Annotated in this window: 52 protein-coding genes and 1 pseudogene (1 of these 53 running past the window's edge); 41 read left to right on the forward strand and 12 right to left on the reverse strand. The window is 65.3% G+C overall.

Going from position 1 to position 57,671, the window contains the following annotated elements:
• From ACZ46K_RS00005 to ACZ46K_RS00020, 4 genes are all read right to left on the reverse strand, one after another.
• Positions 1-1,075, reverse strand: a 1,075-nt coding sequence (locus tag ACZ46K_RS00005; protein ID WP_464743163.1) for a hypothetical protein, incomplete at its 3' end; no start/stop codon positions are given.
• A gap of 97 nt (positions 1,076-1,172) precedes the next feature.
• A complete protein-coding gene (locus ACZ46K_RS00010) occupies positions 1,173-2,564 on the reverse strand; it encodes a ParA family protein (protein WP_464743165.1) in 1,392 nt (463 codons plus the stop codon).
• Between the two features lie 2 nt (positions 2,565-2,566).
• Positions 2,567-2,914: a hypothetical protein gene (locus ACZ46K_RS00015; protein WP_054808042.1), complete on the reverse strand. Its 348-nt coding sequence runs from the start codon at positions 2,912-2,914 to the stop codon at positions 2,567-2,569.
• A gap of 111 nt (positions 2,915-3,025) precedes the next feature.
• Positions 3,026-5,179 carry a type IV secretory system conjugative DNA transfer family protein gene (locus tag ACZ46K_RS00020; RefSeq protein WP_464743167.1) on the reverse strand — a complete coding sequence of 718 codons (2,154 nt, stop codon included), beginning with the start codon at positions 5,177-5,179 and terminating at the stop codon, positions 3,026-3,028.
• A gap of 1,230 nt (positions 5,180-6,409) precedes the next feature.
• Here ACZ46K_RS00020 and ACZ46K_RS00025 point away from each other — a divergent pair.
• From ACZ46K_RS00025 to ACZ46K_RS00060, 8 genes are all read left to right on the forward strand, one after another.
• On the forward strand, positions 6,410-6,715 hold the full coding sequence (locus ACZ46K_RS00025) for a hypothetical protein (RefSeq protein WP_054807627.1): 306 nt from the start codon (positions 6,410-6,412) through the stop codon (positions 6,713-6,715).
• Between the two features lie 43 nt (positions 6,716-6,758).
• Positions 6,759-7,205, forward strand: a complete 447-nt coding sequence (locus tag ACZ46K_RS00030) for a hypothetical protein (RefSeq protein ID WP_464743169.1) — start codon at positions 6,759-6,761, stop codon at positions 7,203-7,205.
• A complete protein-coding gene (locus tag ACZ46K_RS00035) occupies positions 7,202-10,267 on the forward strand; it encodes an ATP-binding protein (RefSeq protein ID WP_464743171.1) in 3,066 nt (1,021 codons plus the stop codon). The genes ACZ46K_RS00030 and ACZ46K_RS00035 overlap by 4 nt, the downstream gene beginning before the upstream one ends.
• A gap of 95 nt (positions 10,268-10,362) precedes the next feature.
• Entirely contained in the window at positions 10,363-12,648 is a 2,286-nt protein-coding gene (locus tag ACZ46K_RS00040; protein ID WP_464743173.1) for a hypothetical protein, read from the forward strand.
• The gene (locus tag ACZ46K_RS00045) at positions 12,648-13,520 is read left to right on the forward strand and encodes a hypothetical protein (RefSeq protein WP_054810552.1); all 873 of its coding nucleotides are present in this window, start codon (positions 12,648-12,650) and stop codon (positions 13,518-13,520) included. Before ACZ46K_RS00040 ends, ACZ46K_RS00045 begins: the two co-directional genes overlap by 1 nt.
• On the forward strand, positions 13,517-15,127 hold the full coding sequence (locus tag ACZ46K_RS00050) for a peptidoglycan DD-metalloendopeptidase family protein (protein WP_464743175.1): 1,611 nt from the start codon (positions 13,517-13,519) through the stop codon (positions 15,125-15,127). The genes ACZ46K_RS00045 and ACZ46K_RS00050 overlap by 4 nt, the downstream gene beginning before the upstream one ends.
• 215 nt (positions 15,128-15,342) lie before the next feature.
• Positions 15,343-15,942 (forward strand): hypothetical protein, encoded by a 600-nt coding sequence (locus ACZ46K_RS00055; RefSeq protein WP_054806609.1) that lies wholly within the window; start codon positions 15,343-15,345, stop codon positions 15,940-15,942.
• Positions 15,943-15,955: 13 nt separating this feature from the next.
• Positions 15,956-16,552 carry a hypothetical protein gene (locus ACZ46K_RS00060; RefSeq protein ID WP_054810725.1) on the forward strand — a complete coding sequence of 199 codons (597 nt, stop codon included), beginning with the start codon at positions 15,956-15,958 and terminating at the stop codon, positions 16,550-16,552.
• Between the two features lie 346 nt (positions 16,553-16,898).
• Here the strand turns inward: ACZ46K_RS00060 and ACZ46K_RS00065 are convergent, their stop codons facing one another.
• A complete protein-coding gene (locus tag ACZ46K_RS00065) occupies positions 16,899-17,345 on the reverse strand; it encodes a helix-turn-helix domain-containing protein (RefSeq protein WP_464743177.1) in 447 nt (148 codons plus the stop codon).
• A gap of 670 nt (positions 17,346-18,015) precedes the next feature.
• Between ACZ46K_RS00065 and ACZ46K_RS00070 the strand changes: the two genes are divergently transcribed.
• The 28 genes from ACZ46K_RS00070 to ACZ46K_RS00205 all read left to right on the forward strand — a co-directional run bounded on the left by ACZ46K_RS00070 (position 18,016) and on the right by ACZ46K_RS00205 (position 45,427).
• Complete coding sequence (locus ACZ46K_RS00070; protein ID WP_464743179.1) at positions 18,016-18,426, forward strand: hypothetical protein; 411 nt, start codon at positions 18,016-18,018, stop codon at positions 18,424-18,426.
• A 220-nt stretch (positions 18,427-18,646) separates the two neighbouring features.
• Positions 18,647-19,900, forward strand: a complete 1,254-nt coding sequence (locus tag ACZ46K_RS00075; protein ID WP_054811053.1) for an IS256 family transposase — start codon at positions 18,647-18,649, stop codon at positions 19,898-19,900.
• A gap of 77 nt (positions 19,901-19,977) precedes the next feature.
• The gene (locus ACZ46K_RS00080; protein WP_054810550.1) at positions 19,978-20,181 is read left to right on the forward strand and encodes a hypothetical protein; all 204 of its coding nucleotides are present in this window, start codon (positions 19,978-19,980) and stop codon (positions 20,179-20,181) included.
• A 409-nt stretch (positions 20,182-20,590) separates the two neighbouring features.
• Positions 20,591-21,955 carry a hypothetical protein gene (locus tag ACZ46K_RS00085; protein ID WP_464743181.1) on the forward strand — a complete coding sequence of 455 codons (1,365 nt, stop codon included), beginning with the start codon at positions 20,591-20,593 and terminating at the stop codon, positions 21,953-21,955.
• A gap of 156 nt (positions 21,956-22,111) precedes the next feature.
• Positions 22,112-22,720: a hypothetical protein gene (locus ACZ46K_RS00090; RefSeq protein ID WP_054806605.1), complete on the forward strand. Its 609-nt coding sequence runs from the start codon at positions 22,112-22,114 to the stop codon at positions 22,718-22,720.
• A gap of 317 nt (positions 22,721-23,037) precedes the next feature.
• Positions 23,038-23,826, forward strand: coding sequence for a ParA family protein (locus tag ACZ46K_RS00095; RefSeq protein WP_054810546.1), 789 nt, complete (start codon positions 23,038-23,040; stop codon positions 23,824-23,826).
• Positions 23,826-24,251, forward strand: coding sequence for a hypothetical protein (locus ACZ46K_RS00100; RefSeq protein ID WP_464743183.1), 426 nt, complete (start codon positions 23,826-23,828; stop codon positions 24,249-24,251). The genes ACZ46K_RS00095 and ACZ46K_RS00100 overlap by 1 nt, the downstream gene beginning before the upstream one ends.
• A gap of 187 nt (positions 24,252-24,438) precedes the next feature.
• Entirely contained in the window at positions 24,439-25,638 is a 1,200-nt protein-coding gene (locus tag ACZ46K_RS00105) for a DUF2637 domain-containing protein (RefSeq protein WP_054810545.1), read from the forward strand.
• The gene (locus ACZ46K_RS00110) at positions 25,638-27,446 is read left to right on the forward strand and encodes a hypothetical protein (protein WP_464743185.1); all 1,809 of its coding nucleotides are present in this window, start codon (positions 25,638-25,640) and stop codon (positions 27,444-27,446) included. Before ACZ46K_RS00105 ends, ACZ46K_RS00110 begins: the two co-directional genes overlap by 1 nt.
• On the forward strand, positions 27,447-28,241 hold the full coding sequence (locus ACZ46K_RS00115) for a hypothetical protein (protein WP_054715963.1): 795 nt from the start codon (positions 27,447-27,449) through the stop codon (positions 28,239-28,241). It abuts the gene before it with no gap.
• Positions 28,242-28,440: 199 nt separating this feature from the next.
• Positions 28,441-30,435, forward strand: a complete 1,995-nt coding sequence (locus ACZ46K_RS00120) for a cutinase family protein (RefSeq protein ID WP_464743187.1) — start codon at positions 28,441-28,443, stop codon at positions 30,433-30,435.
• 597 nt (positions 30,436-31,032) lie between these two features.
• Complete coding sequence (locus ACZ46K_RS00125) at positions 31,033-33,207, forward strand: ADP-ribosyltransferase (protein WP_464743189.1); 2,175 nt, start codon at positions 31,033-31,035, stop codon at positions 33,205-33,207.
• Between the two features lie 55 nt (positions 33,208-33,262).
• Complete coding sequence (locus ACZ46K_RS00130; protein WP_054806352.1) at positions 33,263-33,451, forward strand: hypothetical protein; 189 nt, start codon at positions 33,263-33,265, stop codon at positions 33,449-33,451.
• On the forward strand, positions 33,448-34,545 hold the full coding sequence (locus ACZ46K_RS00135) for an ADP-ribosylglycohydrolase family protein (RefSeq protein WP_054806351.1): 1,098 nt from the start codon (positions 33,448-33,450) through the stop codon (positions 34,543-34,545). Before ACZ46K_RS00130 ends, ACZ46K_RS00135 begins: the two co-directional genes overlap by 4 nt.
• A gap of 115 nt (positions 34,546-34,660) precedes the next feature.
• The gene (locus ACZ46K_RS00140; RefSeq protein WP_054806350.1) at positions 34,661-35,257 is read left to right on the forward strand and encodes a hypothetical protein; all 597 of its coding nucleotides are present in this window, start codon (positions 34,661-34,663) and stop codon (positions 35,255-35,257) included.
• Between the two features lie 783 nt (positions 35,258-36,040).
• Complete coding sequence (locus ACZ46K_RS00145) at positions 36,041-36,532, forward strand: hypothetical protein (RefSeq protein WP_464743191.1); 492 nt, start codon at positions 36,041-36,043, stop codon at positions 36,530-36,532.
• A complete protein-coding gene (locus tag ACZ46K_RS00150; protein WP_464743193.1) occupies positions 36,529-36,894 on the forward strand; it encodes a hypothetical protein in 366 nt (121 codons plus the stop codon). Before ACZ46K_RS00145 ends, ACZ46K_RS00150 begins: the two co-directional genes overlap by 4 nt.
• 255 nt (positions 36,895-37,149) lie before the next feature.
• Positions 37,150-37,941 (forward strand): DUF6884 domain-containing protein, encoded by a 792-nt coding sequence (locus ACZ46K_RS00155; RefSeq protein ID WP_054806348.1) that lies wholly within the window; start codon positions 37,150-37,152, stop codon positions 37,939-37,941.
• Positions 37,942-37,972: 31 nt separating this feature from the next.
• A complete protein-coding gene (locus ACZ46K_RS00160; protein ID WP_054806347.1) occupies positions 37,973-38,365 on the forward strand; it encodes a DUF6573 family protein in 393 nt (130 codons plus the stop codon).
• A gap of 38 nt (positions 38,366-38,403) precedes the next feature.
• A complete protein-coding gene (locus tag ACZ46K_RS00165) occupies positions 38,404-38,751 on the forward strand; it encodes a hypothetical protein (protein WP_464743195.1) in 348 nt (115 codons plus the stop codon).
• Positions 38,752-38,927: 176 nt separating this feature from the next.
• Positions 38,928-39,467: a hypothetical protein gene (locus ACZ46K_RS00170; RefSeq protein WP_464743197.1), complete on the forward strand. Its 540-nt coding sequence runs from the start codon at positions 38,928-38,930 to the stop codon at positions 39,465-39,467.
• A 565-nt stretch (positions 39,468-40,032) separates the two neighbouring features.
• Positions 40,033-40,182, forward strand: a complete 150-nt coding sequence (locus tag ACZ46K_RS00175; protein ID WP_464743199.1) for a hypothetical protein — start codon at positions 40,033-40,035, stop codon at positions 40,180-40,182.
• Positions 40,183-40,454: 272 nt separating this feature from the next.
• Complete coding sequence (locus ACZ46K_RS00180; RefSeq protein ID WP_054806353.1) at positions 40,455-40,889, forward strand: HD domain-containing protein; 435 nt, start codon at positions 40,455-40,457, stop codon at positions 40,887-40,889.
• A gap of 67 nt (positions 40,890-40,956) precedes the next feature.
• Positions 40,957-41,688 (forward strand): hypothetical protein, encoded by a 732-nt coding sequence (locus tag ACZ46K_RS00185; protein ID WP_464743201.1) that lies wholly within the window; start codon positions 40,957-40,959, stop codon positions 41,686-41,688.
• Positions 41,685-42,242: a hypothetical protein gene (locus tag ACZ46K_RS00190; protein ID WP_464743203.1), complete on the forward strand. Its 558-nt coding sequence runs from the start codon at positions 41,685-41,687 to the stop codon at positions 42,240-42,242. Before ACZ46K_RS00185 ends, ACZ46K_RS00190 begins: the two co-directional genes overlap by 4 nt.
• Before the next feature lie 118 nt (positions 42,243-42,360).
• Positions 42,361-42,528 carry a hypothetical protein gene (locus ACZ46K_RS00195; protein ID WP_464743205.1) on the forward strand — a complete coding sequence of 56 codons (168 nt, stop codon included), beginning with the start codon at positions 42,361-42,363 and terminating at the stop codon, positions 42,526-42,528.
• A gap of 441 nt (positions 42,529-42,969) precedes the next feature.
• Positions 42,970-44,331: a cytochrome P450 gene (locus tag ACZ46K_RS00200; protein ID WP_054807198.1), complete on the forward strand. Its 1,362-nt coding sequence runs from the start codon at positions 42,970-42,972 to the stop codon at positions 44,329-44,331.
• Between the two features lie 94 nt (positions 44,332-44,425).
• Positions 44,426-45,427 (forward strand): GAF domain-containing protein, encoded by a 1,002-nt coding sequence (locus ACZ46K_RS00205; protein WP_464743207.1) that lies wholly within the window; start codon positions 44,426-44,428, stop codon positions 45,425-45,427.
• 286 nt (positions 45,428-45,713) lie between these two features.
• On the opposite strand, the gene ACZ46K_RS00210 is transcribed toward ACZ46K_RS00205, so the two are convergent.
• The 3 genes from ACZ46K_RS00210 to ACZ46K_RS00220 form a co-directional block, all read right to left on the reverse strand.
• The gene (locus ACZ46K_RS00210) at positions 45,714-46,088 is read right to left on the reverse strand and encodes a hypothetical protein (protein WP_464743209.1); all 375 of its coding nucleotides are present in this window, start codon (positions 46,086-46,088) and stop codon (positions 45,714-45,716) included.
• Positions 46,089-46,477: 389 nt separating this feature from the next.
• Entirely contained in the window at positions 46,478-46,639 is a 162-nt protein-coding gene (locus ACZ46K_RS00215; protein WP_464743211.1) for a hypothetical protein, read from the reverse strand.
• A 117-nt stretch (positions 46,640-46,756) separates the two neighbouring features.
• Positions 46,757-47,194: a hypothetical protein gene (locus tag ACZ46K_RS00220; protein WP_054810511.1), complete on the reverse strand. Its 438-nt coding sequence runs from the start codon at positions 47,192-47,194 to the stop codon at positions 46,757-46,759.
• Positions 47,195-47,662: 468 nt separating this feature from the next.
• On the opposite strand from ACZ46K_RS00220, the gene ACZ46K_RS00225 reads away from it, so the two are divergent.
• Both ACZ46K_RS00225 and ACZ46K_RS00230 read left to right on the forward strand, forming a co-directional pair.
• Positions 47,663-48,550 carry a replication initiation protein gene (locus ACZ46K_RS00225; protein ID WP_054807194.1) on the forward strand — a complete coding sequence of 296 codons (888 nt, stop codon included), beginning with the start codon at positions 47,663-47,665 and terminating at the stop codon, positions 48,548-48,550.
• Positions 48,547-48,813: a helix-turn-helix domain-containing protein gene (locus tag ACZ46K_RS00230; protein ID WP_054810512.1), complete on the forward strand. Its 267-nt coding sequence runs from the start codon at positions 48,547-48,549 to the stop codon at positions 48,811-48,813. The genes ACZ46K_RS00225 and ACZ46K_RS00230 overlap by 4 nt, the downstream gene beginning before the upstream one ends.
• A gap of 78 nt (positions 48,814-48,891) precedes the next feature.
• Here the strand turns inward: ACZ46K_RS00230 and ACZ46K_RS00235 are convergent, their stop codons facing one another.
• Positions 48,892-50,175 carry an IS256 family transposase gene (locus ACZ46K_RS00235; RefSeq protein ID WP_464743213.1) on the reverse strand — a complete coding sequence of 428 codons (1,284 nt, stop codon included), beginning with the start codon at positions 50,173-50,175 and terminating at the stop codon, positions 48,892-48,894.
• A gap of 117 nt (positions 50,176-50,292) precedes the next feature.
• Here ACZ46K_RS00235 and ACZ46K_RS00240 point away from each other — a divergent pair.
• A pseudogene (locus ACZ46K_RS00240) lies at positions 50,293-50,856 on the forward strand (IS6 family transposase); the annotation flags it as partial.
• 46 nt (positions 50,857-50,902) lie between these two features.
• Positions 50,903-52,080, forward strand: a protein-coding gene (locus ACZ46K_RS00245; protein ID WP_464743215.1) for an IS3 family transposase whose coding sequence is annotated in 2 segments (ribosomal slippage) — positions 50,903-51,187 and positions 51,190-52,080 — 1,176 coding nt in all. Because the reading frame shifts where the segments join, the coding sequence is not laid out codon by codon here.
• On the opposite strand, the gene ACZ46K_RS00250 is transcribed toward ACZ46K_RS00245, so the two are convergent.
• The 3 genes from ACZ46K_RS00250 to ACZ46K_RS00260 form a co-directional block, all read right to left on the reverse strand.
• On the reverse strand, positions 52,068-52,625 hold the full coding sequence (locus ACZ46K_RS00250; protein ID WP_464743217.1) for an SRPBCC family protein: 558 nt from the start codon (positions 52,623-52,625) through the stop codon (positions 52,068-52,070). The genes ACZ46K_RS00245 and ACZ46K_RS00250 overlap by 13 nt on opposite strands.
• Positions 52,626-52,809: 184 nt before the next feature.
• A complete protein-coding gene (locus ACZ46K_RS00255) occupies positions 52,810-53,784 on the reverse strand; it encodes a helix-turn-helix domain-containing protein (protein WP_464743219.1) in 975 nt (324 codons plus the stop codon).
• A 210-nt stretch (positions 53,785-53,994) separates the two neighbouring features.
• The gene (locus ACZ46K_RS00260; protein WP_003943355.1) at positions 53,995-55,188 is read right to left on the reverse strand and encodes an alcohol dehydrogenase catalytic domain-containing protein; all 1,194 of its coding nucleotides are present in this window, start codon (positions 55,186-55,188) and stop codon (positions 53,995-53,997) included.
• A gap of 202 nt (positions 55,189-55,390) precedes the next feature.
• Here ACZ46K_RS00260 and ACZ46K_RS00265 point away from each other — a divergent pair, with 202 nt between their 5' ends.
• Positions 55,391-57,671, forward strand: partial view of an excinuclease ABC subunit UvrA gene (locus ACZ46K_RS00265; RefSeq protein WP_464743221.1) — the 5' portion only. It continues 401 nt past the right edge of the window; the window shows 2,281 of its 2,682 coding nt (coding positions 1-2,281); the start codon lies at positions 55,391-55,393; its stop codon lies beyond the right edge, outside the window.

Consider the following 57,671-nt stretch of genomic DNA (forward strand, 5'->3'; position numbering starts at 1 on the left):
CCCCGAGCGCGTCGGCCTCGACGTCGGGCACCTCCGCCTCGATCGGCGTGGCGTCTTCTCCGGCACCGTAGGCCGTACCGGCAGCAAGACCGGCGGCACCACCGAGACCGCCACCGACGACGGCTCCGACCGCGCACCCGGCAGCCAGCCCGCCTGCCGCACCGGCGGCGGTCGCCGCGACGCCGCTGGTGACCGGAGCCGCACCGGGGATCGGCAGCGGCACCATCGTCCCGGCCATCGCACCACCGATCCCGGCGACCGTGCCGACCGCGAGACTGGTCGGGACGCCCACAGCGGCACACCCTGCGGCCGCACCTGCACCGGCGCCGAGGGCGGTGCCGGCGACCTGCGCCGAGGCGATGCGCTCGGCTTCGGTGGTCTCGAGGCCGACCGACCGCCACGCGTCGGTGACCTGGGCCTCGACCACCGCGGTGGAGTTGTTGGTGCGTTCGGCGTCGATGTCGGACACCCAGTTCGGCTGCTCGAATACGACACGGCCCATGCGCATCTTGTCCTTGGGCGCCTGGATCGGCACGGTCGGGTCGAGCACCGGTGCCGGGGCGTGCAGCTGGCTCCAGTCCACAGCCGGTGTCGCCTCACCCGAGTCGTCGTAGCCGCTGTATCCGCCGCCTCCGGAGTAGTCGGTCGAGTAGTTGCCGGAGTAGTCGGTCGAGTAATCGGTCGAGTAATCGGTCGAGTAATCGGTGGAGTAGTCCACGACGGTGACACCGCCCCCGGTCTGCGGGTCGTACTCACGCGTGCCCTGGTTGTACTGCGCCGGCGGCGCCACCCAGAAGCTGCTGTCGGCCTTCGGCTCCGACACGCTCGGCGCAGGCGTTTCGGTGGCGGTGGTGCCGCCGGTCTGCGCTTCGCTGGTCACACCCTCCTGGGTGGTACCGCCGGTCACTCCGCCCTGGATCGGCTCGGCCGACGCCGGGCCCGCCACCAGCGTGGACATCCCGAACGCGGCGGTGGCCACCGCCAGCGCCGTCGCGGTGGTCTTCGCCGACCGGCGGCGGTGCCGACCCTGTGCACGGCGCGCGGCGCGGTTTCCGGAATAGGTTTCGATGCTCATCTGTACCTCTCGGTGCCTTCGATTCGACCTGGTCGAGGTCGCATATGACGTGGAAGTGAAGAAGGGGAAGAGCCCACCGCGCAGCGGGGGCAACGACTCAGCCAGCAGCACCCCTACCGATCCGGGTGACGGTCGCCGCGAGCACGGTCAACGCGTCGCGGGTCTCGCGGCGCAGCTGGGAGAGCACGATCCGCTCCCCCGAGGCGAAGACCGGCTCGAACGGCATCCGGCACACCGACACCCCGAGCGCGGTGAACGCCTCCACGGCCTCGGTCTCGACCATCGGCGCATCCCCGGGACCGTCCGTGATGACCACGACGGTGCGAGCGAGCACATCCGGGCGGACCGCGGAGATCGCGGTGAGGGTGCGCTGCGCGGCCACCGCGGCGTCGCGGCGCAGCGGGACCGGAACAACGACTGTGTGCGCGGCGGTGATCGCCCACTGCCAGCTGCCGCAGTGGCTGGCGTTGCCGGTGTCGGCGAGCAGCAGATCGTAGTGGCGTTCGAGGATCGCGCCCAGTGTGGCAGCGTCCTGAAAGCTCAGCGGCGCCGCGGCCTCCGCCTTTCCGGCGATGACGTACGAGCCGCTCGGCTGGCGGGTCAGATAGCGGCTGAGGGCGGACGGGCGCACCTGCTGCGGCGCCGCGCCGAGGTCCGCGAGCAGCGCCGCCGCGTCCTGCCGCGCGGCCGGGGGGACCGCGACGCGGTCGGCGAAGCTGCCGCCGATCTCGCCGAGGTCCAGGCACGCGGCCGTGGCGGGGCCACGGTATTCGGCGATCGTCTCGGCCAGCGCGATCGACATCGGGGTTTTGCCGACGCCACCTTTGAGGTTGACGAAGGTGATCACCGCGCTCTCCGGCAGCGGCCCGGCGATCGTGGCCTGCGCATCGCGCAGCCGCATCTCGAGCGAGTCCGCTTTCGGGGCGAGGGTGAGGCCGAGCATCGCGTTGAGGCGGCCCCGCATCCCGATCCGGGCCGGTTTCCCCGCGGCGGGGTTCACACCCGGCGCGGACAACACCGGCAGCGGACCACGGAGCGGCCCTGTGGTCGCGTCTGCGGGCCGAACCGGTGCCGCGGTGGGTGTGGGGGACGGTGCGGGCCGTGCGGCTGTCCGGACGGGCTGGGCGGGCACCTCGTAGGTGATCGGTTCGGCGGCCACCATCACCGGCCCGGCCGGCGCCGCGGGGACAGGCTCCGCGGCCACCGGGACGGGCTCAGCCGCCACGACAGGGATGGGCACGCTCGGAGCGCTTTCGGTGAGCTTGCCGTCGGTGCCGACCGTGAGGAACCGAGTGTCTTTGCCCGTCCGGTAGACGACCTCGACAGCGGACTGCTGCTCGACCGCAATACTGCGCACGAACTCGTGCACCACAGCAGCCAGGGCCTTGTCCTCGGTCGCGGTCAGTTCCATCGGCGGCACGTCCGCACCGGCGAGCTTCGCGCGGGCGGTCGTCGCGGAGGTCGCCTCGATTTCCACGGTCGGCGCCATCGTCAGTTCCCGCCGAAGGCACCGGCGCCGGCCAGTGCGGTGTCCATGTCCTCGACGACGGCCTCGGTCGCTTCCAGCTCGGCCAGGGCCTTCTCCCGGGCCTTGCCTTCCGGCAGTGCTTCGATGACCGCGCGGCGCTTGGCCGAGGCGTCGCGGATCTCGGCGAGTCGGTCGCGGGTCAGTTCCTGCTTCTCGTCGAGCTTGGCCAGCCACACCGGCGAGGTCTCTTTGAAGTAGTCACGCAGGGCCTTGATGACGGGGTCGTTGGCACCCTTGGCGACGAACGGGCCACGCAGCGCGGCGACGTCCTCGGTGGTGGGGGTGATCGACTGGGAGATGCGGCGGGTCATGGAGCGTCCTTTCGAGGGTGACTACTTGGATGGGTCAGGGGTGGAAGAGCATCGCGTCGATGGCAGCAGTGGCGGCCGACGCCGGGCGGTACATGTCGTTTTTCGAGGTGCTCATGCGGGCGCTCCCACGAGGTCGGGTTCGGGCAGGACGACGACGCCGGTGGCGTCGAAGGTGATGCGGGTCTTGACCCGTCCGGTGCCGACGGTCAGGACGGTCGAGGTCACCTCTCCCTTGGGGCTGCGGCGGACATCGACCTCGTCGACGGTGACCGGCACCAGCTCGCCGTCCTCGTCGTCGATCAGCACGGTCTGTCCCGCGGTCACACTCGACGCCGGAATGGCATCGGCGACGTCGTCGTCGAGCTCCGGTTCCGGCTCGGGTTCGGGGACGCGCTTGGCCATCGACACCGCGGCCTCGTCGCCGCGGCCCGCCCCGATGACGATCGGTTCCGGCACGCTGCCGTGGCTGCGAGCCCGCTTCGCCAGCGCGCGTTCGGATTCGATGAACTCGGCCAGTTCCGGCGAGTAGCAGGTGAACTGCGGCGCCTCGGTCGGCATCAAGCCGTCGATGATCGCTTTCTCACCACCCGACAGCTGATTCCACTTGTTCGGATGCTTATCGACGTTCGGGGTCCACCACATCTGCGCATCAACCGGGGAGCCGTCGTCACCGAGCGCGATCCCGCGGCCTTTGACCGAGGTGTCGACCTCACGCCCGACGGTGGAATCGCCCCACATCATCAGCGCGCCGTCCTGCGAGAGGTTGCCGAGCGAAATACGGGTGCCGAAGTTGTCACGCGCGTTACCGGAGGCGCCGCCGAACAGGGACGCATCCGGACGCTGCACACCGAGCAACAGGCGGATACCGGCCGAACGGGCGAGCACCGCGAGATCCGCCCATGCCCCGAGCGGATCGAGTTCTTTGAGCAACGCTTTCGTTTCGTCGTCGCCGGTCTTGGCCAGGCGCTGCCACTTGCCCGACAGGATGAAGAATTCGTCGAGCACCGCGATCATCAGCGGCAGCTGCGAGCCTTCGATCTTCATCTGATGGATGTAGGCGTTGCGGGCCATCATCTCGGTGTGCAGGGCGCGCACGAACATCGCTGCGCGCAGCGCGTCGTAGATGATCGCCCCGCACCCCGGGTAGCCCTCGAGGCCGTCGAGTTCGATCATCTTCGGATCGACCCCCACGAACGGGATACCGCGGCGTGCGGCTTCGGTGAGCAGCGTGCGGATCACCGAGGTCTTACCGCCACCGGTGGGGCCGACGATCAGGCAGTGCGGCTTGTTCGAGCTGGTGGATACATCCCAGAACATGATCCGGTCGGCGCTGCCGGTCGCGTAGGGAAGGTGGCGCAGGCTCTCGTCGACCAGGTCGAGCGGGTGGTCCACCCGGGTGGGCATGGCGGTGACCAGACGCATCACGAGGTAGCCCTTGTCGGGGTACCAGTCGCTGGTCCAGTTTCGGCCGGATTCGTGCTCACCGGCGAGCGAGGCGAGGGCTTCCTCGACTTTCATCTGGAAACCGGGTGAGCCGGTGTTCATCGACTTCTCGAACTCGATCCGGTATCCGGTCTCGATACCGTTCTCGTCGATGGTCTCGACGCAGACCTTGGGGTTGGTGAAGATCGAGGCGCCGTCGAGCGCATCCTGAAGAGCTTTCTGCCGCTCGCTGCGGGTGTCCGGGGCAATCGGGGTGCGGGTGAGAACAAGCCGGTCGCGACTGGCCTCGTGCCGCACCGTCATGGCCCATGACTCGCTGCCACCGAACGCCGACTCCACCGCGCGGGACAGCTCCTCGAACTGCTTGGGCCGGATCACCGCGCCGCGCGGCATTTTGATCGTTGCGCGGCGGATCGTGCGCCAGCTGGTGGGCAGCGGGACCGTGACCTTCGTCGGGATGTGACCGGTGCTCTGCCGAACCATCGATTCGAGCATCTGCGACCACCGACGAGAACGGTGACGGGAAATATCAGCAGCGATCAGCGGAACGGTCACCGCCGCCAGCGGCCACCGGTAGTCGTGCAGCTGGATCAGCGCATCGACGACAGCGGCGCTGCCGGCGGCGGAGGCAATGAGGTTCGGACTGGAGAACGCCGCGGCAGCGGGCACCGCCGTCAGCGGTGAGGCGGGCACGAAGCGTCGGACACCAGTAGGCCGGCCGTCGTCGCCGACCTGACCGCCGCGAGTGGTGCCGTTGTCGCCGAATGTGTCGCGCCACGCAGCGACCGCCCAGTCTTTGAGTGGGTCTGGAGTTCCGCTCACTGCCTGCGCCTTTCGCTCGTGTCGGTCTCGTTCGGGGCGAGGTTCTGTTCGTGCCCGCGAGAAGAGTTGCAGAGGGTCCCCGTTTTCACCAACAGGGTGAACACGTTCCAGCACGCTCGGATGAGCCGATTTCGGGTGCGGGTCGTGATCGGCCGATTGGTGTGCCGTCCAACATGTTCGAAGTGTGTCGAGAGCGAGGCATGTTCGGCGCTCGATTCACCGTCGTCTCGGGCGCTGACCGCAGCCGTGCACAGTGCTCACGCATCGCTGCGGTGAGCGCTCGGCACAGCGGTCGAGAACGCACTCGCATCACGCTGTGTCGAGCGCTCAATCGAGCGGTCGAGAACGCACTCGCATCACGCTGTGTCGAGCGCTCAATCGAGCGGTCGAGAACGCACTCGCATCACGCTGTGTCGAGCGCTCATTCGAGCGGTGCATACAGCGGTCGCACACCGCTGCGGTGAGCGCTCGACCGAGCGTGTGCACTTGTTCTTGCGAGCGGTGAATTGAGCGCTCCCCACACCGCCGACTCACACCACCAGCGAGCGCAGTCCCGACCGGTGTATCGAGCGCTTCGGATAGCGTTCGACATGGGCGGTTGCGAATAGCGTTGGCGCCCGGCGGAATTCTGAGTTACACTCCCCCCCAAGGAACGCCGGGGGGGAGTGACCCCTTAAGGGGTGGCCCCCGCGAGCGCTTTTTCGAGCGGTCGAATCCACCGCTGAAATCCATCACCGAATCCATCGCTGTTGTCGAGCGCTCATTCGAGCGCTTTTTCCCGTGCTCGGTCGGCGCCCTCCGCGCAGCCTTTCTCCCACGGTCCGATCACCGCTCGTCGAACCCTGCTCTCGCACTGTGTGCGTACGGCGCCGGTATATGCGTACTGAGCACCCCTATGTGGGCATAGAGCTACTACCGCCCCATAGGCATCCGAAGGACGCCGACGAACGCGTCACTTTCGTGTGCGCTGAGAGCGTGTGCGTGGACCGCCACTGCGAACCATGCGAGCGCGTATGTGAACGCCACTGCGACGCACCGGTACCCGCGTCATGTCTGCACCGGTTTCCGGTGATGTGTGTCGATGCGCGTTTTTCGGGTTCGATCTGCCCGTCGACCTCGGCGGATGCGCGCGGTCGGAGCGTTCACCCTGTTGGGGGAATTCGCCGTGCCGTTTTACGGTCTCGGCCATCCCATCTCGGGTGTACCGGCCGAACCACCACTGGAGTGTTCATGTCTCTCGCATCGAGCTTTGTCGAACTGGCGACCATCCCGCGCGGCGACGCGCTTGCCCAGACCACCGAGGTCAGCACCACCGGTGTGCGGGCGTGGATCGAAGACAACATCGTCTTCACGATTCTCGTGCTGATCGCATGTGTGGTGTTGATGGGTGGTCTGCGCGGCAACTTCTCGAAGGTGGTCACTGTCGGCGGTCTCTCGCTCATCGGCATGGCGTACATGGGCATCGCCACCAATCCGGATGCGGCGACCGGAATCGGCAACTGGGTGCTCGGTCTGATCGGCATCCAGGTCGCGTGAGCACCATGCGCGAGCACCGACCGACGACCGGAGGGCACTGACCGTGATCGACAACGACGACATGCTGCATCGGGTGGATCGACACTATCTCGGTCCGACCGGTTTCACGCTGCCGTTTCGGCTGCGCTACGCCGCGGTCGGGCTCGGCGCGGTCATCTTGGTGACCGTCTTCGTCGTGGCCCGCGCACTCGTGCAGGTTCCGCTCGGTTTCCAGTCGCTCGTGGTGATCGTCGGGGTCAGCGCGGTGCTGACCTCGAAGGTGACGAAGTACGTCAATGCCGATCGCCCGGTCCGGTCGGTGGTCAAGGCCGCGTGGAACGACCTGAACGCACCGCGCCCGCCCAAGCCGGGTCAGACCGTCACGGTCCGCATCCCCGCCGCTTTCCGTACCTCGCGTAGCGCACAGGTCCACGACAGCGGGTTGCACTCCGGCGACCTCGTCACCCGCGACACCGACACCTCGTCGAACGAAGGGAACTTCTCCCGATGACCATGCAGTCCGACAACGACATCGCCGCGCTGTTCGATCCGAACTTCGACGAGCCCGAACCCGCGGTCGTTCCCCCGGGCGCGCTCCCCCCGTCATGGGCGGCCGCAATGGCGGCAGGACGCGGCCCCACACCCGCTGCGTCCGCTCCGATGCCGGCGCCGGAACTGGCGTGGTCCCGGATGCCCGACAGCCGCATGGCTGCGCCTGCCGCAGCGGCTCCTCCGCCGGTCGCGCTCGAGGTCGACGAAGAGCAGTCCGGAAAGCGACCACGCGGACGGAAGAAGCGCGGCAAGAACACCGACTCAAACGACGAGTTCGCTCGGCAGGCCAAAGCAGCGCGCACGCGCGCCGACCGTGACCGCAAAGCGGTGCGTCTCGAGCTGGTCGGGGTCGAAGGCAACGTCACCCGCACCCGCACGCAGTCCACCGCGTGGTTCGTCCAGCCGCCCGGCCCGTGGAACATGCGCCCGGTGGGCCGGCAGCGCCGCTACATCCAGAACGAAGCCCTGGTACTGGCGAACCTCGCCGAAGCCGGCGTGACCGGACTGCACCGCCGCCTGGTGCGCACCCCGTGGCCGGTGCGCCAGTGGGCCCAATCTCACGACACATGGGCCGAACCGATCCCCGACGTCCCCGGAGCACTGTCGTGGGCGGACTATCTGCGCGGCCAGCAGCACGCACTGCTGTGGGGCAACCCGACCCAGAAGGGCCGCTACTGGGGCGTGGAGCTACCGCCACGTTCGACACTGGCGATCGGGCTCGACACCGTCTCCGAATGGTTGCTTCCCGTCGTCGATGCCCCGCTGGTGGGGCGTGTGGCGAAGATGGTGCGCAGATGGGCGCGCACCGCGTTCCTGGGCGAGCAGAAGGCCATTGCCGATCACCTCGCCACGATCGAGCGCGTCCTGTCGGGCCAAGGTGCGGCTGCTCGGCCTGCCACCGCCGCGCAGATGGATTATCTGTTGCTGCGCTCGGCCTCGCTCGGACTGCCGCTCGATGCCGAGGGTGTGATCTCCGGCGGCGGCGAGTGGGAGCAGTCCGATGTGGCTGCGCTCGAAGACCTCACCGATCTCGCGCTGACTCCCGGAGACGGCTACACCACCGTGCGCGGTCAGGTCGGGGGCCGCGATTACAGCGGTTACGCGATCGTGCTCACGGTCGGGCGTATGGCGCCGCTGCCGATCCCGGAGCGGATGCTGCCGTGGCAGGTCATCGGTGACCAGTCCGGTGAACCGCTCGAATGGTCCGAACGCATCCGCCTGAAGACCAAGAATCAGACCGTCAACAAGTTGCGCCGGTTGACCTCGAGCATCGAGGCCCAGTTCGACCACTACACCGTCGAACACGACCAGGTACCGCCCCAGGAACTCGCCGAGCAACACGCACTCGCCCAGCGCGTGATCTCCGACATCGAAGAAGACCACTCGGGTCTGTCGGCGCGCACCGAAGGCTGGTACCGCGTCGTCGTGGTGGGTTCGACACCGGCCGAGGCCAAGGAAAAGGTCTCGATGCTCCAGGAGATGTACGCCCCGCACATCCGCCTCGAACAGGAACACGGCCAGTACCAGCTGTTGCGCGAATTCATGCCCGGCGAACCACTCGCGAACATCGCGCACTGCCGCCGCATGAACGTCGAATCGCTCTCCGCCGGCATGGCCGCGGTCGGCGACCGCATCGGGGACCGCACCGGTGTCGTGATCGGCGAGACCGCCTCGATCGCACCGCGACCGGCGGTGTGGGATCTGTTCGCCGCACACGAGACCAAGGACAAGTCCGGTCTGACACCGATCGTCGCGGTCCCCGGCTCAGGCAAGACGTTCCTCGCAGGAATGCTCCTCTACCAAGCCGTGCGGGCCGGCGCCTACGGTGTGGTGCTCGACCCGTCCGGACCACTCAAAAAACTCGCGCAGCTCCCCGAGTTCCGCGGCATCGCCGAAGTCCAGGCACTGACCGGCCGCACCTCACGCCCGGGTTCGCTCAACCCGTATCGGGTGATCGTCGATCCGCGCCGCGACGACCCCGATTACGAGCCTTCGAGCCCGGATTACGCGGACGATCTCGACCCGGTGGCGGCCGCGCAGTCGCAGTTCGAGGCCGATGTGCGGGCCGCGGCCGCAGAGCGGATCTCCGTGGCGGTGTCGGTCCTGAAGATGATGCTCACCCCTGCGCGGCTCGATCACGAGTGGACCGAGACGGTGCTTCAGACGGCGGCGAACATGGTCGGCGGCGAGCGGCACCACAATTTGCGTGAAGTCCTCGAAGCCATCGCCACGCTCGCCGGCGAGGACGAGAACGTCGACCTGCGGACGTGCGCGAAGAGTGTGTATCAGGACTTGACGATGATGTCCGACCTCGCCGAGGCCCGAGTGTTGTTCCCTGAGCGCGGGACTACCGGAGATACGGACGACGTCGTCAACGATCGCATTCGCCTGACGGTGTTGACGATGCCTGGTCTGCAACTGCCGCCCGAGGGCACCGATCCGTCGCAGTGGACCCCGCAGCAGCGGATGGCCGGGCCGTTGATGCACATGGCCGCGTGGCTGGCCAACCGTCTGGTCTACGAGCTGCCGCGCTACGAGCGCAAGGTGCTGTTCCTCGATGAGAACAAGTACCTCGAGCAGACCGGTGCCGGGCGCACGTTGAACCTGCGCATTGCGCGTGATTCGCGCAAGTACAAGGTCCGCGCGCTGGTGTGCTCGCAGTTGCCGGACGACTATCTCGGTGTCGACGGCACCGATGACAAGTCGGCGCTGACGTATGAGGTGATCCTCGGTGATCTCGGGGGCAACGCTCACGCCATCGCGGGCGCACTGAAGCTGCTGAACCTGCCGGCCGGTGAAGGCTACGAAGCGCTGCTGGCCGACCTCGGTGGCGGCGGCGAGGACACTTTCGATCCGGACACCAGCACCGAGCGTGTGGATCAGGCACGGCGGTTCATCGTGAAGATGGCCGACGACATCGAGTTGATCCGGTCGGACTGGACGCATTTCGTGCATCTGGCGCATGTGTTCGAGGCGTTGGATTCGCGGGCGACCCGCGCTGCGATGGGTGGCGCGTCATGAGCGCGCAGCGGCCCCGGACCGCCCTGAGCGGACAGCACACGTCCCCACGCCGTGTCGGGTGGCGCATCACGAGCCCGCAGCAGCCTCGATCCACCATGAGTGGGCAGCCCACGTCCCTGCACCGTGTCGGATGGCGCATCACGAGCCCGCAGCCGCCCCGAGCCGCCCTGAACGGGCTGCGCCCTGCCCCGCGCCGTGTCGGGTGGCCTACGGGACTGATAGTGCGTGTTCTGACCGTGCTGATGCTCGCGGCGATCTCACTGATCGGCGTGGGCACCGGCGTAGCCGCGGCCAGCGGATTCGACTGCAAGGAAGTCCCGTCACCGGAGTTCCCCAACGAGACCATCGAGACGACCTTCGACTCGTCCAGCGCCAACCGCGCTCCCCTCGAAACCGGTGGTGGAACCGGATACGAGAGCTACGGGTGGGCCGGCCTGAAATGGCACACCTACGACCTCGGCTGCGGTGAAGACCTGGTCAAAGCCCCCGGCGCAGTCGGTGACACCACCCTGGGCAACACCTTCTTGACGATCGGCAAATCGCTCGCGGCCGCGGCATTCTGGCTCGACGACCAGACCAAGACCGGACAGGGCGCCGCCGAAGCGGGCATCACGCCCGCGATAACGCAGTTCGACCGCATCATCTATTCGATCTCCGACGGCATGAGCGGGGTCTACACACAGTGGCTGGGAATCGCCCTGACAGTGGTCGCCGCGATCGTGCTGTGGAAAGCATTGAAGGCCGACGCTGCCGGAGTCACGAAAACCTCCGCGATCGCCGCCGCCGGGCTGATGCTCGGCGCACTGTTCGTCGGCGCCCCGCAGAAGGCAGTCCAGGTCGCCGACGAGACATTCGGCTCGCTGATCACCGAAACCCAAGATCAGATCTTCTCGGTGCAGTTCGGGAACGGGCCGGGCGGCGGCACACTCACCGGTGGGCCCACCGACCCGAAGAACGTGCTGATCGACAAAGTCTTTCTGCCGGACTGGCGCACAGGCTGGTTCGGCGCCAACTACGACGCCACGGACGCTGCCGGGCTCGGTCCGAAGCTGCGCGATGCGCTGGCCTTCTCGTACGCGGAGCAGGAGCGAGTCAAGAACGATCCGCAAGCCCAGGCCGAGCTGGCCGAGCAGAAGGCCGACAAGTTCCGCGAGATCGTCGATGCCCTCGAATCCGACTACCAGTTGTCCTATTACCAGTTCCAGGGCAAGGACTCCGGGCGCACCTCCACCGGCTTCCTCGGGATGATCAAGCTGGCCCTGCCGTCGATGCTGTGGATCGGTGCCTCTCTGCTGAAGATCACTGCGCTGCTCGCGATCCGGTTCGCCATCCTGTTCGCGCCGCTGTGGGTGCCGCTGGCGCTCGCTGGTGGAGGTTGGCTGGCCCGCATCCTGCGCATGCTCGCCGCCGCCTACATGTGGGGCGTGGCCGGCGCGGTCATCGTCGCGCTCTACCTGATGGCGCTCGTACAGCTGTATGTCAACGACGACGGGCAGGTCGACGGCACCTGGCGGCTGTGGTTCATGATCCTGCTGACCGTCGTGTGCTGGGCGATCATGCGCCCGTTCAAACGCATGAGCCAGACCTTCACCCAGAACAGCGCGAGCATGGTCAACCGCAAGGCCCGCAGTGTGAAGCAGTCCATCAAGCGCAAGGCCTTTGCTGCTGCCGGCGCCGCCGCCGGAGTACCCGGCGGCCATCTGATCGCCGAGAAGGCCGCCGACCGGTGGGAACGCCGCACCGGTCGTGGCACCGAGAGCGACGACGGAAGCCATCACCGAGCCGACGGCGCAGAGCGGACTCCGACCAGGCCCGAGGGCCGCGGGCTCACGAACCGGCGGCAGCAGGCCCTCTCGAAGTCCAGAGTGGAGGCCCGCAAGGAACGCCTCGGCCTCGATGGCTGTTTCGGCGGCCGTCCTGCCGATACCGCGGCCGAACGAGATGCCCGCATCGCCGGGATCGCCGCTGTGGCCAGCCGGGACCTCGCCCGTGGGAAGACCCCGGTCGAGGGCACAGCCGCCGAACGGGCCGCCGCGACCGGCGTCTCCGCGTGGCGGCGACTGGACAAGGACGAGGCCGAGAGCCGCCGTCAGGAACGGACGGCCCGCAAGGAACTGCTGACCGCCAGCAGCGGGCAGCGGTGGGACGGTGGGGATCGATCGGCGATCGCGCCGATGAAGGTCTACACCCCGGATCGCCGTCGCGATTTCGCACGCGCCACCACCAACGCCGCCGCCAGCACCAGTGCCAGCACCGGTCCTCGGCAGTCACGCCGCGCTGCCCTGAGCGGCGAGCAGTCGACGACGGTCCCGGCACCCCGGCCACGGGTCTGGAATGCCCCTGCCCCGTCCGAGCCCACCCCGAGAGACAGGTACCTCTGATGACTCGGTCCGGACCCAACCCTGTGCTCGCGCCGATCCGCCGGTGGGTGCTCTATTCGCGCACCAACCTGGTTATCTCGGTGGTCGGTGCGATCACGGTGTTGTCGCTGGTCGGCGTGGTGTTCGGCGAGGACCCGCAGCCCCGGACCGTGGAGAGCACTGCCGCGGACTCGACCGCAGCAACCGCCGACACAGCCGGGGCTGCGGCATCCGGGGACGCGATCAGCCACGATCTCGATGAGGTCAGCGAGTCCGCGGTGGTCACCAAGACGGCGGCCTGGGCCGCAGCCAGTGCGCCGGCCACCGCGATGGCATACGCGCACGCCTTCGTCGACACCACGCTCTCGGACACCGAATGGACCCGCGCGCTGGGCCGCTACACCGCGGACACGCCCGGACAGACCACGGTGGCGGCGCGGCCCCGCACTCCTGTGGTCATCACCGGCCCCACAGAGAGCACCCTGATCACCGGCGCCGCAGGAGCGCAGAGCACGCGGGTGACGGTCCCGACGCAGGCCGGGGATCTGTCGGTCTCCGTCGTGGTCGACGAGCTGCCGGACGGCTCCCGGCGGTGGGTGGTCGACACTCCCCTGCCGACGCTGGATCTGTCCGAGGTCGAGAAGCTCGCAGCGGCGGCTCCGGCCTCGGCAGCGGCGGACTCCACACAGGTCACATCCACCCCCCGACCGGCACCGACCTCGACCCCGGCTCCCTCCCCGTCCTCATCCGCGCCGAACGACTCCGAGTCCGAGTCGGAGTCGGAGTCGGAGTCGGAGTCGGAGTCGAGTCGCACGGTCGAGCCCGCCCCCGTTCCGGTGCCGGGTCCGATCCCGATTCCGGAACTCGATACCCCGATCCCGGGACAGCTGTGAACCTCGGCCGCGCCGGCAAGGCGCTGCTACTCAGTGGCGCGGCCTCCGTCGTCATCGGCACAGCCGCGTGTTCGACGGGGGCGCCGGTGATTCCACGGGACCCGTGCCGCACCATCCCCACCGACACCAACACCGACACCGGCAGCTCCGCGGCAGCCTCACCGGACGCAGCGCTGTCGGTCTCCGGCCCGATCCAACTACCAGTCGGTCCTGGAACGGCCACCCACACCTCCGGATTCGGTGCCCGCTGGGGCACACAACATCAGGGCGACGACCTCGCCGGGCCGGTCGGCACCCCGATCTTCGCCGCACTCGACGGCATCGTGGTCGCCGCAGGATCCTCGGGCGAAGGACCGGGGGTCGGGTTCGAGAACTGGGTGATCATCGATTCGAACGTCGACGGCTCCCCCGTGAGCACGGTCTACGGCCACATGTTCGCCGACGGCATCCATGTCACCGCCGGACAGCAGGTCACCGCAGGAGAGCACATCGCCGACATCGGCAACGCCGGCAGCAGCACCGGGCCTCACCTGCACTTCGAGTACTGGCAGGGCGGCCGGTTGCAGGGCGGCACCCCGATCGACCCGGTGACCGTCCTGCCCGAGATCGCCCAGCAGAACGGCGGGACACCGGAGCCCGTCGACGACCAGCACGACGGCGACGGCGACCAGGACAGCAACATCCAGCTCGTCTCCGCGTCCCGGTCGACCGCCGACTGCTCCGGATTCGGCATGGCCGGCGGCGGCGATCTCGCCTTCGGAGCCGTGCCGGCCGAGTTCGAGCCGTGGCTGCGCCGCGCGGGCGGGGTCTGCCCGGAAATCGACTCGCCCCTGCTGGCCGCGCAACTCCAACAGGAAAACAACTTCCGCCACGGACCGAACGCACCCGTCTCACCGTCCGGGGCGATGGGCCCGGCCCAGTTCATGCCCGGCACCTGGGCCACCTGGGGCAAAGACCACGACGGCGACGGCACCATCGATCCGAACTCCATCGGGGATGCCGTGATGTCGCAAGCCCACTTCATGTGCGCGCTCCATCAGGACGTATCCAGCGTGTCGGGTGATCCGATCGAATTGGTGCTGGCGGCCTACAACGCCGGTCCCGGCGCGGTGCTGATGCACCGCGGAATCCCGCCGTATGCGGAAACACAGAACTACGTCGCCAAGATCACCGCGGCCCGCGTGGCGTTCACCAACCCCAACTCACGGGGCCGGTTCCTGCCGAACAGCGCGGGCGACAACGGACAGGTCGTCACCGCCGCGCGCGAATACCTGGGCACCCCATACGTCTGGGGCGGCGGCGGCACCGGAGGTCCCACGGGCGGCGGGTTCGATTGCTCGGGCCTGACCTCGTTCGCGACCCACGCAGCAAGCGCCGGCACGGTCTCGCTCCCCCGCACCTCCGAACAGCAATGGACCGTCGGGGTCGAGATCCCGATCGAGCAGGCACAACCGGGCGATCTCGTCTTCGGCAGCTGGGGCCCGAACGGGCCCGGCCACGTCGGGATCTACTCCGGCAACGGCCAGATGATCCACGCGCCGACAACAGGCGATGTGGTCAAAGAAGCTCCCCTGCACGCAGGGATGAAAGCCCGCAGGGTGATGTGAGGGGACATGTCATCTTGCCTGCCCACAGGGCTTTCGGATGGATGAGGAGCTATATCCGTGGCAGCTGCACCCTCGTTGGGCACATCGAGTACGGACCTCCCATCGTCTGCCGGCGGGAATGAGGAGCGAGAGGCGGTGGGGTTCACCTGTTCGGGCATTAGGGGACGTGTCGTTTACCCTGCTCAACTGCTGTGTGATACGAATCGGAGGGTCTTGTGAGGGCGAAGAAGCTTGTCGTCGGGGTGCTGGCCGTCGTGGTCGTCGGCCTCGTTGCGTATTCGTGTGTGTCCCGCCAGGACGAGGTCGAGGGCTCGGCGACGGCCGGCTCGACGACGACCAGCTCGCCGGCGCCGACCGCACCCACCACGACGGCCGTCTCCTCTCCTTCGGCTGCGGAGATCACGACACCGTCGGCGGCGGCGCAGGCAGCCGAGGACATAGCGAGACAGGCACTGACCGTGGCCTTCACCTGGTACCCGGCCACCGATGCCACCCAGAACGATGCATACGGACGTGCCCGCGAGTGGCTGACCGAGTCTCTCGCCGAGCGCATGGTCGTCGACGCCCGCACCGAACGTGGGCCGGGTGTGCAGTGGGCCCAGTGGGCCGACCAGCAGGCGAAGGTCATTGCCGATGTCAGCATCGAGTGCTCCGGCTGCCCGGAGGACACCGACACCGTCGTCCAGCGTGTGGCCACCATCAAGCAGACCGCGGTGTCCGGCAGCGACACCGATACCGTCGAGCCCGACACCACGGTGTGGGTCACGATCGTGCGCGAAGACGACCGCTGGCTCATCGACGAAATCCGTTACTGACCCCGGAGGTCCTGTGAAGCTGAAGAACCTTGCCGTCGTCCTGATCGCCGCAGCGTGCGCAGCCGGTCTCGCGGCGTGCGGTAGCGACGAGCCCGCCGCCCCTGCCACGAATGCAGCCCCGAGCACGACGGCAGCGCCGGCGACAGTGTCGGTCTTCGGGGAGGACAGCTCCGACATCCTCTTCCGGATTCATGAACAGAACGCGACGGCCATCATCGAGACCGTGGAAGAACGCGGGGGGACACCGGAGCAGGCGGTCGCTGCTCTTCTCGCTGGTCAGGCCGAGACGGGCTGGAGGTCCGGGTTGTCTCTACCGGCGCCGGCGGCCGATATCTCAGACATCTACGGGTGGCGGTTCGCGTACAACATCGGCGCCGACTCCACCGATGCTGTGCGCGCCGCGACGTACACGTTCATGGACAACGCCGCAGCCGTGAACGCCGACCCGGCCGATCCGGTGGCGTATGCGCTGGCGGTACAGCAAGCCGACGAGCGCGAGTACGTCGAGGACGAGCGCTACTACAAGAACGGCGAGACCCCCGCCTCGGAGTACGCCAAGGCCCAGCCCATCGCCGAGTCCGCGTACACGGAACTGCGCAACGCGCAGTAATTCCCACCCACCCCCGGGGACGTGTCGTTAAACCTGGTCAAAGTAGTTTTCTGGCGCATTTCGATATCGGGTGGCAGGCGTCCTGCCCCGCCAGCGCGGTCAGATATCGCGCAATTGTGACGGGCGCCACATCATTTGCGTCACATGCGCCCCCGGGATAAGTTTCGTTCTGCTCGGGGGAGTGTCTTCTTCGCGCGCGCGCCAGTCGGTTGAGTGATTCCCGGCTGGAAGCAGAGGGCCCACGAAAATCGTGAGGTCTGCTTCCAGCTACCCGGAATCGGAGGACGACATGCGCAGTGCAAGCACCAGCATCGAGAGTCGCACCACCAATTTCCGGACAGGACAATTACGCGGGTGCACCCGGCGGTCTATTTCGAGCGCGCGCATGAGCTGCATGCAGTTCGCTTTCCGAAATTCCGAGCGCGGCGGACATTTTTTGGGCCACGGAATCCGAGAGCGAGATCACTCCACGCTCCACACAGCTCACAGTCTGAGTAGTGATGCCAGCCTTGGCGCCGAGTTGAGGCTGCGTCATACCTCGCAGCACACGCCAGTCTCCCGGATAGCGTTCAGTTTCGGGAACCCGCACCAGGTCAGAGATCGCCACGCCGAGTATTTCGGCAACCCGCGCGAGCAGGTCTACCTGAGGCGAGGCCGTACCACTCTCCCAGCGCCGAAGTGTTTCGGTGCCGATCTTCGCGAGTCGTGCGACTTCCGTCTGCGCGAAGCCGGACTCGTGACGAGCGTGGCGCAGAGCGTCCTGATTGAACCCCCGTATTACTCGACGGCTCACCGTCCGCGCCCTCCTTGTGAAGTCGTCATCGGTAGACACTGTGCCGTCCTCTCGATACGATGCGCGCATACGGGTTGATTCAAATGGTTTAATAGATGAAGGATACGGGGGTGGTGGAATTGCCTAAGAGGTGCAAACGGTCCCCCAGCTGTTAGGGCAGCTGAGGGACCGTCAGTTGAAGCCAGCCGACTGTTTGCCGCAGTCGAACAAGCCAGAGGCACGCGGGTTTGCCGCCCGCGACCTCGATTGCAGATGGAGACCTGCTATGAACACGTTAGTTGGTACTGGGCGTACACGCCTAGTAGCGGACAGCCCCGCTCCCCCGCTAAGGGAAATTCACGACACATCTTCTGCTGGCAAAGATCCTCGACATACCCTTGCCGAGCATTTGCCGAATCCTGCCGGCACCGCATGCTCGACCTGCGGGTTCGCCTATTCCAAAGACCGGCCATTGTGCCCGCCCGTCGCTCGGGCACTGCGCAAGATGGCGACGCGCACAGACGCCAGATCCTTGAGTGCCTACTCGACGGACCAGCTCCGCACGATGGAACGAGAGCACTGCGGCACCGGCCGGTGCCGCCGGTGCGGATTCACCTATACCCCCAGCGCGCGCCTCTGCCCTACCTCCCGCCGTATCGCTCTCGAACTCGAGTCACGCTTCAAAGCACCGATGAGCGAGACCCGAGTGGGTCAGGGCATGTGCGCCGGTAAAGGACTTGCCTGGACTGTCGCCGGGAACGAGTCCTCGGCGTGGCGACAGGCCGCGGCGGCGTGCACCCAGTGCCCACTGCTCGCCCAGTGCACCGCGGATCTGGAGAGTCGGCTGGCTGGCGGGGAGAAGATCACCAATCAGATCCTGGCCGGGCGGCTGTTTTCCACCCAGGGTGTCGAGGTCAAGGTCGAGAAGATAGAGCAGTACGCAGACCGATGTGGAATGAAGACCCGGGACCGGAACCACCGTGCACCAGCTCGGCGGTCGACCCGGTGCACGGTGGTGGCCCGGACCGCACCAGAACCGGAAAAGACGCTCACAGCAGACACAGGCGACCAGCTGGCTCTCTTCGAGTCGGTGGCCGCATGAGCCATGTAATCGCATCAGACCGCGAAGGCCGCAGCTGGGCGGTGATCTCCGTGGGCGCCACCCTCAAAGGACGTCTCGTCGGCGGCAGTAGTGCCCCATAGAGTGGTGTAACCCGGTGACCAGCACCACAACCGACAGCGTGTCGCTGCTGGACGTGAAACGGTCACCGCGTGATCCTTCGAGTCAACCTTCCACAGAATCCTCGAACGGAGTCATCACGATGACCGCACCCCACATTGTCGACCCTGCGGGCGTATTGCACCAAGCCCTGACCGACGCGTCTCCCGATCTGATGCGTGAACTGCTACAAACCATGATCAACGCCCTGCTGTCCGCCGAAGCCGACGCGGTCTGCGGCGCCGAATGGGGCCAACAGTCCACCGAACGAGTCAATCAGCGCAACGGATACCGGCACCGTCCGCTCGACACCCGTGTCGGCACCATCGACGTCGCCGTCCCCAAACTCCGATCCGGCACGTATTTCCCCGAATGGCTTCTCGAACGCCGTAAACGCGCCGAGGCCGCATTGATCACCGTGGTCGCCGACTGCTACCTGGCCGGGGTCTCCACCCGCCGGATGGACAAGCTGGTCAAAACCCTCGGTATCAACGCACTGTCGAAGTCCCAGGTCTCACGCATGGCCGAGGACCTCGACGAACAGGTCGCCGCGTTCCGGCAACGGCGACTCGATCACGCGGGCCCGTTCACGTTCGTCGCCGCCGACGCATTGACGATGAAAGTCCGCGAGAACAAGCAGGTCGTGAATGCAGTCGCGATGGTCGCCACCGGAGTCAACGCCGACGGGCACCGCGAAGTGCTGGGCCTGCACGTGGCCACCAGCGAGACCGGTCCGGCATGGAACACCTTCTTCGCCGACCTGGTCGCCCGCGGCCTGAGCGGGGTCCGGTTGGTCACCTCCGATGCACACCGTGGTCTGGTCGATGCGATCGCGGCGAACCTGCCCGGTACTGCGTGGCAGCGATGCCGGACCCACTACGCGGCAAACCTGATAAGTGTGTGTCCGAAGAGCATGTGGCCGGCGGTCAAAGCGATGTTGCACTCGGTCTACGACCAGCCGACCGCCGATGCGGTCGATGCCCAGTTCGATCGTCTTGTCGAGTACACCGAGGACCGGCTCCCGACGGTCGCTGAGCATCTGGGTAATGCTCGCCCGGATCTGTTGTCGTTCAGCGTATTTCCGAAGGATGTGTGGACTCAGGTGTGGTCGAATAATCCTGCCGAGCGTCTCAATCGAGAGATCCGGCGTCGGACCGATGCGGTGGGGATCTTCCCCAACCGTGACGCCGTCGTCCGGTTGGTCGGTGCTGTCCTGGCCGAGCAGACCGATGAATGGGCGGAGGGCCGGCGGTATCTCGGGCTCGAGGTGCTGGCTCGTTGTCGTGCTGTGGGCACCGCGCCGGAGAGTGTCGGGGAGGTGGTTACGGAACCTGCTGCCGCGATTCCTGCTGCATAGTCAGGACAGGAGAAGGGATCACCGTCCTACACCACCTTCTGGGGCTTGACCTCGGCGGCACTGCCACTCCGGCGGTCATGGACCTCGCCGAGCTGATCGATGCGCACGGACCGCTGATCATGACCTCTGCCCGTCCTGCCGTCACTGGCGGGTTCGCGGCGATCGCCGACACCGTCGGTCTCGTCGCATCCGATCCGGAAACTGCCTCGATCGATCAGATCAAGCAGGTCGCCGCCTTCGCAATGTCGCTCGTCCTGCCACAGGGTCGACAGAGCGCATGACCGATTTCACTCGCCATATTTCTCCCATGCGTGCCTCCACTCCGGAGGGTCCTGCGCGTGGTGTGATGTGGGGTGCTGAAGTGGGTCGAAAACACAGGAGGTGCACCCATGACTGAGTGATCCAACCGAACTATCCAGCAACTAAACAGTGCAGTGATATAGCCCAAAAAGAGAAAAACCCCCAGGTGGGGGTGGGTTTTCAAGAGGAGATCCGCGGAAGGATTTGGTAGATCCTTCATCACTTGAGGGAGATCGTCTGGCAGGACGATCCGCTCTGGGTGAGTGTCCGAAGTTAGAGCTTCAGATACTCGTTACTGCTTCCCCGAAGGGACTTACCTTGGTTGGTACGTCTCAGGGTAGCGCACACCCTGAAACAGGCTCAACAGATCAGTTTTCTACGACCCTCGGCGTGTCGTCCGAGGTCAGCGTTATCGACCCTGCTCTGCCCCAGCCCTTCGCGGCCGGCGAGTGGGAAGCGATCGTTGCTGCTGCCGTGGCGAACGTCGCCGAGATCGAGGCCGCGCAAGCACAGGACGACCCCGCTGAGGCCGCGGTAGATGACCTGATCGAGGCCCAGCCCGTAGGCACACGCGCCGCGCTGTCGCTCCCTGTCCCAGCAGGTACATGTGCCCGGACACCGACCTGGCGCAGCCGCCGGACCTGGCTGGAGCTGTGCGAGTGGATCGTCACCCACACCGATCGCGGCCGTGAGGCCCTCAAGCGCCACAGCATCGCCGCAGGCACGTTTCTGCGGGTCTGTGCCGCTCACGCCGAGTACGCCGAGTCCACGACCGGACGTCATGTATCGGTAAGCCTGAACACCCTCGCCAGCAAGTGGGATCTCTCGACCGACAAGCTCAAGCGTGGTCGACGGGTACTCAAGGCGACCGGCCTCGGCGTCGAGCTTGCCCGCGGTAAGAAGCTGAATGGGATCGAGCGCGAGGCTGCCGCCCGCCTCTACTCGCAAGCCCACGGGCACGCCCCTGCACGGCTCCAGGTCGGCGCTGCGAGCGTATGGGCGCTGTCTGCACCTCACTGGGCGGTAGAAGCCATGCCCGCTCCGGAGAAGCCGCAGCGGCGGTCACGGCGTCGCCCCACACGCGTCCCCCGGGGAACGGCCGCCCGCCCTGGTTCGCGAGCAAAACGCAGGTCCAGCCGTTCCGCACCCCAATCCCCTGGTGGTTCTTTTCCTGTGAATCTTTCCGCTAGGAAAGATCACCAAGCGCGCGAGCGCGCAGGCGAAGAGAACTCAACTTCGACAATGATTCGACCGTTGACGCTTCAGCGAGCGGCCGCTGAACTGCTCGAGCGCATCCCGGCGCTGCGCGCTGCCGTCGGCTTCGACGATTCGACCGGACACCGTCGGGGCCACATCGGATCGGTCTGCGACCTGCTCGTCGCCGCCGGTATCGACACCGATCGCTGGACAGGTGCTGACGTCGCGCAGGCCCTGAACCACGACGGCACCGCTCGCGGGTGGACGTGGCCGACCACTGAGGCGATGACCGCCCCGCTGCGTCTGGTGGCATACAGGCTGTCTCAGCTCGACTGGACAGGCCCCTCGCTGACCGAGCACAAGATCGGCGGCCGTGATTTACCCGGGGAGACCCCGGCTGCGACAGCGCATCGGCTGGTCAAGGCCCGTCGCCGCGCTCTCGCCGATACGTCCGCCACGCAGGCTCCCCCGGCGTCTGCCGAGCTTCGCAGGGCACTTCGTGCGCAACTGGCGGCGGACCTGGAGTCGAGGAGACAAGCTGCTGCGCGAACCGCATGACCTGAGGAGGGACATGTCGTCAGCCCAGGTAAGAGCACATTTCTGGCTCGGTGAACCACTCCGTCGACAGGCCAAATGCACTGCCCGAAGACAGCTGGTGCATAGGCTACGAAACGAGTCGCACGAGCCCGGAACGCGCAGAGGACGGAAGTGACTATGGGCAACGGGAAGACCCACCGGTCGCATCCGCGCGTCCTGGTCAGCCGGTCTGTCGAGGAGCGGCAGAAGGTCTCCCACAACGCAGACTCGGTCAGGGAGCGGCTCCGGAACGGAACTCGGTTGGTTGTAGTCGACAGCGGCGACCAGGTCATCGAACTGTCCGACAAGGAACTGGCACCGGCCACACACGACTGGACGCTGCGGATCGTCGGTATGTCGAGGGTCCGTATCCACCTCGCCACTCCCCTGCCGGCCACCGCGCAGATCGTCGCGACCGGCCGGTCGTTCGTGGAGGCCACCGGCCACGTGACCGTCCACGCCTACACTCACGCCACCGTGCATGCGTTCGACCAGTGCACCGTCCATGCGCGGAACTTCGCTGCCGTCAGTGTCTGTGACTCGGCAGTGTCGATCGCTGTGGACGACGCAGAGGTCTCCGCCTATGACAACGCACATGTGTATGCGAGCGACCGCACTCAAGTGACGGCGATCGACTCCACGTCCGTGCATCTCACTGGAGAAGCTCACGCCTCCGTAGTGCGCGGCGTGAAAGTCACCGGGCCAGCACGCTCGAATCTCCACGTCACCCCCTCACGCTCTGCGTGAGCATCACCTAGAAGCCTTATAACCCATATGGGGGCTGCTGGGTGATGCTCACCCGTGCTGGAGTTTTGCGGCAGCAGTGCTCCGCCAGCATCCCGGAATCGCGCGGCATCTCACATGAGCCGAGATGGTGAAAGCGCAGCTCAGTGCATGTATATGCAGCACAGCTCAGCTTCCGTATCACTACGACAGCTATGGGTATAAGAGCTGATGACAACTAGCCCAATATGTGCTTAGTGTAGATACTCTTATCGAAGATATGGTGTACTCGATATATATAAGCTAATATAAGTACCCATATGGGAATGAGAGGAGGGGTAATGACGATCACCGCGATCGCCAACCTCAAAGGCGGGGTCGGTAAAACCACCGTCGCCAACGGATTGGTTCATGCTGCGGCAGCCGGCGGGAAATCCTGCTTGCTGGTCGATGCCGACATGCAGGGCAACTCCACCAAACATCTGACCGGGTACTCATCCAAGGAGCCCGCACCGAACTCGCTCGCCGATGTCCTCGACCGCAGCATTGACCTTCCTACTCGTGAGGCGATCATTGCTGCACGTCGTGAAGCGATCCACGTGATCCCCAGCGGCTTCGGTGAGTTGCAGGCAGTCAGCGACCAGCTCGGAACCAAGGCTGGGGGAGAGATGGCGTTCGCGAGGGCGCTCAAGCAGATCTCCGGCGACTACGAGCACATCCTGATCGATTGCCGTCCCGCGATCGACCTCGTCTCACGCAGTGCTCTGTACGCAGCCGACAACGTCCTGATCGTTGTGCAGCCCGAGCAGGACGCCCTGGACGGACTCGATGCGATTCGCGATGCGATCGAGGACATTGCTGAGTACATGGACAAGGTGCTCCCGATCGCCGGTGTTGTCGTCAACCGTGTCGACGGCCGCCGCAGCGACCACGCCAAGACTCTCGGCTATCTCAGGGAGTACGCAGCCGAGGACGGAATCGACCTACTCGGCGATCCCATTCCTCAGCTCACAGACATCTCCAAACTCACAACTGTCGGCATGGGATTCGACCAGCACCCCAACTCGCCGGCCTGGGCGCGCAACCTCCATAAGACATTCACCGAGATCCTGGAGAAGGTGGCTCACTGATGAGTGGCATTCCCGAACCCGTACGACCGGCACCGCGCCGTTCCCGCAATACCTTCGCGCAAGCCGCGGAGTCCATGAAGGGCGAAGGCGCAACCTCCGCAACACCTGCACCTGTTGCGCAACAGCCCGCCGCAACGTCTGCGCCCGTTGCGCAACAGCCCGCCGCAACGTCTGCACCCGTTGCGCAACAGACCTCACCGACCCCGAAGAAGCGCAAGGTCGCAACAACCGACATCTTGCTCTCGGTCTCCGAGGATCTGAAAGAGCGCATGGTGGCCACGCTCGAGTACACCCGGCCACGCACGGGCATCACCAGCCAGCAGCAGTTCATTCGCATCGCAATCGACCAGCTGTGTAAGCGTCTGGAGGCCGAGTACAACAACGGGGAAGCATTCCCCCCGCCCGCCAAAAGCATCGAACTGTAAGCCATATGGGCCATAGGGGATATAAGTGCAAATATGGGGAATTGCGTGGATGCAACGTCCCTACCAGCACCGTTGCGCCATTGCGCACTGATGCATTCTCCGACGGCCAAGATGCAATGAGACCCCGCCGGCTGGTATCCGGCAGGGCCTCTATGACCGGGACCACCCTGGAAGGAAACCCCGATCAATGACTGACCTTAATCTCCGCGCCGCACGCATTCAGCTCTACGGGCTGATCGCAGCGCTCGTGTTCGCGATTCTCATCGCTGCCGGCATCACCGCCGGTGCCTTTGTGCTCTCGTTTCACGTGCTGCGCGACCTGGGACTCCAGGGCATGCTCCCTGCATCGCTCACCTGGATCTTTCCCGCCATCGTCGACGGAGCCATCCTGGCGGCAACGATCTCCTCGGTCGTCCTCAACAAGGTCACCGGCCCGAGCCCGGGCCGTACCTTCTTCCTGTGCCTACTGGTCTCAGTCGTAGTAGCCAGCGTCGCAGGAAACGGATACCACGCCTGGCGTGCGGCAGAGGAAGCTCGGGCGCTGATTGCGGCGGGTATCGACCTCGGCTTCACGCCGTTGCATCCGATCGGTGCCGCGCTCATCACGGTCATCCCGCCGCTTCTGGTGCTGGCGTTCACCCACGGCATCGGCATCCTCATCAAGGCGATCGGCACTGCCTACAGTGAGTACAACGAGCTGGCGAACACTACTGTCGCAACACACGACGCAACGTCGACAGCTGTTGCGCAACAGCACCCACTCGTTGCAGAGGACGCCGCACCGACTGTTGCAACCTCTCGCTACGCGACCAGAGAACCCATCGCAACAACTGCGACCGCCTCGACCCAGACCCCCACAGAACCCGCCACCGACGCCGTCACTGCGCCGGCCGATCCGATGCTTACTTCCGCCGACGTGACGCCCGTTGCGCCCCCCGTTGCACCTGTTGCGTCCCCCGTTGCACCTGTTGCGTCGAGTGCACGCACCGTTGCGCATGACGTTGCGCAGTCCGACGTCGTTGCATCCTCCGTTGCGATGCGCCATGCAACTCCGGAGCCCACGCCCACCGCGCCGGATGCAACGATTGCGCCGGAGCAGACCACCGCTGCGCTCCTGAAGTTCATCGACAACGCTCAGGGTCTCTCGGACCACGTCCGTACGACCGCTCGCCTGAAGATCACTGACCCGACACTGTCGTTTGCAGCCATCGCCGAGGAGACCGGCGGCGTCGCGGCCAGTACCGCGATGCGGCGCTACAAGAAGGCCGAGGAAGCTGCACTCGATGCCGGGTTCGAGATGCCCCCGTTGCCCGACCTCGACGAGAACACCCTCACCACAGACTTCGATCGTGAACTTGGCGAGTTCCACGAGCTGGTGAGGTCCTGATGGCGCCGCACGACAACGGCGCAGAGCAGTTCTCACTTTTCGACGTCGGCGCCGACACCGAGTCAGATCCGACACCCGCGACTGACCAGCCTCAACTGTCCACACCTGACACCGACACATCCGTCGATGTGGATACAACCGGGGACTCCACCGAGATCGCGGAGTCTGACGGCGAGGACGTGGGGAAGGAACCCTCACAGGTACTGCGCCCGTGGGAATCACTGCCCATCACTGGGGACGCCGACGGTCATGCGCTCATCGTGACCGCAGAGGCCACCTACGCACCCTCGGGGAACCGGCTGACCGGTCCTGTCGATTCGATCGAGAAGCTGGACAAGCTCCTCCACTGGGCTGCTCTGACCCCGCATGGCCTCACCGCGCAGGTGTGGTTCGTCGGCATCGACTCATGCGCCCAGCTCGGCTGGACGATCGATCCGGGCAGCGAGGACGACGTCGACGACCTCGAGCAGTTGCGTCAACATGCAGCTGCCGAGCTGACCGAAGCCATCGCAGCGACGCTGCCACCGTTGATCGCCGCCGGGTGGGAGCTGCGCGGCGACCCCGGGTTCGTCGTGCACCTGATCCGGAAGGTCGGCAAAGCCACTCAGATGGTCGACCTGATCCTCGAGCCGTACGTATGGACGTACTGGAACAAGGACTTCGGGTGGGGCAACCGCGTCGGGGACATGGGCATCCTCGGCAACCCGACCGCAGGTACCTACCTGCCCGACGACGACCTGCCCGCCGCCCGCGAACTCGGCCGCCGCCTCGCTTGGTCGGTCCACCACCTGGACACCCTGCCCGGGCCCACCCCGGCCCGCACCGGCGCGGCGATCCTCGACAAGATCCGCCGCGAACGCCTCCGCACCAGCAAGGGCATCGTCGTCACCGCAGCAGGGCCGATCCCGCCCATTGACGGCATACCCCGCGGCGACTTCGAGCCGGCCGCAGGCTGGTCCCGCGTGCCCGATACCGACGACCTCGACGACGCGGCCGCGTTGGTCACCATCGACCAGCGTGCGGCCTATCTCGCCTCGGCCGGGATGCTCTCGTTCGGCTACGGCCGGGTCCGTAACCTGCTCGGCATCGACGCGGCGTCCGCCGCCTCGGAGGCCAAGCCTGCTTTCGGGATCTGGCGGGTCACCTTGCCCGCCGCAGGGCAGTACGCCCTGCCCGACAAACTCCCACTGCCGCACCCGGCGATGCTCGACGACCAGCCCGTCCAGACATGGATCACCACGGTCAGCCTGGAGGGCCTATGCGCCTCCATCGCAGACGGCGGCATGGGCCTGGACGTCGACGACCTCGACATCACCGAAGCATGGGTCTACGAGGAACAGGGCCGAGCCCTGGACAAGTGGGCCAAGGTCCTACGCGCTGCACGGACTGTGGCCGTCGACACCGACGATGTGGCGATGAAGCGGTTTCTCGGCGCCTGCTACAAGGGCTACGTGGGCCGGATGGTCAACCCGGACATGTGGACCGCGACCCGCATGCAGCACCACCACCAGCCGCTGTGGCGCGCGGCGATCATGGCGCACTGCCGGTGGCGTGGCCGCCGCGTGGCGATGCGCATCGCCCGCGAGACCGGCCGGTGGCCGATCCGCACGATGACCGACTCGTGGGTGTACTTGGTGGGGGAGGGGCAGCGCATCGCCGACGACAGCGACGCACTGGGCAAGATGACTCTGGAGAAGCAGGTGGAGCTGACCGACGAAGTGATTCTGTCGTTCGCAGCCGCCGAAACCACCCACGACGTTCGCCTCGCGATCGCCGCGGCCTACGGCGCACAGGACGAGGAGGACTAGATGGCGCTGCATCTGCCCAAACCTCGCTCGAAGTCCGTGGTGCAGAAAGCTGTCGGGCTCGACGGCATGAAGGTCAAGGTAGCCGCGGCCGCCGCGGAGGGAATCGCTAAGGCCCAGGAATCCAGCAGTGGCCTGGCCGGGCTGACCGCGAAGGTGTCGGTCAAAGAGTTGCGTAAGGAGATCGGAAATGAAGGTCTCCGTCAGGCAGCGATCGATGCTGGCACCAAGCCGCCTTCAGACCGGACGCTGCGTCGCTGGGCGCAGCAGGACCGCATCCCTCCCGCGGCGGTCAGCGAACTTGCCCAGCGCCGCGCCGCAATCGAGCGGCTCGGCGGTGTGAACGAGGTGGCAAAGAAGATCGGCCGCAGCCCGTCGTCGGTGCGCAAGTACATCTCCGGCAAGACCAACGAGTTGCGCAACGACGCAAAATCCAAGCTCAAGGCCGCGAAAGCGAAGGACACCATGCACAAGGCCGGTGTTCTCAAGCCGGACGGAACATCGAAGGTCGCCACCATCCGCGTCACCGGCCGCGTGCACGTACGCAACGGCGACGAGGCCGGATACGACTACCGCACCCGCACACTCGACTTCGGCAACTCCGATGTCCCCTTCAGCGCGGAGGAATCACAAGCGATCGCTGCGGCGCTGGCCAACGACGACCAGGCCCGTGTCGTGGCGATCCTCGAACGGCACGCCACCCTCGACTACCCGGAGAACAAAGGCTTCGACGTCTACGGCGACCAGTTCGGATTCCACTTCGATGCCATCGACAAGCTCGACGTCACCTGGCACTGAGACACAACCCGTCGAGGGGTCGCTTCCGCTACGCGCGGACGCGGCCCCTCGACGTAGGTTGAGCATGCATCTAAAAAATGTTTGTTTCCGCAGATCAGAGCAGTAAAAACGGGTGAAAAAAGCGGTTCACCCCGTTGGGGAAAACAGCACGTATGGGTGAACGTATGCGGGCACATTCCCTTCCGGTCACGAGGTGCCCATGCCTGTCAGACGTTCGAGGTCCCGCCGCACAGTCGCACTGATCGCCACCGCGACCGTCGCGAGCGGCGGCGCACTGCTCACTGCTCCCGCGTTTGCTCATGCGGCGCCGGCCGGCTGCACATCGACGTTCAACCTGTTCATCCCCGGAACGTGGGAAACCGACGAAAACGCTGACCCCAACCAGCCGGTGGGCATGCTCAAACCGATCGCGGACGCACTCCAGACCGCTCACGGCAACCAGGCAGAGGTCTACACGCTGCCGTACATGGCCAGCGCATTCGACAACGGCCACACCTATGCCGCCAGCAAGGCCGACGCAGTGTCCAAGGCCAACCAGGTGCTCGCGGACGTCGCGAACTCGTGCCCCAGTACGAAGTTCACGATGATCGGCTACTCACAGGGCGCCGATGCTGCCGGCGACATTGCCTCCGCCATCGGCAACGGCCAGGGCCCTGTCGACGCGAGTCGTGTGCTCGCGGTCGGGCTGCTGGCTGATCCGGGAGCGGGCACGAAGGGGACAGCGACCGTAGGTCCGCGCACCTCGGGGCAGGGCATCGCCGATCCGCGGCCGCAGGGGATGGGCGCTCTATCGGGGCGCGTCGCCTCGATCTGTGACCCGGGAGATCTGTACTGCTCGATCGAGAAGGGGTCGAGCCCACTGCTCGGCTCACTCGGATCGATCCTGAGCAAAGACGCCAGCGCCGGCGCTGGTGACGCCACTGCGACGCCCCGCGGTAATACGCAGCTTGCCACGGCCTTGACCTCGGATTTCTCCGACGCGGACCTGCCGGCGCTGGGGACCGACGTAGCCACCCTCGGACAGCAGCTCACCGCACCGACTGTCGACATCGACCAGGTCGCGTCCACTGCACGATCGATCGCGACGACTCTCGCTCCGCTGACCGACCTTCTTGGTTCCGGCGCGGCGAACCCGGCAGCGAACGGCCAACTCATATCTGCGCCAGTCGGCTCAGCCGAACACAATGCCGGCGAAGTCCTCACCCGGGCAGGACAATCCGATCTCGCCGGTGCCTTCACTGCCGCGGTCGAGATCGCCGACACGGCGAACACACTCGCCGGTGGTGATTCGCTCAGCCTGCCGGCCTCTGCTCCCGAGGTGCAGACACTCGCCGCGAACGCGAACACGCTGACCGGACAGGTCGCGCCCCTGGCCTCCACTCCTGCGGATGCGCTCAGCTCGGCCACCAGCGTGCTGTCGGTACTCAAACCGACTGTGGTGGTCAACCAGGTACTCAACGTCGCTACCGGCGTGACCTCGCTGGATATGCCCGGCATCCTCCACAACCTGACCCTGCTACCGCAGAAGGTCGCCGCACTCGATGCGCAAGGCGCACACCAGATCGCCGGCGAGCTGAACAACCAGTTTGCGCCGCTGGTGAAGATGGCCGCCGCCGTCGACATGCGATGGGTCTCGCAGATCTTGGCGGTCATCCCGGACCCGTCCGGCGCAACACAGATCGCTTCGCTCGTCGCGTCGATCCTGTCGAACGTCGACGTGATCAGGCTGGCCAACATCGTCGGTCAGATTCAGGAGATCGCCTGGTCCGCGCTCGAAAAACTGTTCCCGCCCCCAGGGATCGCCCCGGATCCGCTCGGAGCCGGAGCAGCAATGACCGGCCTGCTTCCGGTGGGCCTGGACCTGGCGTCGGTGGCGGTCGACATGCTCTCGGGCAAGGTCAACAAGACTGCTCCCGAGTTGCTGGGCAAGCAGACGAATGCCCTCTCGACGAGCATCACCACCCAGGCCGCAAGCCTCGACCTTCCGCAACTGTCGGACTCGCTGGTCACGCTCTCTCAGTCCCAAGGCGCCGACGACCTCGCCTCGCTGGTCAGCGAAGGACTCAGCGCGGCAAGTTTCTTCACTTCCGGTGCTCACACCAACTACAACACTCTCGTCGTCGACAACGCCGGCCGCGACGCCATCCAGTGGCTCTCGGACTGGCTCAACCTCCAGATCGGACGTGCCGTATGAGTCCCCGTGCCCACAACCCCTCCGCCCGCTGGACCTGGTGCGGCCGTTGCGAACACCGGGGATACCTCACCCGCGGCGATGCGAAGGCCGTCCGGAAGCGCCACCATGGCGAGAAGGGGATGGCGGTGTTCCCCTGCCCCCACACCGAGGGCTTGTTCCACGTCGGACACCGGCCTGATGCGTTGAGCAGTGGGGAAATAGACCGGGGTTTGCTGCGCCACCAAGCCGTGCAGGCCGCCGCGGGACACTGGTTGTCGTGAACAGGGCCAAGGAGGCTGTGCCTTGCGGCATTGGTGCCGCTTGCCCTCGTCGGGACCTACACCACCATCCGATAACCCTTGATCGACGGGATAGATCCATGACCAAGCTGTGATTTCGTTGGAGTCTGCGTGTTCGGCACCGGATTAGAACAACACAATGCATAATTGTAATGTTGATGGCGAGGGGAGTGTCGGAAAGACCGGCGTCGTGTGATTGAGCGAGACGGAGATGAGAGATATGGCCGGCTACCTACATGCCGATGCGCACCTCCGTCTCCTTCCCGGACAACGGCCCGCCGCCTGTGCTCGAATGTGCGTGTGGGGTTCCAGAGGGGACGTGCCGTCTCCCCAGTACAATCCGCCTATGTGCCGTTCTAAAGCTCACGGATCTGGCCGCCGGTGCCCAGGCTGTGGGAGCTACAAAGCCGCTGCCAAGGCCAACGGAAACCGCCGGCTCTCCCGCGAGGCTCGCAAGAAGGTCGTCGACCACCTGAAGGAACAAGGACTGATCGAGTCCGCGGCCGCCATCCAGGCTGCGCCACCGAGCGTCCTCAAAGAGTTCATGGAAGGTCTCGGGATCGACCCAGAGATTCTGGGCAAGACCCCCATGCCGAGCACTCACGCGAACCCACCCAGCGCGAAACTGCTGATCGCGCAGGTGAAAGCGGAGCGAGACAAACTCACCGCCCCGAAGATCACACCGGCGCAGGCAGCGCTCGACGCGGCTGAGGCGAATGTCGCTGCGGTCGACCACGAGGCCAACGAGGCACGAAAAGCGGTCAACCGCTACCGCTCCCGGCTTCGTAAAGCGAACAAAGCGCTGGAAGAGGGGACAGGCACCGCCGAAGCCGTCGCTGAACAGCAGAAGCTGCTCGACGAGGCCAAGGCCGCACACATCGATGCCCAGCGCCGCCAGAGCGAAGCGGGCGACGACCTTGTCGCCGCGAAGTTCGGCATGCGTGACGATTTGGGCAGCGACGACGAACGAGACGCCTATTACGCGAGCCTGACCGACGACGAGGTCGCGGCAATCGGGCGGTCCTACAACCGCAAGTACGCCGCCGAGGCGACCGCGGCGATCGCCGAAGGACCGGTCCTGGCACCGGCCGGCATCGAGCGGGACACCACCGTCTACAAGTCGGGCATCATTCCGATAGAGACCGGTTCGGGTGTCGAGCAGGTGGAAGGCCGGTATCTCGACGGCGGCACCGCCATCGTTCGCCGGGGCTACAGCGACTTCGTTGTTCTTCAGCGCAAGGGCGACGCGTACTTCCCTGTGGCCATCGCCAGCGGCAAACAAGAGGCATTGGCCAAGGCCAACCGCATCCCGATCCTCGTCGACCCCGGAGCACTACCCGAGGGTGCGACCGACATGCAGCGGCAGGCCCATGCGATTCGGGGCGACGTGTTACTCGATGTCGCACGCCAATCGGCCGCAGGCAAGGCATCCACTGCCGAGGTCCAGCAGAAGATCATCAACGACGGCTACAGCGGTGCGGTCGAGAAACTGACCGACTCGGTCGGTGCCGGCCCGGTGCGCGCTGACATCTACGACGGCGTCAAACGACACAACAAGCGCCTTCGGGAACAAGCCGCGGTCGCGGCAGGGGAAAAGGCCCGCACGGAGGCGCTGGCCGCCGGCAAGACCACGGCGCAGGCGGAGCAGGCATACGCCTACGCTCATCGCCGTGCGCTCGGCACCGAAACCCGCGGCGGCGGTGTGATCCCGCATTTCGAGCACAAGATCCCGCCTGAGAGTCTGGGTGTGGAGAAGCACAAGAGCCTGTACCGGAGCGGAATCCGAGCCTTCGGCAAGGAAACTGCTGATGACTACGCGGTGATCCACCAGCGGGCCGGCGATCTTAAGGCATGGGGGTTCTCGGTCAGCGGGGAGAAGGTGCACACCTCCGACCTGTCTGCTCTGACGGCGCACAACTCCACATTCGTGAAGAAGGTGCTCGACAAGTCCGAGCGCAGCGCGCTGACGACCTACACCGGCGGCAGCTACCACGCGATCAACGCTGCGGTGACAGGGCGTGATCCGAACCCGTCCTCGTCGACGAAGACCACGGTCTCGGGAATTGAGTCGGCGTTCGACAAGTTCAACGAGCACAACCCGAACCTCGAACCGATGACTGTCATGCGAGGCACCCGCGTGCCGAGCGGATGGAAGGGAACGGCAGCGGAATACATCGATGCCACGTTCACGGTCGGCTCGAAGATGCAGATCGGCAAGGTCACCAGCACCACGACCAAGCAGAGCACCGCGAAGGGCTTCGCAGGCCAGCCGCCGTACATGATGGTCATCCGTACTCGCTCCGGCCTTCCGGTCAAGTCGATCTCGCTGCACAGTGGCGAAGACGAGGTCATCGTGCCCACGGGGACCGACCTGCGCTGCGTTCGCGTCGACCACAACGGCCCCCATGGCATGCCGACTGTGTGGCTCGTCGCCGAGGACCTGGTTGCAGAAGCAGACGGAAGCTCGCACCCACCACTCAAGGCAGTGGCGTAAAACGCCCATCTACATGGGAAAACGGCACGTCCCCTTACCGAGAAAGAAGCCCACCATGAATTCGAAACTAACCGACGAACAACTCGATGACATCCGCGGATACCTCGAACAAGGCATGAGCCCGGACGACATCGCCAACTACATCGGCCGCGTCGCCGACCTCGACCTCATCGAGATCGAGTACGTCCGCGCGGCCGCCAACGAGCTCGAGCAACAACACCAGCAACAGGGGGAGAATCCGTGACCGCACCCACCACCACCACCGACCGTGCCGCACAGTTCGCGCGCTACGGCAACGCACTGACCGGTCTCGCCGCCGGCGACGCCTGGGGTTACCAGGTCGAGTTCCGCAGGTACGCCGCGATGCCCGCCTACCCGGTGCCCGCGCCCGCGGGGGAGTGGATCGTCAGTGACGACACCCAGATGACCCTCGCCCTGCACGACGCACTCGTCGAGGTCACCGACTTCGAGGACATCGCTGCGGTCACCGAGACCATCGTCCGGCACTTCACCCTGTGGCAGCTCGATCCCGACAACAACCGCGCCCCAGGCCGGGCCTGCATGGGGTCGCTGTCGAACCTGCGTGCCGGGGCTCGCTGGTACGACTCCGACGGCGCGCTCGAATCCGCCGGCTGCGGTGCCGTGATGCGATTGGTGCCGGCTGCGTTCGCCCCCGAGCCCTACTGGCGGGGACTGACCGCGCTTCAAGCCGTGATCACCCACAAGCACCCGCGTGCGATCGTGCCGGCGTTGCTGCTCGCCGACGCGATTCGGCACGCTCCCGAACGCCGCGGCCGATTCCTCGTGCACGCCCTCGCCGAAGCCGAACGGATCTTCGACGGCGTGAGTGACTGGTTGACCGACCCTTACCTCGCCGATGTCCTGGCCCCCTATCGAGGGGACGTGTCATCTGTGCTGGTAGATGGTCTTAATGATGATGTCGTGGACATCCTTGTCGCCGCCGCGGAGACCTTGGACCGACTCATCGGGATGGACCCCGCCGAGTACGGCGACCCGTGTGCAGGCATCGGGGAAGGCTGGGAGTCGGCCAGCGCGCTCGCACTGGGACTCCTCGCTGCCGATCTGGCGACCGCTCCGGAAGATCAGAAGGTCACCCCTGATGAGGTCTGGGAAGGCCCGCAGACCCTGGCCTGGGCGGCAACCAGTAACGGAGACTCGGACTCGATTGCCTGCATCGCCGGCGCTCTCATCGGTGCGGCACAGAGCGCGCCGGATTACTGGCGCAGCGCCGGGTTGGCACCGCGGTTCGAGCCTCGCTACACCGACGCGATCGCCGCGGCATCGAGCCGGCTTCCAGGAGATGGCGTCGAGAGCTGATCTGTCGTCACCTGATAGGTGAAATGTGCTGTGAACTGTGAAGATGGCATGTCTCCTCTTGCTCGTATGAGTGGCGTAGAAAGGCGGACTCCGACCAGTACAGCGAAGGAGAGAGATGCAGATCGCAGCAATGGCACTTGGTGCCGTGATTGTCGTCGCCGGAGTGTGCGGGTTCGTCTGGCCACCGCGAAGCGTTCACCGTTACGGCCGTGCCTCGGCGTCCGATGTGCGGGCCTCATTGTCGTTCATGATTTCGTTCGGGGCGCTTCCGCTCGTGGCGGGGCTGGGCCTGTCTGCGCGGTCGCAGGATGCGGTTTCTGCGGTCGTGATGACGGCCGGTTTCGCTTCCGCCGTGTGGTTCGTCGTTGCGGGTATGAGGGTTCGCCGAGCCGAGTTCCGGGAGCGCCAGCGTCAGTGTGTCGAGCAAGGCGCAGTTCCACCGCGGTACTTCTGGTCACCGTGGGCGATCTTCGGGTTGACTCTCGCGCTCGGATTCCCGGCGGTCCTCTTCGGGGGGCTCGCGGTGGCCTCCGGGATCGGTGCTCTGATCACCTTCGAGTCCGCAGCAGAGGTCGAGAGGGCCTCGCAGGCGTTTGCCAACGTCATTGCTGCCGGCGTCTTCGCTCTCGTACCGGTTTCCGCGGCCCTCGGCCTGTGGCGGTGGTGGCGCTACCGCAGCGAGCGGCGTGCCGTGCTGGGCTTTGCGGCCTGAACTACGTCGAAAAAGGACTATTGACCAGGTTAAACAGCACGTCCCCTTTCGTGTGGGGGCTGCGGTCGGTCTTTACGCTGTGTGTTTCCGTCAGGGGAGTGGCAAGGAGGGAAGCTGTGAATCCGTCTCGTACCGCGTATGGACGTTGGGTCGTGCAGTCCGGCCGCATGATGGCAGTCATTCCATATGCGCACGTCAGTGAGAACTCGGTCATTCACCGACTGTTTCTCGGCCCGGGCGCTCGCCGCCGCGCGGAACGCTGGGTTGGGGTGGCGGCACGGGAGGCGCATTGCTGATAAGCGGAAAATGCGCTGTGAGCTGCGATGCTGGCACGTCCCGCTGATGTGATGCGGAATGCGCAGTGGATATGGGGTGTAAGTGCCCATAGGGGATTAGGGCTGACCCCGATCTGCTGTTGGTGATGTTTCACCGTCGGCCCAGCGTGTAGTGAATCACTCCCTACTTTCTCGATGTCGAACGTATGTTCTAATTGGGTGGTAGGTAGGAGTTGAGATGAGCAGTCCAGTGGAGTCGAAGGCCGATACGATCGCGCACCTGCGCCGTCGAATGGCTGAGATTCCTGCTCGGACAGATGGCCCAACTCGGCCGTCATCGGCTGCCTTCGCGCCCACGCGCATCGACGCTGATGCGAAGCACGCCGCCCCATCGGCCCTGAGAGTTCTCCCTGCGCCCGATCCGATCGCTCGGTTGCTTCCGCACCGCGGCCTTGTTCGCGGATCGACTGTGCACATCTCCGGCGCAGCCGCTCTCCGAGTCGGGCTGGTGGCCTCAGTGACGGGCGCGGGGAACTGGGTTGCGGTGATTGGAAGCCCCAATTTCGGCCTGTTGGCTGCCACGGAAATGGGAGCGGACCTCGCGCGATGCGCTCTCGTGCCCGATCCAGGTCCGGACCCGATTGCCGTGGCAGCAGTGCTCCTCGACGGAATCGATTTGGTCGTCCTTTCACTCGGTGGCGCCAATGTCCCGCCGAGCCGCGCCCGGGCCGTCAGCGCCCGGGTCCGCAGTAGCGGCGCAGTCCTCGTCGTCACTGACGGCAGCTGGCCGACCGTTGACCTGCACCTCAACGCTCAGGTGGCCGGCTACCGTGGCATCGACACTGCCCGCGGCCGCGTCGCCGGGTTCGACGTCGCCGTGCACGCTCGAATGCCGGGCCGGCAGCCGCATCGCGGTGTCGTCACGCTCACCGGCAATTCCGGTGGCGTCACCTGGGGGTCCGACCCGGCCGTGCCGACGGGGCTGAAGGTCGCCCAGTGACCGGACCCGGCCTTGACGGTTGGGCCGAACCGTTCCCGGAAGCGCCGATCCTGCGCCGACTTCGCGAACCTATCGAGGTTGTTGTCAACACCTCGAAGGTCCTGCCAGGAAGCCTCGGATTCGCTCGCGCCGACCAACTTCCGCTACGCGTGCGTGCTGGAGGCGTTCAGCTCGAATCCGCTATGCCGGCGGCCTTGTGGGCCTGGTTGCGGGTCGCTGACGGTCGGTGGCTCGCCCAGGTGTGCCTTCCGGTGTGTTCTGCGAATGGCTTCAGCAGTGCGGATCTGTGGCTGTGGGTGGAGTCGTCGTGCGTCGTTCCGGCCGATGAAAAGGGTGGGCCCGCACACGATCAAGAGCGGTGAGCGCAGCGTTCCCCTGGGCGTGCAGAAAAGGAGCACGTCCTGACCTGCATAGATGCCACGTCCCAGGTGTCGGGTGGCGCCCCCGTCCCGCGATATTCCGCGCGGTGCTGGAGGCGGTTGAAACGGCGAGGTGTAAGCAACTTACACGCGGCAGCAACGGAACCCGGTTGCAACAATGCAAAGAAGTATTGTAATGTTTTGGATGTTGATGAGCGACCGCGCATCACCCGAACGACGAAAGCAGCGCATAACGCAATGCCGCCGATCTACACCCCGACCTACCGCTACAACGACCCCACACTGACCGCGCCGACACCCGGTCGCGCCCTGATCGAAGACATCGGACTCGTCGAATCCCTGCCCGGACTCGGACCCAAGACCGGCGGCGGACACATCGGCGTCCCCATCACGATCGGACCCTTACGCACACGCTTCCTCCGCCCCCACGACGGCATCGAAACCACGTTGCCCAACACCGACCTCCGGCCCTGGTGCACCCCGTTCCTCGTCGCAGGTCACGCACAAAATTGCTTCGACCTGCCCACACGTCCCGGCTGGAACTGGCTGTGCTGGACCGTCGCCGACCACCTCGCACACGACGCCGCCACCACCCGCGCGGACGCGCCGCTGGTGATCGTCCCCTGCGGAGCCACGAAAGATCCGACCCCCGCGAAGATCCCGGCGCGACATCGCTACAACGGCACCTACCACAGGCTCGGACTGCGTGCGGCCGCCGCACTCACCGGCCCGAACACCACACGCATCCTCTCCGCTCGCTTCGGCCTGATACCCCTGCACCAGCTGGTCGAGCCCTACAACCTGCGCCTCGGTCAGCCCGGAGCGATTACCGCCGACCAGCTCCGCGAACAGGCCGCTGACCAGGGCCTCCTCGACCACCACAATGTCGTGCTGCTCGGCGGCCGCGACTACACCGCACTCGCACAGCAAGTCTGGCCCTACGCGCACACCCCGCTCGCCGGAACGAAAGGCATCGGCGAACAGCAGCAGCGCCTCGCCGCCATGGCCGCGACCGGCCGACTGCACTGACCACCCGCTCACTCACCCACTGGAAGGCACCATGACCGATCTTCTGACCGACACCCACACGGCTGCGGCGACCCGCGCCGAGGCCATCGCCCGCGGATCCCTGCGCGACGTCACCACGGACGCTCGCCACTTCGGAATCCTTCTGCCCACCGCAATCACCCATCGGGCCTGGAAACAGGCCATCGCCTGGCCCGAGCTCGACACCGCGACTCGCTGGGAGACTGGCCGCACCTGGACTGTCTTGGCCCACGCCGCCCGCGCACTCCTGCGCGCTCAGGCCCGCGGCCGCGAAGGTCTCCAACTGTTCAACTTCATCCCGACCCCCTCGCTCGACGGAGAAGACCTGCTCACCCTCGCCGTCGAAATCGGCCCCGGTGACGCAGGAGAGCCCGTCGTGACCATCACCGCGGCCGCTGACCACTGACCACACGCCCCGGAAACGACCCCGCGAAAGGACGCATAGTGCCTGCTGACGCGATCGAACCGTCGACCAACTACTTCCCGCCGAACTGGGACAACCGCCCCCGGGTGAAGCAGTGGAACGGCCACATCCTCCGCGAAGACTGGCTCACACGAGACAAGGCAGACCTTGTCGGCATCATCGAACTGCTCAACCACCAGGTCACCACAGCGAACCAGAACGCCCTCGACGCGAGCTTCCTCGCCGAATGGTGCATGTATCGCCTGCTCGTCCAGGCCGGCATCGGTGCGCGAATCTACCTGCACCTCACTCGCGCCCGCCGCCGCGGACGTAAAACAGAACGGATCGACACCCTCCTCACGCTCGGCACAGCCACACAAAAGCCCTGAAAACATGCAGTGAACAGGTGAAATGGCAGGTCCCCGTCTCGGGATCGACTCCCTACAGTCGGCGCGCGACTGACCACGGTCCATGCCTGAACCCTGAGCAAGAAAAATGCCCCCGATTCCGGGTAGCGTCCATATTGATCAACTTTCCAGTCCTCCTCTCTCAGAAAGAGATACGTATGCTTTCTAGCTCGTCGGGCGCTGCGGTCAGTCACTACTCGGACTGGTTGGCCATCAATTGGGCGGTCGGGTATTTGCTGCTCGGGATCGCGGCGGGAGTGGCGACATTCGCGGTATCGATGTGGATTGTCGCCGCGCGTGATTCCGCAGGAGGCCTGTCCGCGTGGGCTTTCGCGCTCGGCAGCGTCGCCGGCGGCATCCAGCTATACGCACTGTGGGCGCTCGTCCGGCACATCGAGCAGGTCAGGTGGGCGATAGCTCTGGCGCTGCTCGTTGTCGTCGTCATTGCGGCACTGACCTATCAGACCGCCCGCGCGGACCTGGCCGAGGGCGACACCCACTACGCCCCGCCGATTCCTGCCCGGGCCTGGGGCGTCCCGACCGGTGTCTCTGCGGTCCTGGCGATCGGTGTACTCGTTGTGGACAGTGTCCATCGCGCGGCCGCTGTGCTGTCGATGGGAGTGGGTCTGTTTGTGCTGGTCATCCTTGGCTTCGGTGTATGGGCGGTCTTGTCTGCGGCTGCACCATCTTCGCGGTGATGCCGCAGGTCAGGTCCACCTAGTTGGTCGATTGCCGCCTCGCGTGGTGCTATATCGCGGCGCGTGGTGACCCCCCGGCCACGCGAGTAGGTCGCCCCTGTCGCCCGTCCTCCCCCCTCGGACGGCAGGGGCGCGGCTATTTCTGCGATCTGGTGCTCGTCTGTGGTTGCAACTTTCGAGATCGAAGATTCGAGTTGCAACAATACAAATAAATATTGTAACGTGACAAGGTGTTCGGCGGCACTGAGTCGAAGAGAACATCTCTCTCGGTATCTGAATTTCATTGGCGGACAACCGCTGAACGAAAAGAATCCCATCCGATGACCTCCAGGAGGACCCATGAACGCCTACGATGTCGAGATCCAGGCCAGCACCGGATACGAGTTCAAGAGCCAGACCTTCACCATCGCGGTCACTGCCCCCGAGGGCTACGGGCAGGCTGAACGTCGCGGGATTCTCCGCGCGATCGAACGCGCCGCAGAGTGGAACGCCGAGCACCCCGAGGCGATCACCCCCCCGCCTGACTGGCAGGGACGCATATCGCGTCGTCGCGATCCGTGCCCACGTGGACGATATCGAGCACCAGGCGCCCGCGAGTCCCTCCGCGGCCCCTGCCTCCGCTCCTCTGGCGGCCGGCCCGAATGGTGCGACCCTCGTCCTCGCCGTGGATCTCAACTCCGTCCTGGCCGCGCTCGGTCGGCAGGACAAGCGCTGATAGAGGGTAGATCGAGGGCTGCGGGGGAGGCGTGACCAGCCTCCCCCGCAGCCCCGATCCTGCTCCAGTGCCAATCCGGTTCCGATAACGGCTGTGGCAGCAACGCTGTGCCTGGTCGCGATCTCGCGGCGCCGAAACCTCATCTTTGCCGGACGGTCGGCCCTCGAATGGCGCCGCGATGCGTCCCCAGTCCGTGCTGGTCCGTTACGGAGCGCACACGGCCTTACTCGGGCGGGGGAGACGTAGTAAGATAAAAGAAGATGGAGGAGGACATGGCAGCGTCAATCGCAGAACTCGCCGAAATGATCGCCGCGGAGGCCCACGCCGGACAGGTCGACAAAGCCGGCCAGCCCTACATCACCCACCCCGCCCGGGTGGCCGCTCGCGTGGCAGGCGACGAACACGCCGTCGCCGCAGCCTGGCTGCACGACGTCGTCGAAGACACCGAGGTCACCCTCGCCGACCTCGAGCAAGCTTTCCCGCCGGACGTGACCGCCGCTGTCGACGCACTCACCCGCCGCCGTGACGAGCCTCCGGCCGAGTACTACGCCCGCGTGCGCAGGGTGCCATTGGCCCTGACGGTCAAGCTCGCCGACATGGCCGACAACAGCGACCCCCAACGTCTGGCCCAGCTCGACGCCGCCACCAGGGAACGCCTGATCGCCAAGTACGCCCGTGCACGGGCCGAGCTGACCGCCGGTGTGTAGATCCGAAAAGGAGGGCGGCCACAGATGTACCGATCACCGACGACACCGGGAGACGCCGATCGACGACATGCGCCCCGACCCGGCACCGGGCCGACCCGACATCGACTGGGCCACCAACCCGGCCAGCACCCCGGAGCAGCTGTACCGCGACTACCCGGACCTCATCGCGGCCCTGGTGGTCGACACGATGACCGCCGCGAAGCAGCAGGAGGCCGCGATGACCTCTGACGTGCTCGCTGCCCTCCCTCCCGATGCCCGGATGCACGGCCTCGAATTCCGGATGAAAAGCCCCGACTCCCTGGCTCGCAAGCTCGACCAGCGGTACAAGAAGGCGCCGTTCACCCCGCCCGAACAGCATGCAGCCGACATCACCGACGTCGTGCGCTACACCGCGATCTCACATCCGAGAGAAGTCGTGGCCACTGCCCACGTGATGGTCGAGAGGCTGACCGAGCGTGGCTGGACGGTGATCGAGGCCGAACAGTCCTACCTCGACGGTAACCAGTACAAGGGCCTACACATGCTGGCCCGCCACTCCCGCGGCCACATCGCCGAGTTCCAGTTCCACACCGACGCCTCCCAGCAACTCAAAGACGACACCCACGTCGACTACGAGAAAGCGCGCGACACGCGCGTTCCGGCCGCAGAGCGGGCCGCGCTGACCGAGAACATGGCCGCTCGATGGGCGAAGATCCCCACCCCTGCCGGCCTCACCGAGCTGACCGAACTCGGCGGATGCGCGGTCACACCGAAGCGCTACGCGCAACGCAAGATGAATCGAAGAAGGGACGCGCAATGAGCCTCTACACCGTCAGTCACCGCGGCCAGGACCAGTGGCTTGCCTACGAGGACACCGAGGCCGCCCGGATTTACGCCTACGTGCCGAACCTGCACCGGTTCGTCTTCCACAACCAGCTCGGCCAGGACTTCTACTGGGACAACGAACTGGAATGGACCCCGGTCACCGCCGCCGCCGGCCACGCGATCGTCGCCGCCGGCCTCGTCGGCAAGCTCGACGGCCGCCGACACGGCGACCTGCTCGCCGAGCTGACCGCCGAACCTGATTGCCGCGCCGTCGAGGAGGTGTTCGGCGCCCAACCGTTGCCGGTGCGGACACCGACGCCGCAGGAGTTCGCCGCAGCCAAGGTCAACGCGGTAGCTCACGCGGCGCCGGGGCAGTGGGTCACCTACCGGACCTTCACGCACGACAAGCGTCAACTCGCGCGCGTCGCAGCCCGGGACCTGCGTACCGGCAAGATCGCGGCGGTCCGCAAGTCCGGCCTGCATATCGATTCCCGGGTCACACCCACCGCGGATGGCCGCTTGGTAGTCGAGATCACTCGGACTGCATAAAGGTCGTATGACCTGCTGAAACGTCATGTCCCCCTTCTGGGTGCCGAGCCCAAACCGGCGAAGGTTCCGGCTTGTTCTGGGACCATGACTAGGCGTAAGCGCTAGGCGAGGAGGACTCATGAAGCCGGGCGACCTGGTCAAAGTCCACAAAGACGGTGTCTCCGTTTTCACTGTTATCAGCATCGACGAGGAAGATGGCACCGCCCTTATCGAGTCGGCCGTCGATGCCCCAGGTAAATACCCTTGGCCGGCCCCGCTCGGCAGTCTCGTACCGGTGGAGCAATAGGCGGCTCGCGCTGCGCAGGTCCCGCCTCGCAACGGCCGGCCGGACTATTGCGTTCCTTCGGGGACGCGGTCCCGCGTCGACCTGATTGTCGGCACCCGTCACCCCACGGCCCTACCGAAAGACATGGTCGGCAGTTCCACGCACTCATCATCCTGGTCGGAACCACACTCCAACGCCCCTCATAAAAGGGTCTCGAACAGGCAAAATGACACGTCCCCCTTGAAATGTTCTGGCCCGGGATCGGGTGTCGTGTTCGAGCAGCTCGTCGACGACGCGATCGTCACGTCGACGAGCTTCGGGGATCTGTTCCCCGTGGGATGGGGTTCGGCGCTCGTCTGCATGGTGAGGCAGACTCTGGGCATGACTTCTGTGGGGAGCGCCCGTTCCGACGAGAACACCTCGCCGGCCGGCGAAGGGGGAAGCAACGTGGCCGACAAGCAGATGCCGCGTCCAGCATGGCGCCTGCCGCTGATCGGGGATGTGTTGCGCCTCGACCCGCAACGCCCGGTGCAGCGCGAAACACAGTTCGTGCGCGAACTGGGAGACGTATTCGAGATCAGCATCATCGGCCGCAAGGTCGTAGTGGTCGGAGGCGGCGACGCCGCAGCCGAGGTCTTCGATGAATCCCGCTTCGCGAAAGCTGTGGTGCCACCAGTGAGCACCTTGCGAGAACTGGCCGGGGACGGGCTGTTCACCGCCTTCAACAGCGAACCGGCCTGGGCACAGGCACACAACGTCCTGATGCCGGCATTCAGCCAGACATCGATGCGCAGCTATCACGACGCGATGGTCGAGTGCGTCGACCAGCTATGCGACTACTGGACCGACAGTGTCGGACAAGGAACAGTCGACGTCTCGTCGGACATGAACCGCCTGACTTTGGAAGTTATCGGCCGCACAGGATTTGGGCACAGCTTCGATTCGTTCGCATCCGATCGGCACCCGTTCGTCGAATCCATGACCCGGGCATTGTCGTTCGTCTCGCAGACAGCGAACGATCTTCCGGTGGTCCGAGAAATTCTCGGATGGAAGGCCCTGCGCCAAAATCCGAAAGACATCGCGCTGATGAAGCGCACAGTCGACGAGGTCATTGCCGCCCGCCGTAGCGGCCACTCGCCTCGGCAGGATGACCTGTTGCAGCGGATGCTCGAGAACCCCGATCCCGACACCGGCGAGCTGCTGTCCGATCAGAGCATCCGCAATCAGGTGCTCACATTCCTGATCGCCGGTCACGAAACCACCGCCGGACTACTGTCGTTCGCCCTGCACTACCTGTCCCTGAACCCAGGAATGATCGAGCGGGCCCGCGCCGAAATCGACGAGGTCATCGGCACAGACGGTGCACCAGTTCGCTTCGAGCAGATCGCCAAACTGCGCTACGTCCGGCGCATCATCGACGAGACATTGCGCCTGTGGCCGTCCGGCCCGGCCTTCTTCCGCAAAGCCCGACAGGCCACGACATTGGCCGGCTACCCGATCGACAAGAGCGAGACGATCCTCGTCGTGTTGCTGGCACTGCACCGCGACCCGAAACTCTGGGGCGACAACGTCGAAGACTTCGATCCGGACCGTTTCCTTCCGGCGGCAGTTCGCGCACGTCCTGCACACGCGTACAAGCCATTCGGAGTGGGTGCCCGGGCCTGCATCGGCCGGCAGTTCGCGCTCCACGAAGCAGTGTTGGCGCTGGCGCAGATCCTGACCCGGTTCGACATCGCCCCGGTCGCCGGTTACGAACTGTCGGTCGCCGAACTGCTGACGATCCGGCCCGAAAACCTTCGATTGCATATCAGCCCGCGCTCCTGACCCTCAAGAGCGGCCCCCGATCGTTCACGGACTCACTTCGTTACACTTCCCAAGGATTTGAGACCGAAACGAAATAGGCGGGGGCCGAAAAAAATTGGGAAAGTGGCATCTGATCGAAACGCTGGTGGAGGGCGCAGCGACGCTGGTCGCTTCGGGGGACGAAGCAAAAGAACTGACCTCCATCCGCAGTAGGAATGTGTCACCGGCAGCGGACATCCTGGTCGAGCCGATCGTGGAACACGTTCGGCGTACACGCGAACCGTTCGATCGAGTACTTCGCTCGAAGAAGCAGGGCCGCTCGTGGCGGTACTATGCGTGGCCGATCATCGGACCGTTCCGCGATGTGCACGGCATCCAGCTATGGATCGGGAATCCCGACGAAGAAATCCCCCCACGGCGCCTGACCTCGGGAGTGTTCTGGTCGACGACGGAATGGCTGATCTACCAGACCTGGGAGTCCGGGGCGATGTCGGGAACGCTTCTCGAAGACTGGGTCCCGACGGCCTTGTCGTCGGACTACATCAATCGCGCGATCCACTTCGAGAAGGAACAAGAGTTCCTGGAAATCACCCTGACTCCCAAGCCCGGCATGGCACTCAGCACATGGTTTGCCGTCAGGCACGACCACGGCCACGCCATGCAGTGGCAGGCGGTTCTCCGACCCGCACCCGATGGCTCCGGCGTAATGGTGCTCTACCACGACTTTTCCGACGTGTACCCCCCATCCGTGCCGACCCTCGCCGAACTCGGGCTCCAAGAAGGGCTGGACGGATCCAACGTTCACGTCGCAGTGTTCGAGGCGCAGCGCGGCTCTGTCGTGCTGTGGATCGGTCGCGCTCCGCAGTGGTTGGAATGGCAATATGCGCACCTGACCGGACCGGTCGTGCATCCGGACGATCTGCACCAGCTGCACGCCAGCGCGCAACGAATCAGCTCCGGTGAAGAGCCTCATACCGTGAATCTCGTGCGGCTGCACCGCGGCGACGACGAGTGGGTGAAGTCCTCGGTGACGATGCGCCCGTTCCAGCTGAAAGACCGTCCCGCCCATGCGGAACTGATGCTCATCCAAGTCGCTCCCGCCGACGACCTGTACTGAGTCCCGGGCCAGGGAGCGATTGGCCTGCGGCCGCGCCGGCGCGGAGTATGCGTATCTTCATACCAATGTGGCCTGCACCGTGAGGTGCAGGCCACAAGGTTGCGGGGTGCTGTGCTTCAGCTTCTACGAATGGGCTCGTTGCTCGGTGCCGGCAGGGCAGGGCCTTCAACGAGCGACGACTCAGTGGCTTCTTCGACGGCGGCCGGCTCGAACGACAGGATCGCCAGTCCAGGAAGTCGCATCCTCGGCCGGATCTCATGGTGATGAGGTTCGACGTCGGGATGTGTCAGGTCGCGAACGCGGACGTCGAGGAATCGGGCCAGTGCCACGGTCTGGCCCCAACGGGGATACTCCGCGCCCGTCTCCCACCGGTCGACCGCGGTTCTTCTGCAAGGCAGGCCGCGTCGACGCTGGGCCCGACGTGGCCACCGGCATCGAGCAGGTAGGTGATGTAGAAAGGCACGAGTTTGCCGGCCTTCCACAGTGCGTGCTCGTCGCTGTCGGGCTCGGCGAACGGTTCTGTGACCTGAAGGTTGGTCAGCAACCGCTTCGCGTACTCGCGGGCGGCCGGTGACGCTGTACTGATGCGTTCGCCGAAAATGGGCAGCTGAGGCTCGGGCGCGGCGGTGGTTCGGGGCTTGCGGCGGAAGAACTTGAACATGAACGCTCCTGGAAGGGGTGGGCCACAGCGCAGCGAGGGGCACTGTGGTGGTCAATGCCGAGGTCCGGGCCGTGGGCGTGTTTCGGAACATGTCCCGGGAAGCATCAGAGAGACGGTCCCCGCAGTCGGCGTTGCTGTGGCCGTGAGAGCGCCGCTCGGAGTCATGTAGTCCCGGTAGCGGTCGGGGTTCCGGCGCCCGATGGTGTTGCCGCGCTTGCGCGCGCGATAAGGCCGGCCCGGTGCACTCCGGGGCCAGCTCCGACGAGTTCGAGGGCATGTAGCGTGCGTGGCCTCGTGTGCGCAGTCGTGGAACTGCTCCATGCACATGCCGGGGGACGTGTCATTTGTGCTGGACAACGCCAGGTTTTTCCTGAGCGGTCTCTGCCGGATCATGGGTTCCCGCGGTCGCGCAGCATCTGCAATTCCCAGACTGCGAGGTCGAGCTGGTCCAGGAAGGACGCGATTTCGGGGTTTCGGCGAAGCTCGGCGATGACGACAGGGTCACTGTCGACGTGGAGTTCGGCGATGCGTTGACGTTCGTCTTCAGTCATATCTGGTTGGACGCACCGTGGAGCGGATCGGTTCCAGCCGGTCCGCTCGTCGGTGTGCTGTCTGTCCAGTGGAGGTTGTGGATCTCGTGCCCGGCGTCCCCGAGACGTTCAGGGGCTTTATGGATTCGGTGACGCAGCGAGCATGCCGCGCAGCTCGTCGATGTCCTGTTCATCGGCCCACGACCGGAACCCGAACGGGTCGGGGATGTCCTCGCCAAGGGCTTCGTCGTCGACCAGATGGTCGACGTGCACGTCGGCGTCGCGGAATTCCATCGTGCTCGACACCGGGGTGTCCATATCGTTGTTCTGCCAGACGATGACGCCCAGCTTCTCGCCGGTTTCCTGGTCGTAGTAGGTTTCCGTGCTCCGACCATCCACCCACGGCCCGTCTTGCCCGCCGGTGATAATGCGCCCGCCGGCTGCCTTCACTGCGGCGCGTGCTTCGGCCTCAGCGGCTGTGTGCTGGTCGTGCCAGGTGATGTAGTGCTTGAGGAACGAGGCGAACTCGGTGGCCACATCCTTGAAGGGTGCGGACTCGGCGGGTGTTGTGGTCACACGTCGACTCTAAGTGAGCAGGCCTCGGCCGTGTCGGGGGCGGAGTTTGTTGAGCCGGCCGATCTGTCTCCTCCGAGCGTCTTGTCGGTGGGGTGTCGCTGCTCCGCACGAGCTTGACAGGGGTGGTTGATCGCCTGCGCCGCAACCCCGTGGGAAGGCGTCCGCCTCGTCTTTGACATCGAGTGGCATCAGCTCTTCGGTGCCGAACCTGTTACCTGGGATCGAACCGTGCACTCAATGCCTGTACAGAGAAACCGACCAAGGTTCTCTGCTGGCGGCGGGAGTCTGTGCTGACGTGCAATTCAGGCTCAGCCGTTTCGGGTGTTTACGGCCTGCGAACAGACGTGAACAGGAAGGGATTTCTAGGGGATACCTGATATGGCTTGGCATGTCCTACCTGAATAATCCTTCATATGGCTCGGCGTGTCCTACCCGAATAGCTGATCTTGGTGACGCACAGTATTCAGCATGGATACCGCGAAGGCGCTGCTTCTCAGTGACGAGCAGTGGGGAAGCGAGGTGCTACTGCCGCACCGTCCGTTCGCGACGAACCAACTCGAGCATGGCCAGTACCGGATGAGCCGCGACGAGGCGTTGACGATGCGCTACATCCAGCACTCCCCGCATGCCCTGCTCGGATCGATCGTCATCGACTGTGACCATCCCGATGCGGCGCTGAGGGCGTTCGAAAAGCCGTCGGATCATCCGGCGCCGAGCTGGGTCTCCCAGTCGCCTTCCGGGCGGGCGCACCTGGGCTGGTGGCTCGGCGACCATCGCGTCTGCCGCACCGACTCCGCACGCTTGAGTCCGCTGCGCTTGGCGCACCGCATCGAGCGAGGCCTATGCATCTCCGTTGGTGGGGATTTCTCCTACGGCGGGCAGCTGACCAAGAACCCGATCCACCCCGAATGGGAAACCCTCTACGGACCTGCGGACCCGTACGCGCTGCGGGACCTGGCCACCATCCACACGCCCCGGCAGGCACCACGTCGGCCCGACCGTTCGGCGGGTCTGGGTCGCAACGTCACGATGTTCGATACCGCCCGAAAGTGGGCCTATCCACAGTGGTGGAGCCACCGCGACGGCACCGCCGAACAATGGCTCCAGCTCGTGCTGCAGCGGTGTCACGCGGTCAACACCGAGTTCGCCGACCCGTTGCCGTTCGTCGAGGTCCGCGCCACCGCGTACTCCATCGGCAAGTGGATCTGGCGTAACTTCGACGAGGCCACCTTCCGGGCTCGTCAGGCCGCGCGTGGCAGTAAGGGTGGCAAGGTTATGACCCCGGCGAAGCGAGAAGCCAACCGCACACGTGCCACTAAATTCGATCTGGCTACGGCATTGGAGTACGCGCTGTGAGCGGCGGTGCGCGAGCGAAACAACGCCGAGCTATCACTGCCAAGGAACTGGCGCAGCGGCTCGGTTCGTCCGAGCGGACCGCACGGCGGCTGGTTGCCGAGCCTCGGGAAGAGTTTCTCGAGCGAGCAGAAGCCCGCCGTATGCAGGTGGTGGGACTGCGCGCGCAGGGGATGAAGTACCGCGAGATCGCCGAGGAGATGGGGATCTCGACCGGCGCGGTGGGGCGGATTCTGCACGATGCCCGCAAAGTCGAGGGACCCTAGTAGTGACCGCCCCAGTACCCGATGGACACCGAGGATGTCCCGAAGTCCGTGGAACTTCGGCAGTGGCCCCTGTGAGAATCAGGCGACGCTCACCCGATCAGTGTGCACGACCATCGCCTCCCGGTCGAGCGCGGCACGCAGCGCCGGCAGGTGTAGGTGCCCGTTGACACGTCGGAACTTCTTCCCGGCCTCGGCCATTCCGGCTGCACACCAGCGCAACGCCATCTGAGAGTCTCGCCACCGCTTGACGTTGCGGGAGTGATCCCGGCACACCGAGATCATCGATTCGATTGCATTCGTCGACCGCAGAGTCCGCGCCAGCGTTGGTGGCACACCCAGACGCAGCACCGTCAGCGTCTCGGACAGGCCCTCGCGCAGACTGGCCGCGGCCCCAGGATGAGTGCGTTCGAGCTCGGACGCCAGATTTTCGAGCATCGCTTCGGCCTCGAGCACCGAGTCCGAGTGGTAGGCCTGCGTCATCTTGCTTCCCACGGTGGTTCGAAGTTTCTGCGGCAGGCGGTCTTTCACGTTGCGAATCTTGTGCAGCTGACACCGCTGGACGATCGGGTGGTCGAACACCTCGGCCACCGCCTTGCGCAGTGCGCTCGATCCGTCGATCCCCACGAGCACCGGACGGGTGACGTCCAGGCCGCGTTCGCGCAACCCGACGAGCAGGGCGGTGACCGTGGTGGTGTTCTCCGTGCCGCCGTCGACCACGGCCAACGGGTACTTGGTGCCGTCGGAGTCGATGCCCAAGGCCACGACGCAGCAGGTGTCGGCGAAGTGCACTCCGTCGATCATGATCGCCACCAGGTCCAGACCGGACAGGTCCGCGGAGAGCAGCTCGTCCAGTGCAGTTTCGGTCATCGCCACGAACTTGCGTGACACGGCAGATTTGCTTGTTGCAGAGGATGTTTCGTCTACCTCGTGCCCTACTGGTTCGAGGCCGATCGGGTATCGGCGGGTCGACAGGCCGGCGAGCATCTTCTCCATCGCCATCTTGCCGAGGATCTCCGTCGAGGTGAACAGTTCGTACGACGGGACCGGCAGCTCGCCGGAGCCGTCGGTGGCCCGTACGCGTGGGCGGGTCACCGGGACCCGGCGCCCTCCGAGCGTCACCGAACCCCGCTCACGTCCGTGACGGACCGCGGTGCGCTGCGCATCATGACGCCCTTTCGGTCCGGCCAGCGTGGTGACGTCGGCGTCCATCATTGCCTGCATGACCTGCAGGCCGGCGCCCACGGCCAAGGACAGCAAGCCCTCCTGCATGTTCTCGACGATCTCGGCCATCGCTACGCTCACCTGTTCCGGGATGGCGGGTGGTGTCGCGTTCACGGACTGATTCTGGCTACTCTTCTTCATGGCGGTCCCTTGCTGTTGGTGTGTCTTGGCAGACGCCCGATACCTACCACACGGCAGGAATCGAGCGAGGGACCGCCACTTCAACTTCTACGAGACCCGGGACAACCTCTCCGTCCCCGCTGGTGTCACAAATTCGGGCAGGCCTACGCGAACGAGTTACTGCGCCGCCGGCCTCGGCCCGGCGACAAATGGTATCTCGATGAAGTGTTCATCCGCATCAACGGCACGCAGCACTATCTGTGGCGGGCGGTCGATCAAGACGGCAACGTCCTCGACATACTGGTCCAGTCCCGCCGGAACGCGAAGGCGGCCACACGGTTCTTCCGCAAGCTACTCAAGGGCCTGCGGTACGTACCGCGGGTGATCGTGACCGACAAGCTGACCAGCTACCAGGTGGCGCACCGCGAGACGATGCCGTCGGTCGAGCACCGTCGATCGAAATACCTGAACAACCGCGCCGAGAACTCGCATCAACCGACCCGGCAACGCGAGCGTGCGATGAAACGCTTCACATCGGTCCGGCACGCGCAGCGATTCCTGGCTGCGTTCAGCGGAATCTCACCGCATTTCCGGCCTCGCCGACACCTGTTATCGGCGACCCAATGGCGCGAAGAGATGGCCGACCGATTCCGGGTTTGGAGCGAGGTGACCGCAATAAGGGACTGCTGCACGGATAGGTGACATCTGATCTGTGGTGCCGGGAGGCACTGCTGGAAGGATGTACCCCGTGCCGAAGCCGTATCCCAAAGAGTTCCGTGACGACGTCGTCCGCGTCGCTCGTAACCGCGAGCCCGGGCAGCAACTCAAGCAGATCGCCGCCGACTTCGGGATCAGCGAATCGTGCCTGACGAACTGGATGAAGTCCGCCGACGTCGAAGACGGCATCACGCCCGGAACCACTGCCAGCGAGAATGCCGAATTACGTGAAGCGCGGAAGCGGATCCGGCTGCTCGAGCAGGAGAATGAAGTCCTGCGTCGGGCGGCGGCGTATCTGTCGCAGGCGAACCTGCCGGGAAAATGATGTACCCGCTCGTTCGTGAGCTGGCCGCTGACGGGATCCCCGTCGCGGTGACGTGCCGGGTATTGAAGATCGCTCGTCAGCCCTACTATCAGTGGCTGGCCGCTCCGGTGGCCGCTGCCGAGCTCGACGAGGCGTATCGGGCCAACGCCTTGTTCGACGCCCACCGCGACGACCCGGAGTTCGGGTACCGGTTCCTCGTCGACGAGGCTGGGGACGCCGGCCAGGCGATGGCGCAGCGTACCGGGTGGCGGATCTGTTCCGACAACAAGTGGTGGAGCTCGTTCGGGAAGAAGCGCGGCACCAAGCACGTCCGTTCCGGCCCGCCGGTCCACGATGATCTCGTCGCCCGAAACTTCACCGCCGATGAGCGAAATCGCTTGTGGCTCAAAGATATCACCGAGCATCACACCGGTGAGGGCAAGCTCTACCTGTGTGCGATCAAGGACGTGCACTCGAGCCGTATCGTCGGCTACTCGATCGATTCGAGAATGAAGGCCCGTCTCGCGGTCGACGCCCTCAATTCTGCCGTCGCCCGCCGGGCCGCGGCAGGGGATCTGGTGGCTGGCTGTGTGGTTCACAGCGACCGCGGATCGCAATTCCGGTCCAGGAAATTCGTCCAGGCTCTCGGCCGGAACGCGATGGTCGGATCGATGGGCCGGGTCGGTGCCTGCGGCGACAACGCCGCCATGGAATCGTTCTTCGCACTGCTGCAGAAGAACGTCCTCGACCGCCAGCCGTGGTCCACTCGCGACGAGCTCCGGATCGCGATCGTCACCTGGATCGAACGGACCTACCACCGCCGCCGACGCCAAGCCAGGCTCGGCAAATTGACCCCAGTCGAATACGAGACCATCATGACCACACCAGCCGCTCAGGCTGCGTGACCGAATCTGTCACCTGATCGTGCAGCAGTCCCATCGGAATCGTTCGGGTCTGTTGTCTGCAAGGGTGTTTCTGCGGATACGAACTTTGTGTGCCGTGTGCCGTGTGGCGCAGGTAGTTTCAGCGAACCGCGAACCGCACGGGGCCCCGGGTCCGGGCGTTCCTTACACAGCACCACACGAGTCCCGGTGGGCCAGGCATCGAGTGGTACCAGGTCGGTGACCTCGCCGGCCCATGCACCGTCGCGGTTCTCGCCATCGGAGTCGATGAGCGCGGTCCACGCCGCCTGCGCGTTGTGGGTTTCGGCGGCGATCTGAACGAGCATTTTCAGCCGTACATCGCACCCGACTTGGTGAAAGTGGTGTGACCGTGTTCGCCAGGCGGGACTGTCCGATTTCCACGCGATGCGTTCGTCCGGGTGCTGTTCGGTGATGGTGGCGTCGAATTCTCGTGTTTGTCCGGCTATTTCGAGGATCCACTGTGTGTGCACATCGTCGGTTTGTGTGTGCACATCGTCGGTTTGTCGAATTTCCCGTACTCCGGACATGAAGTGCAGGTCGGGACGGTCCGTGTTCAGATGATGAGGTTCGAAGCGTTTCGTTTTCAGACTCGCAATTGGGGTCAGGTTTCTGGCCACATGTCGTATGCGGGCCATGATTCGCCCGAGCCGGTCGTTGTTGACCCGTCCGGCGGCCTCGTTGAGCTGTAGAGCGGATATGTGCAGTGCGTTGTCAATCGAGGCGTTCTCGGTGTTCGTTGGGTGTCATGCCGGTGGTGTCGCGGAACGCTCGGTAGAAGGTGCGGGGGTCGGAGAATCCTGTTTGTCGAGCGATGAGGGAGACGGGCCGGGAAGGGTATTTTCGTAGTAGGTGCTGGGCGGACTGGATGCGCGCTGCGCGGAGATATCCCATGACTGTGTGGTCGGTTCCCTGGAACAGGCGGTAGAGGCTGCGGCGGGAGAGTCGCATCGCGGTGGCGATGCGTTCGGCGTCGAGGTCGGGGTCTGCAAGGTGGGCATGGATGTAGGCCAGAACCTGATCTCGTCGTAGGAAGGCGGGTATTTCGGCGGCAGAGCGAACCGGTGTGACGAGACTCAGTAGTGATGTGGCCAGTGAAGAGGCGTGAGTCTCGAGCTGTGCGGCGCCGTGGGGATCGCTGTCTTGGTGTTGGGCCAGTTGGGTGAAAAAGGCTGCGACGGCGGACATCGCTCCTGCACAGCTCATGGTCGTGGCCAGGATGTCTGTGGTCCGGTCGATGCCGGCGAGCGCGAAGGCTCGATCGGCGGGCACCTTGACGATGACCTGTTCGTAGGGTGCATCGGCGCGGAAAGCGAAGGGCAGGGAACTGTCGTAGATGACCATGGATCCTGGCGGGACTACTGCAGTGTGTCCGGCCTGTTCGATGATGCAACTTCCGCGCGTCTGGAATATGGCGAACAGATACTCGTCCTGTTCCCGCCCTTGGGCGATTCGGCTGCGATTGCGGTGTGTCTGCTCGGCGGTGGCTCGTTTCGTGGACAGAGTGAAGTTCGTGTATCGGCCGAGACGGACATCGCCGTAGAAGTCGGGGTCGGCGGGGTCGGTGCTGACGTCGACGTAGGCATGGCGCCGGGCCTCTCGCCAGTAGTCGATGACACCGTCGTCCGGCGCCCGCGAGGTCGACAACGTTTCGAAGTGTGGCAATGAGGGCTCGTCTGCATCAGCCATGGCCGGATCACCTGCCTTACGGATACCACTGAGTTTACTGAGCCGCGCGGGAAAGTCCTGCGGGTCGGGGAGAGAGCGAGCCGGCCCTGTGTCCGCCAGTCGGGGGGCGATCACAGGGCCGGAAATCTACGCGTGCTGCAAAACGCTCAGGCCGTGAGCATTCCGTGCTGTATTGTGCTCAGACCGTGAGCTTTCCGTGCTGGATCGTGCTCAGGCTGGAATCATTCCGTGTGGGTCGATGATGAACTTGCTCGATGACCCCTGATCGAAGGTCTCGTAGGCGGCGGGTGCTTCGTCGAGGCCGATGACCTTGGTGTTGAGCATTGCGCTCAGATACGGCATGCGGTCCCACAGGATCGACATCATCAACTCGCGGTTGTAATGCATGATCGGTGCCTGCCCCGCGGACAGGCGCGGTGACTTGATCCAGGCCTTGCCGAATTCGAGCGGGAAGATGCCTTCCTGTTCGGCCTTTGTCGGTGCCAGAGGGTCGGGGCCGTAGACGCCGATGACGCCGGTGGCGCCGCCGGCACGGGTGGCTTCGAGGACGTCGTTGATGGCACCTGCCGGCTGAGGCTGATTGGACTCCGAGCCGATGCCGTGTGCTTCGGAGCCGACATAGTCGACGCCACAATCGACTTCGCGCTCACCGAGGATGGCCTCGATCTGGTCGGGCAAGGGGATGTCCTGGCTCAGGTCGATGGTCTCGCAGCCGTTGTTCTTGACCAGGTCGAGTCGGTCCTGATAGTAGTCGCCGACGATGATGCAGGATGCGCCGAGAAGGCGTGCTGCTGCTGCGCCGCAGCGTCCGACCGGCCCGGCGCCGGCGATGTACACCGTTGAACCTGGTTTGGCCCCTGCCTCGATGAGTCCGTGAAAGGCGGTGGGAAGGATGTCCGAGAGCAGGGCAAGATCGAGGATCTTGTCCATGGCCTGGTCCTTGTCCGGGAAACGGAGGAGTTGGAAGTCCGCGTACGGGACGAACAGGTATTCGGCTTGTCCGCCCACCCAGTCGCCGAGATTGAAACCGTATGCGCCGCAGGAGACTGCAGGATTGACGGTTTCACAGACATCTGTGCGGCGAGCTTTACAGTTGCGGCATCGTCCACAGGCGACGTTGAAGGGGACCGAGACGAGATCGCCTTCTTTGAGGAACTCCACGTCGGAGCCGACCTCGATGATCTCTCCGGTCATCTCGTGGCCCATGACCATACCCTGGGGGACGGGGAAGGACCCTCGGTAAATGTGCAGGTCGCTGCCGCAAATGTTGGTAGCGACGATTTTCAGGATGACGCCGTGGGGCGCTTTTCGTCCGTTCGGCATCTCCAGCTTGGGGAAGTCGAGTTTCTCGACCTTCATGGTGCCGGGGCTCTCGAACACCACTGCGCGGTTGCTGTCTGCCATGCTGTCGCTCCTAACCTGGGGGATCCCTGCACGCTGCGATTCGGGACCCGGTTGTGGTGGCGTGGCCACCGGGGGACCTTTCGAACGTATGCGCACGTGGCGATACGTGTCAGTGACCTTGCGTGTCAACTGAGTGACGATGTGTGCCAGGAGTGCTGTGGGGTCTGCCGCAAGGCTCCCTTCCTTCGTTATGGTCACCGGCATGACAAACCGTTCCGAACATCTCGCCGAGGCCGATGATCGCTGGCGGCAGGGTGTCGTGGTGCGGGGAGCTCGGCAGAACAATCTCGCCGACGTCGATCTCGATGTTCCTCGAGACCGTCTGGTGGTGTTCACCGGTGTGTCCGGCTCGGGGAAATCCTCGCTGGCGTTCGGGACACTGTTCGCGGAATCGCAGCGGCGCTATCTGGAGTCGGTGGCACCGTATGCCCGTCGGCTGATCGACCAGGTCGGTGTACCCGATGTCGACGTCGTCGAGGGACTGCCACCGGCGGTTGCACTGCAGCAGCACCGAGGCATCGGTAATGCTCGATCGAATGTCGCCAGCGTGACGACATTGGGCAGTCTCGTGCGGATGCTCTATTCCCGTGCCGGGTCTTACCCAAATGACCAACCGATGCTCTACGCGGAGGACTTCTCGCCGAACACCGTGCAGGGCGCATGTCCGACCTGCCATGGCATCGGGCGCGTCTACGAGGTCGATGTCGACAAGATGGTCCCCGATCCCACACTCAGCATCCGGGAGCGCGCGATCGCTTCGTGGCCGCCGGGCTGGCCGGGTGGCAACCTTCGCGACATCCTGGTGTCACTGGGATACGACGTCGACTCTCCGTGGAAGAAGCTGCCGAAGAAACATCGCGACTGGATCCTGTTCACCGAGGACCGCCCCACCGTTCCTGTGTACTCGGGATTTACCCCGGCACAGACTCGGCGAGCGATCAAAGCCGGAACCGAACCCAGTTACGAGGGCAATTTCGTCGGCGCCCGGCGGTTCGTGCTCGATACCTTCGCGAACACCAAGAGCTCGATCGTCAAGAAGCGGGTCTCTGAGTTCGTCACCAGCGAGGTATGCCCGATGTGCCAGGGCAAGCGGGTCAAGGCGGAGTCGCTCTCGGTCACCTTCGAGGGCCTGGATATCGCCGAGTTCGCGTCCTTGCCCCTGGCACGACTGGCAGAGATCGCGCGCACTGTTGTGTCCAGCGACTGGCTACCCGAGGCGGCAGGAGAAGCTCTCGACGAAACCCGACGAGCCGAGGCCACGCGACGACGTGTCGCATCGGGAGGATCGGCGCACACCGCCGCTCCCGACGTGCGACGCACCCCGAACGTGTCAGCGGAAAAACAGGTGGCGGCGCGGCGCCTGCTCGACGACCTCCTCGAAAGAATCCAACCCATTATCGACCTCGGGCTGGGATATCTGTCACTGGACCGGACGACGCCCACACTCTCCGGCGGAGAGCTGCAACGACTGCGCCTGGCGACGCAGCTGTCCTCGAAGCTGTTCGGCGTCGCCTACATCCTCGACGAACCTTCGGCGGGACTGCACCCCGGCGACTTGACGGCGCTGCTGAGAATTCTGCACGGACTTCGTGAGCGAGGAAACAGCGTCCTCGTCGTCGAGCACTCCCTACCCGTCATCCGAGAAGCGGACTGGCTGGTCGATATCGGTCCCGGTGCCGGCGAGAACGGTGGACGCGTGCTCTACAGTGGAACACCCGCCGGGCTGGCCGACGTACCGGACTCGGTCACCGCACGCTATCTCTTCGACACGTCGGAGCAGGTGCGCCGCCAGCGGCGTACCCCCCGCGGGTGGCTTCGCGTCGAAGGCGTCGAGCGCAACAGTCTCCGCGACCTCACCGTGTCTTTCCCTCTCGGGGTCTTGACCGCCGTCACCGGAGTCTCCGGTTCGGGGAAATCGAGCCTCGTCAGCCAGGCTCTACCAGCGTTGATCAACGCTGAACTGGGCCGGCCCGCCGCGCCCGATGCCAACGTCGAACCGCGCGACGACACCGATCTGCTGCTCACCGGAGATCAGGGCGCGGTCCGCGGCCGCATCGAGGGCACCTTGGGAGGGCTCCGTCGGGTGGTCGCCATCGATCAGCGCCCTATCGGGCGCACACCCCGATCCAATGTTGCAACCTACACCGGCATGTTCGACCACATCCGCAAGCTGTTCGCCGCAACACCTGCGGCCAAGAAACGGAACTACAAACCGGGGCGGTTCTCCTTCAATGTCGCCGGTGGCCGCTGTCCGACCTGCGAAGGTGAAGGCTTCGTGATGATCGAGCTGCTTTTCCTGCCCAGCGTCTACAGTCCGTGCCCGGACTGCAATGGCACTCGTTACACGCAGAGCACACTCGAAATCACCTGGCGGGACCGCAACATCGCCGACGTTCTCGCGATGAGCATCGACGAAGCCCACGCCTTCTTCACCAGTGAGAACGACGTTCTTCGCTCGCTCACCGTCCTACGCGAGGTCGGGT

It is taken from the genome of Rhodococcus sp. JCM 9793 (assembly GCF_055380405.1).

Excerpts from the sequence above, each read along its gene's own strand:
- ACZ46K_RS00040 (WP_464743173.1), top strand. The coding sequence starts at position 10,363 with ATGAGTGGGCAGCCCACGTCCCTGCACCGTGTCGGATGGCGCATCACG.
- ACZ46K_RS00100 (WP_464743183.1), top strand. The coding sequence starts at position 23,826 with ATGAGTGGCATTCCCGAACCCGTACGACCGGCACCGCGCCGTTCCCGC.
- ACZ46K_RS00025 (WP_054807627.1), top strand. The coding sequence starts at position 6,410 with ATGTCTCTCGCATCGAGCTTTGTCGAACTGGCGACCATCCCGCGCGGC.
- ACZ46K_RS00120 (WP_464743187.1), top strand. The coding sequence starts at position 28,441 with ATGCCTGTCAGACGTTCGAGGTCCCGCCGCACAGTCGCACTGATCGCC.
- ACZ46K_RS00260 (WP_003943355.1), bottom strand. The coding sequence starts at position 55,188 with ATGGCAGACAGCAACCGCGCAGTGGTGTTCGAGAGCCCCGGCACCATG.
- ACZ46K_RS00200 (WP_054807198.1), top strand. The coding sequence starts at position 42,970 with ATGCCGCGTCCAGCATGGCGCCTGCCGCTGATCGGGGATGTGTTGCGC.
- ACZ46K_RS00170 (WP_464743197.1), top strand. The coding sequence starts at position 38,928 with ATGCTTTCTAGCTCGTCGGGCGCTGCGGTCAGTCACTACTCGGACTGG.
- ACZ46K_RS00195 (WP_464743205.1), top strand. The coding sequence starts at position 42,361 with ATGAAGCCGGGCGACCTGGTCAAAGTCCACAAAGACGGTGTCTCCGTT.
- ACZ46K_RS00180 (WP_054806353.1), top strand. The coding sequence starts at position 40,455 with ATGGCAGCGTCAATCGCAGAACTCGCCGAAATGATCGCCGCGGAGGCC.
- ACZ46K_RS00160 (WP_054806347.1), top strand. The coding sequence starts at position 37,973 with ATGACCGATCTTCTGACCGACACCCACACGGCTGCGGCGACCCGCGCC.
- ACZ46K_RS00045 (WP_054810552.1), top strand. The coding sequence starts at position 12,648 with ATGACTCGGTCCGGACCCAACCCTGTGCTCGCGCCGATCCGCCGGTGG.
- ACZ46K_RS00210 (WP_464743209.1), bottom strand. The coding sequence starts at position 46,088 with ATGTTCAAGTTCTTCCGCCGCAAGCCCCGAACCACCGCCGCGCCCGAG.
- ACZ46K_RS00190 (WP_464743203.1), top strand. The coding sequence starts at position 41,685 with ATGAGCCTCTACACCGTCAGTCACCGCGGCCAGGACCAGTGGCTTGCC.
- ACZ46K_RS00225 (WP_054807194.1), top strand. The coding sequence starts at position 47,663 with ATGGATACCGCGAAGGCGCTGCTTCTCAGTGACGAGCAGTGGGGAAGC.
- ACZ46K_RS00110 (WP_464743185.1), top strand. The coding sequence starts at position 25,638 with ATGGCGCCGCACGACAACGGCGCAGAGCAGTTCTCACTTTTCGACGTC.
- ACZ46K_RS00075 (WP_054811053.1), top strand. The coding sequence starts at position 18,647 with ATGACCGCACCCCACATTGTCGACCCTGCGGGCGTATTGCACCAAGCC.
- ACZ46K_RS00115 (WP_054715963.1), top strand. The coding sequence starts at position 27,447 with ATGGCGCTGCATCTGCCCAAACCTCGCTCGAAGTCCGTGGTGCAGAAA.
- ACZ46K_RS00095 (WP_054810546.1), top strand. The coding sequence starts at position 23,038 with ATGACGATCACCGCGATCGCCAACCTCAAAGGCGGGGTCGGTAAAACC.
- ACZ46K_RS00155 (WP_054806348.1), top strand. The coding sequence starts at position 37,150 with ATGCCGCCGATCTACACCCCGACCTACCGCTACAACGACCCCACACTG.
- ACZ46K_RS00250 (WP_464743217.1), bottom strand. The coding sequence starts at position 52,625 with ATGTCCGGAGTACGGGAAATTCGACAAACCGACGATGTGCACACACAA.
- ACZ46K_RS00090 (WP_054806605.1), top strand. The coding sequence starts at position 22,112 with ATGGGCAACGGGAAGACCCACCGGTCGCATCCGCGCGTCCTGGTCAGC.
- ACZ46K_RS00080 (WP_054810550.1), top strand. The coding sequence starts at position 19,978 with ATGGACCTCGCCGAGCTGATCGATGCGCACGGACCGCTGATCATGACC.
- ACZ46K_RS00140 (WP_054806350.1), top strand. The coding sequence starts at position 34,661 with ATGCAGATCGCAGCAATGGCACTTGGTGCCGTGATTGTCGTCGCCGGA.
- ACZ46K_RS00235 (WP_464743213.1), bottom strand. The coding sequence starts at position 50,175 with ATGAAGAAGAGTAGCCAGAATCAGTCCGTGAACGCGACACCACCCGCC.
- ACZ46K_RS00185 (WP_464743201.1), top strand. The coding sequence starts at position 40,957 with ATGCGCCCCGACCCGGCACCGGGCCGACCCGACATCGACTGGGCCACC.
- ACZ46K_RS00105 (WP_054810545.1), top strand. The coding sequence starts at position 24,439 with ATGACTGACCTTAATCTCCGCGCCGCACGCATTCAGCTCTACGGGCTG.
- ACZ46K_RS00010 (WP_464743165.1), bottom strand. The coding sequence starts at position 2,564 with ATGGCGCCGACCGTGGAAATCGAGGCGACCTCCGCGACGACCGCCCGC.
- ACZ46K_RS00015 (WP_054808042.1), bottom strand. The coding sequence starts at position 2,914 with ATGACCCGCCGCATCTCCCAGTCGATCACCCCCACCACCGAGGACGTC.
- ACZ46K_RS00035 (WP_464743171.1), top strand. The coding sequence starts at position 7,202 with ATGACCATGCAGTCCGACAACGACATCGCCGCGCTGTTCGATCCGAAC.
- ACZ46K_RS00215 (WP_464743211.1), bottom strand. The coding sequence starts at position 46,639 with ATGACTGAAGACGAACGTCAACGCATCGCCGAACTCCACGTCGACAGT.
- ACZ46K_RS00070 (WP_464743179.1), top strand. The coding sequence starts at position 18,016 with ATGAGCGAGACCCGAGTGGGTCAGGGCATGTGCGCCGGTAAAGGACTT.
- ACZ46K_RS00130 (WP_054806352.1), top strand. The coding sequence starts at position 33,263 with ATGAATTCGAAACTAACCGACGAACAACTCGATGACATCCGCGGATAC.
- ACZ46K_RS00255 (WP_464743219.1), bottom strand. The coding sequence starts at position 53,784 with ATGGCTGATGCAGACGAGCCCTCATTGCCACACTTCGAAACGTTGTCG.